The following is a 55,345-nucleotide window of genomic DNA, read 5'->3' as shown; positions in this document are numbered from 1 at the left end:
ATGCCCCCCGGGCTGGCGCCGGCGGGATCGCGGGCGTCAACTACTGCTGCTGTTGCTGGCGTCGGAATACGCCTTCAGGGTCTTCAGCAAGGTGGCCGCCGTCTGCGCCTGCGCTTCCAGTTGGGCGTAGTAGGTCGCCAACTGGGTGCCATAGGCTTCCGCCTGGCTGCGGATGTCGGCCGCGTTGCTGGTCAGGGTGGTGTCGTAGTCCGTCAGGTTGTCGATCAGGTTCTGTAAGGTGCCGGTGTCCTTGTCCCCCGCGGTGTCGGACGTGTTGTAGATCAGGTCGGCCAGGCCGCTGCTGGTGCTTACGCTGACCGTTTCGCTCTGGGACCCCAGATAGACCAGCGTCATGCCTGCATATGCCGTGCCATCCTTGCCGATGATGCGGGTGCCGCTGATGGTGAACAGCGACGTGTCGCCACCGACGCCGGCGGACGCGATGCTGCCGTCGGCGTTCATGGTGATGTCCAGGTTGAAGTTCAGGCTGTCGGTGCTGTCGGGGGACCGCAGCATCGACAGTTCGGTCGAGGAGGTCGAATAGTTGAAGCCCAGGAGGGTCTCGAGATCGTCGAGATTGTCGCTGAGCGCGCTGTCCAGCGTGGTGCTGTCGATGGCCAAGGTGTTGTCGCTGTTGAAGGAAAGCCCCAGGGAGGAGATGGAATAGGTGCCGTCGGTCAGGTTCAGCGCGTTCTGCAGGGCGGTGGAGATGGAGCGCACCTGGCTGTCGGCGAACAGCACTGCGGAGCTGGCCGGGCCGCCGTCGGTGCCCGTGGCCTGCTGGGTGGAGATGAAGTTGCGGACGGCGTTGTAGGCCGTGACGAAGGTGGAAATGCCGCTCTTGATGGCGCTGAGGTTGGCCGTCAGCTCCATGGTGATGGTGGAGCCTGTGCCGGTGCTGCTGTCGTAATCGCTGGAATAGAGGTCCAGCGTCACCCCGGACAGCACGTCGCTGATGACGTTGCTAGAGCGCTGGATGTCGATGCCGTCGACCTCGATCTCCGATCCTTGGGCGGCCGTCAGTTCGTCGGCATAGCTGCCGTCGCTGCTGGTGACGCCCAGCGAGGTCAGGATGCCGCTGCTGTCGTTGCTGAACTCGATGGCCTTGCCGGTGTCGGTGGCCGTCAGCACCAGTTCATAGGCGCTGTCAGACACCTGGATGATGCTGGCGGAGACATTGGTGGTGTCGGTCTGCTTGTTGATGGCGGCGGCGACGTCCTTCAGGCTGTCCGTGCTGGCGACGCTGATTGTCGCGGTGGACCCGTCGGCCAGGCCCAGGGTGAAGGTGCCGGACAGGTTCAGGGCGCCGGTCTGGCTGGTTTGCGTGCTGCTGCCCAGCTTTTCCGCCGTCGCCAACTGCTTGATGACGATGGTGTGGGTGCCGGTGGCGGTGCCGTCATCCACCGACACGCCCAGCATGTCGCTGGCGGAAACGGTGGAGCTGCCGCCGGACAGATAGGCCGTGCGCTCGGAAAACAGGTTGGTGCTGGAGCTGTCCACCGGGTTGGACAGGGCCTCCGCCGCCGTGGCCAGCGTGTTCAGCAGCCCCTGGAAATCCTCATAGGCAGAGATCTTGGACTCGTTGTCCGAGATTTCGCTGTCGATGGTGTCGGCCCTGGCCTCCTTCGCGGCCACCGCCGCGGCCACCAGGGCGGAATAATCCAGCCCCGTGACGGACGAGGCCGAGGAGGATGTGCTGGCCGTCGATGTGCTCGACGTGCTGCCGGAAATGGTGGACACCGCCATGATCGATCCCCTGGCCTAACCTTCTCCTTTCCCGCGGACCGGGGGCGCCTGTCGCCAGGCGCCCCCGTCGCTCAGCCTTACTGCAGCAGCTTCAGCAGTTCGGACGGCAGCTGGTTGGCTTTGGCCAGGGCGTTGATGCCGGCCTGGACCAGGGTGTCCTCGTTGGACAGCTTGGTCTGTTCCGACGCCACGTCGACGTCCATGATGGCGGACTGCGCCGCTTCCTGGTTCTCGATGGAGGTCGAGATCATCTCGCCCTGGTACTCGAAGCGGGAGATCTGGGCGCCCACCTTGGCGCGGGCCGTGGACAGCGCGCTGATGGCCGACTTGATGGTGGTGATGGCCGAGGTGGCCCCATCGGACGTCGACACGCTGGAGCCGGTCAGGCCCAGCGAGCTGCTGTCCACAGTGGTCAGGGTGATGGTGATGGTGTCCGTGGTCGCCGTGCCCACCAGGAAGGTGACGCCCGAGGACCAGGAACCGGTGCCGTCCAGCAGGCTTTGGCTGTTGAAGCGGGTGCCCGTGGAGATGCTGTCCACTTCGTCCGTCAGCTGCTGGTATTCGGCGTCGATGTAGCCGCGTTCCGTGTCCGTCACGGTGCCCGAGACGGATTCGGTGGCCAGCGATTCCATGCGCTGCAGGATGTCGGAGATGCGGGCCATGCCGCCGTCCGCCGCCTGAAGAATGGACTGGCCGTTCGAGGCGTTGGTCGACGCCTGGTTCAGCATGGTGACGTCGGACTGGATCTTGGTGCCGACGGCCAGGCCGGCGGCGTCGTCCGACGCCTTGGTGATGCGGGACCCGGACGCGATCTTGGAAACCGAGGACGATTCCGCCTCGGAGTTGGTGTTCAAGTAACGCAGGGCGGAGTTCGCCGCTGTGTTGGTGGTGACGACAGGCATCATGGACCTCCATGTGGTTGGCGAGAGGTTCGTGGGGCGGCCGCCTTTTGCGGCCGGGCCGTACTTCCCCTCACACGGTTCAACGGCAGGTCAGATGAAAGCGGGCGCACTTTTTTTCGCTATTTTGCGAAAAGTTCAGGGCCGTCACATGTAGTTCGCCAGGCTCATCTTCTGCGACGCCGCAATAGCCTGCATCGTCGCCTCTAATGACGTCTGTAGCGTTGTCACTGTTGTTGACACCTCCGCCAGATCGACACTTTTCAAGTCACTGCTCTGGGTGCTGGCGAAGGAATTTATATCGGACAGGTGACTGGATGCCTTCTGTATTCTGGACGATGTGTCCGACAATGTTTGGCTGATGTCACTCAACCCGTCGGAGGCGTCGTTCACCAAATCCAGCGCGGTGGTCAGGGTCGTGTCGTCCAGCGGGTTGGTGTTGCTCACCATGTTCAAGGCCCGCATCAGCTTCTCGATGGACGGGTCGTTGGCGGTGACGCCGTAGCTGACGCTTTGGGTGGCGGACAGGCGCACCGTGGCCAGGGTGTCGTTGCCGCTGTAATAGCTGGTGTCGGCGCTGCTGGACGATGTCTGCGCGGGATATGTCGAACTGTCCACCGACACCGGCGCGTGGTTGGTGTCGCTGCCGCCGAACAGGTACTGGCCGCCATAGGTGTCGTTCAGGATGGACGCCACATCGGTCAGCCAGCCCGACGCCTCCTCCTGATAGGTGGACCGGCTGGTCTGGTCGGTGGACATGGCCTCGCTGATCGCCGTCTTCAGGCTGGTGGCGATGCTGGAGATGCTGGTGATGTCGGAGGAGATGGCGTCGATCTTGGTGACGGCGTTGTCGGCGTTGGTGATCAGGGTGCTGGAATAGCTGACCTCGCTTTCCAGGTTCACCAGCAGCTTGACGTTGCCCCCGGCGGTGGACAGGCCGGCGTAGGTGGTGGACTTGGCGCTGGTCAATTCCTGCACCTCCGCGCTGTTCAGCGCGGATTCGTTCTTCAGCATGTACTGGACAAGGGCGCTGTGCGCGCCGGCGGTCGATATCCGGTTCATCGGTGGGCCCCTCAGTTGACCATCTCGATGGTGGCGGTGAACATTTCCTGCAGCGTCGACATGATCTTGGCGGCCGCCTGGTAGGCCTGCTCCAGGGTCGAGACCATGGCCGTCTCCTCATCCAGGCTGACCCCGGACTGGGAGCTGAGCGCCGTGGTGGCGTCATCCAGGGTGGAACTGGCGGTGTCGGCCTTGGTGCTGGCGGTGGACGCGGCGGTGGCGGCGCTGCTGATGATGGTGGAGGCATAGCCCGACAGGGTGGTCGTGGCCTTGGCCAGGCCGCCGGCGCTGCTGAAGCTCTGCTTGCCGGTGAAGGCGTCCTCCAGCGCGGTGATGGTGCTGACGTCGCCCGAGGTGATGGCGCTGTCGCCCACGGCCAGGCTGCTGCTGTCCGACAGGGTGCCGGTGGGCAGCAGCGAGCTGTCGGCCGACAGGCTCGCCTTGACCGCGATATCGCTGGCGTCGGTGCCGGTCAGCACATCGTTCAGCCCGAAATAGAGCGAGGCCCCTTCCTTGTCGGTGCCGACGCTGCTGTCCATCTCGTTCACGGCGATGCCGTCGCTGCTGTCGGCGGCGGCGATGGTCAGGTGGCCGTCGCTGGTGATGCTGGCGGTGAAGGTGCCGCTGGCGTTGATGGTGTCCAGCAGATCCTGCACGGTGGACACGCCGCTGAGATCAACATCCAGTACGGCCGCCGTGTCATCGTTACTGTCCACCGCCACTAGGCGCAGCGTGCCGGTGGCCGAAAGGCTGTCGCTGGCGCTGACCGTCGCCGTGCCGGTCAGCGAGGTCGCGGCCGGATAGCTGGTGCCCTGGTTGGACACGGTGTTGACCGTGGTGATGAGGGTGCTGGCCAGGTTGTCCAGGCGGCTTTGCTGGTCCACCAGGGTATCGTCACGCAGGGTGATCAGCCCGCCGATGGCGCCGGACTTGACACTGCCGGTGATGTCCGTGCCATCCACGCTCAGCGCGCTGAAGCCCGTGGGGTAGGTCGTGCTGGCGTCGACGCTGCCGGCGGCGGTGTAGCTCAGCGTGTGCGCCGTGCTGCCCACCAGCACCTGGCCGGACGTGGTCGACACCTGCATGGCGCCGGTGCTGTCCACCGTGTAGCTGACGCCCAGATAGCTGGACAGGGTCTTCAGCTGGCTGTCGCGCTGATCCTCCAAATCGGCGGTGGATTGGCCGGCGGCCTTGGCGGCGACGATTTGCTTGTTCAGGCTGGCGATGGTGGTGATGGCGGTGTTGGCCGAATCCACGTCGCTGGCGATGTCGCTGTCGGCCTGGGCTCGCAGGCCCTGCACCGTGCTGGATGCCTCGGAAAGGGTGCTGGCCATGGTTTCCAGCGCGGTCACGGTGGAGGATTTGTCCGTGTCGGTGCCATTGCCCGAGGCCAGGGTGGACAGGTCGCTGGTCACCGTGTCGATGACGTCGGCGATGGAGGTGCTGCCCGACACCGTGCCGTAAGCCGTGTCCACATTGGCCATGTAGCTGCTGATCACGCTGGCCTGGCTGCTGGCCGAGGTGGAGGACACCACCTGGCGCAGCAGGTACTGGTCCACATCCCGCGTGACGCTGCTGACGCTGACCCCGGACGCCTGGCCGTTGACGGTGACGGCCGTCTCGTTGGCCGTCTTCTTGGTATAGCCGTCGGTGCTGGAATTGGCCGTGTTGGCGCTGGTGACGGTGATGGCCGTCTGCGTGGCCGTCAGGGCGGACTGGGCTATGGAACCGGCGGTGCGGAGCGACATGGCGGGGCCCCTTCCTCAGGCGGTCAGCTGCACGCAGTGGCGCGCCTGGTGGCTGTCGACGCGCACCTGGCGGCCCCGCGCGGGGTAATAGCCGCGCACGTCCTGCGCCCGTTCCCGCGTCACATGCAGCAGGCCCTGCAGGCGGGACCGCCGGCCCTTCAGCTCCGCCGCCATGCCGGCCTGCAGCGCCGCCATCTCCGCCATCAGGCCCTGCAGCTGGGGCGCCCAGTGCTGGCCGGTGGCGGCACGGCCCTGCGCGCCGCCCTGGGCGGCGCGGGACAGGGTGACGCGGGCCACGGCCTCCGCCTCGCGCAGGTGCTTCAGCGCGGTGTACATGGCGCGCCGCCGGTCCAGGCTGGCCTCCGGCTGGCTGGCCGCGGCCTGGAAGGCGGCGAAGGCCTCGATCAGCGCCGTCGGGAACTGGGTCCCGCCCGGCGGCGGTGCGGGCAGCGTCACGGCCTCCGGCTGGGGTGCCGGCGCCACGGCGATGGTGGGTTCGGGTGCGGGCGTGCCGAACAGGCGGGAGAAGAGGCTGGTCATCGCGTACCCCGGCGGTAGGAGGGCAGGTAGGCGTTGTTGAGCGCCCGCGAATACAGGGTCAGGGCCCGCGCCCGCTGCTGCTGCGCCTCCACCAGGGGGCGCAGGTCGGCGAGCGCCTGCTCCAGCCGCTCCTGGTAGCGCATCAGGTCGTCGATCAGGGCCAGCCGGGCGGCCTGGCGGATGTGGCCACCCACCCGCACGCCGGGCGTCAGCGCCGACCGCACGGCGGCGTTCAGCCGCTTGCCCTCGCGCAGCAGGCGCTCCAGGCGGTTGGCGTCGAAGGCGGGACCGACGGGGGCAGGGCCGACAGGGGTGGGGGCCGCGGGCGCGGCGGCGGGGGTGATGGATTGGGCGGTGAGAAGGGCGAGGTGGTTCATGGCTGGGTCCTCACCGCTTGGCCTGCAACAGGGTGTCCATCATGTCCTGCGCCGTGGACACCACCTTGGCCGCCGCCGAATAGGCCTGCTGGGCGTAGATCATGCGGCTCAGTTCGTCCGACGTGTCGACGTTGGAGCTTTCCAGCGATTTGGACTCGATGGTGCCGGCTCCGTCGCTGCCCGCCTCTTTCAGGGAATAGGCCCCAGAGGCGGTGGACTGGGCGTAGGTCTGGCCGGACACGGCGGTCAGGCCGTCGGCGTTGGCGAAGGTGGCCACCGGGATCTTGTAGACCGTTTTGGACTGCCCGTTGTCGAAGTTGGCGACGACGCTGCCATCGGTGTTGATGTCGACGCTGGTCAGCGTGCCCTTGGCATAGCCGTCCTGCTTGGGCGTGCCGGTGGTGGTGATGCTGGGCGTGGTGGAGCCGCTGGCATACTGGGTGATGGAACCGCTGCCGCTGTTCTCGCCATAATCCAGGGTGATGGAGCTGTCGGTCGCGCCGCTGCTCCACCCCGAGATACTCAAGGTTATGTCCGTGGTGGGCGAGGCCAGCGAGCCGTCGCTGTTGAACACCAGGCTGACGGGCGTGCCGCTGCTGGTACCGGTGACGGTGGACCCATCGGTGGCCGACACGGGATTGGACGCGTCCAGTTCCCAAGTGTTGGTGCCGGTCTTGGTCCAGGTCATGGTGACCGTGCTGCTGTTGCCCAGGCTGTCGTACACCTCCGTATCGGTGGTGTAGCTGCTGCCCACCGTGGCGTCGGACGGCAGGTTCAGGCTGCTGGTCACCTTGGTCGTGGCCTTGGGCGAGCCCGAGATGTTGTCGAGGTTGATCTTCTCCAGGCTGGCGGTGTCGCTGCGGTTGGTGGCCAGGATGTTGCCGCTGTCGTCGGTGGCCCAGCCCTCCAGGTAATACCCCTCGGTGTTCACCAGGTTGCCGCTGTTGTCTTCGCTGAAGCTGCCGTCGCGGGTGTAATAGGACTGGCTGCTGGTGCCGTCGTTCACCACGAACATGCCGTTGCCATCCAGCGCCAGGTTGGTGGTGACGTCGGTGGAGGTGATGTCGCCCTGGCTGCTAACCGATTGGGTCGTGCTGGCGATGACGCCGCCATAGTCGGCGGAGCTGCTTTGGCTGTCCGTCAGCAGGGCGGTGAACGAGGTGTCGGTCGCCTTGTAGCCCGTGGAGGACGAGTTTGAGATGTTGCTGGAGATCGAGGTGAACGCCTTGGACTGGGCGTACAAGGCCGAGGTGGCGGTGTTCAGGGCGCTGAAGATGCTCATGGCCGTGGTTCCTTGGGATCAGAAACGGCGGTTGCCGATGCGGCCGCCACCTCGATAAACGCGTTGGGGATCAAAGAATTGACGTCACGTCGTCCATGCTGATCTCGTAAGAGCCCAGGGACAGCTTGGCCGTGCCGGTGGAGGTGTCGACGCCGGTGACCTTGCCGACGCCGTAGGCGGTGACGCTGCTGGCGGCGCTGTCGGTGGTCGCGGTGATGGACAGGGTGTAGGTGCCCGAGGTGGCGGTGCCGCCATCCGTCTCGGTCCCCTTCCAGGTGATGTAGTTGGTGCCGGCGGTGGTGCTGCCGCTGCCGGAGTAGACGACGTTGCCGCTGCTGTCGCTGACGGTGTAGCTGACGCTGTCCGCCGCCGACGGCAGGGTGTAGCTCCAAATAGCGGAGCCATCCTGCAGGGGGGCCTCATCGCTGTCGGTCGACACCGTCTGGCCCAGGTAGTTGTAGGCCGGATAGCTGCTGGTGAAGCTGCTGAGCGTGCTGCTGATGCCGTCCAGATAGGTGTTGGACGCCTCCTGCGCCTCCAGGCTGGACATCTGCACCAGCTGGGTGGTGAAGGTGCTGGTGTCCATGGGGCTGGTCGGGTCCTGGGTTTCCAGTTCCTTCAGCAGCAGCGACATCATGCTGTTGAAGTCGCCGAGCGTGCTGGAGGACGTCGAGGACGCGGTGGTGCTCGTGCTCGTGGTGCTGCTGGAACTGGTGCTGCTCACTGACGTCATGATCCGACCCCTGCATCCTCCGGCGGCGTCAGGGATCCTGGAACGGGACCCCGGGCCGGAATTGGCTTTCGATCGGTTCAACGCCGGCCCTTACAGAAGCGGGCGCACTTTTTTTGACATTTCCAAAAAAAAGTTCCGGGCCATGAAGTCGTGGGTCGGCGTATATGCTTCCAACGGTCATTGCTGTTCTCAGAAAGCAAGATCATCAATATTTAGGTAGGCAATTTTTTACTGGTTCAGTATTGCCGATAGGCAGTTTCTTCCTAGTTGGCCTCAGCGCGGGGTGGGGGACATTCGCAAAAATGGCGGAAACGCTGGGTTGATGGGTCCCCGCCACACCGGACCCTGGCCGGCAGATTTTGCCCATCCGCACAGGGGCGCCCTCACGCGCGACGGCTTGCCCGCCGCCGCGCGTGAGGAAGGTATTGATGAAAGGGGCGCCATCCCATGAACGCGACGCAGCCGTATGACCAGACGCTGGAGCCGGGGGAGGATCCGTCGCAGGCCGCGGCGGCGTCCCTGCTGGCGGCTGGCCGGGCGGACGCGGCCTGGGCCTTGTGCCGCCCGGTCCTGGCGGCGGGGCTGCGCACCCCGTCCTGGCTGGCCTTGGCCGGACGCGCGCTGCTGGCCCTGGACCGCCCGGCGGAGGCCGAGCCCGTGCTGGCCCTGGCGGCCGGCACCGCCGGTGTTGCCGAGGCGACGACCCTGGGCCTGTTCACCCTGTGGGGTGTCGCATTGCGCCGGCTGGGACGCGTCCCCCAGGCGGAGCCGGTGCTGCGCATGGCCGTGCGCCTGTCGCCGACGGACGCGGTGTGCCGCAGCAACCTGGCGGCCGTGCTGCGTGTGCTCGACCGGCTGGGGGAGGCGGAGGACGAGGTTCGCGCCGCCCTGGACCTGGACCCCGACCTGGTCAACGCGCATGTCAACCTGGCCTCCATCCTCATGGCGCGCGGTGACTTCCACGGGGCGCTATCCGCCAGCCGCCAGGCCCTCGCCAGGGAGGGGGCGCAGGCGGAGGCGCTCTACACCCAGGCCGCCGCCCTGCAGGCGCTGGGCGATGTCGCGGCCGCCGCCGACGCCTGGGCCGTTGGCGTCGCGGCCCACCCGCAGGACGCCCGCCTGGCCTTCGGACGCGCCAACCTGGATTTGGCGCGCGGCGACCTGGCCGCCGGCTGGGCCGGCTATGAGGCCCGCCGGACCGCCGACCCGCAGCGTTTCCGCCCGCCGCCGGCCCTGCCGGCCTGGCGGGGGAAGCGCCTGGACGGCCCCCTGCTGATCTGGCGGGAACAGGGCCTGGGCGATGAGCTGATGTTCGCCAGCTGCTATGACGCCGCCATCGCCGCCGCCGGGTCGGCGGTGGTGCGCTGCGATCCCCGCCTGACGGGCCTGTTCAGCCGGGCCTTTCCCGACGCCCAGGTAGTGGCGCAGGCGTCCGGGGCGGATGCCCCCGCCCTGGCGGTGGGGGCGGCGGTCGCCCAGGTGGCGGCGGGCTCGCTGCCCGGCCTGCTGCGTGAACGGCTGGCGGACTTCGCCAAGGAGGGCTCCGGCGACGGGGCGGGCTATCTGTGGGCCCTGCCGGATTTGGTGGTGCACTGGCGGCGGCGCTTGGCGGCGCTGGACGGCGCCGGTCCCCCCACGTTGAAGGTCGGCCTGTGCTGGCGCAGCGGTTTGGATGTCGAAAGCCGCGCGGGACGCCAGCCGAACCTAGCCGATTGGACGCCCTTGCTGGCCCTGCCGGGGGTGACGGTCGTGACCTTGATGTACGTGGACACGGGCGAGGAGCGCGCGGCCCTGGGACCCAGGGCGCCCCATCACTTTCCCGACCTGGACCAGCGCGATGACCTGGAAGGGCTGGCGGCCCTGCTGTCCGCGCTGGACCTGGTGGTCACCGTGCCGACGGCGACGGGGGAGCTGGCGGGCGCGCTGGGTGTGCCCGTTTGGCGGTTGGCCGGGGAATTGGATGTCACCTGCCTGGGCACCGGGTGCCGGCCCTGGTTCCCCTCGATGCGGATCTTCCGCGCCGGTGCCCGGGGACATCAGGACATCATCGCGGACATCGCGCGCCAGGTTGCGGCCCTGACTGCGCCCCGGTTATGAGCGCGCCCTGGCTTTGGGCGCCCATGACAAAGCACGCCCGGCCGATGACGGCGGGGCGCGCTTTGACGGCGGGCGTCAGCGTCGACGATGCGTCAGGAGGCGTGGCGCAGGGCGTGCGGACGATCGGCGTAGGGCCGGATGTGCTCAGCCCGGCGCGAGCGGTCACGGATGATGCGCAACGCTTCCAGCAGGGTGCGGCGCTGGTGGCTGTCCAGGTCGGCCAGCAGCAGGTCGTTCACCGCCTGGCGCAGGGGCTGCAGCCGGCGCAGCACGGCCAGGCCCTCGGGCGTGGCGGACAAGAGCTTGCGGCGGCGGTCGCTGGGGTCGTCCTCCTGCCGGATCAGGCCCTTGCGCAGCAGCTCGGTCACCGTGGCGCTGATGTGCGGGCGGGACAGGCCGCGGGCGGCGGCGATCTCGGACGAGAAGATGCAGCCCTGGCGGCCGATGCCCAGGTCGGCGCCGGCATAGGCGTCGGCGTGGGGATCGTTGGCCGGCTGGGACGGGCCGTCGTTGAAGTTGCGGTCGCCCGCGACGTTCATCAGAACGGTCCACTGCGGCGCGGTCAATCCGGCCTCTTCCAGCAGGGGCTCGCTATGGCGCACCAGGGCGTTGGCCACGTCGATGACGCACAAGGCGATGGCATCTTCGGCGCGGAAATGGGCAAGGGCGTCGGGCATGGAATGGAACCCCCACATAACTGTTTTCAGGCCCCCACCATGATCCGTCCGACCCACCCCGGCATTGACCAGGATCAATAGCGCTGCGTCCTACCCCAATGGATGAGTTAAAATAGAAACGGGCGGCCGTCGAAGGCGGCCACCCGTTTCGATCAGGACAAACGTGGTTCGAAAGTCCGTATTACAGCGTCCGCAGGTTGCCGGCGGCCGACTTGCCCTTGCGGGGGTCGTGCTGCAGGTCGAAGCTGACCTTCTGGCCTTCGTTCAGGGAGCGCAGGCCCGCCTGCTCGACGGCGCTGATGTGCACGAAGACGTCGGCGGTGCCGTCCTCCGGCTGAATGAAGCCGTAACCCTTGGTGCTGTTGAACCACTTAACGGTGCCGATAGACATGGTGTCTCCTTGAGGGGGTAGTTCCCGGTCCGGTGTCGTCCGCCCCCAAGGGGGCGGCGTCAAACATGACGGGAGCGAACCGGTGGACCGGGCAGGGCTCCGCGACAAATTCGACACCATAGTCATGAAACCCAAGGCGCCGGAGGACAAGCAAGAAAATCCGAACAATACTTAAAGTGCTCGAATGCTTGTCCTGATGGGTAACAAAGTATGGTGGATACATATTACCGGAGCGGCCTTTCGGCCTAAAGGCATAGGCCGCCCGCGCGCTGTCCGATATTAGTGTGCCATCCGCGTGCCGATGCCGAAGACGCGCAGCGCCTCGCGCAATTCCGGCAGGGCCCGCTCCACCACGGCCTTGCCCTCGGCGATGGCCTCGTCCGCCCGGTCGAACTCCAGCAGGCCGATATGGCCCAGGCGGGGCTTCAGGTGGATGTCCGGCGGCTCGCCCGCCAGGCGGGACCGGGTGATGCGGTCCAGCGCGATGCCCAGCGAGGTGGCCATGACGCCGAACATGCTGGGCCCCTCATACTTGGGGGGTTGCGGCCGCGCGCGGCGGGATTGCAGGAAGGTCGACAGGAATTCGAAGTTATGTTTCTGCGGGATGCCCGGCGCTTCCTCGGCCGGCGCCTCCATGTCCTCGGTCGCGGGGGCGGCGTCGGGCGGCGCGGCGGCACCGGCTTCGGCGTCGTGGCGGCTGCGGGTGCGGCCGATGATGTCGGCGTTCAGATCCACCGCCACCACCATGGCGGCGCCCATGGCGCGGCAGGCGGCTACGGGCACGGGGTCGACCAGGGCGCCGTCCACCAGCCAACGGCCATCCACATGGGAGGGCGGGAAGATGCCCGGCATGGCGTAGGAGGCGCGCATCGCCTCCACCACCGACCCGCGGCGCAGCCACACCTCCTTGCCCGTCGCCAGGTCGGTGGCCACGGTGATGAAGGGGCTGGGCAGGTCGTCGAAGGTGGAATCGCCCAGGTGCTGGTTCAATTCGGTCAGCAGCTTTTCGCCGCCGATCAGGCCGCCGCCGCTGCGCAGCCGCAGGTCCAGCAGGCCCAGGATGCGCATCTTCGTCAGGTTGCGCGCCCACTGCTCCAGCGTTTCCAGGTGGTTGCCCAGGTAGACCCCGCCCACCAGCGCCCCAATGGAACAACCGGCCACCACGTCCGGCTGGATGCCGTGCTGGGCCAGGGCCTGCAGCACGCCGATATGGGCCCATCCCCGGGCGACCCCACCCCCCAGCGCCAGGCCGAGCGTGGGGCGGGGCGGATGGCGGTCGGCGTGGCGGTCGGGCATGGCGGTCGAACACTCCAAGGGGGGGCGCCTGGCACTAATGTAGGTGGCGCGGCCGGAAGGCACAGTACCGGCTTCTGATGAGCGGTGAAAGTGGCGCGGGTGGGGCCGGCCGGCGGTGGCATAAAGGTCGCGGGCTGGCGCCAGCGATCCGGTTTGCTATGGTGGCGCCCCCGCCTCCAGCCTGGAAAGCCCCCGCCATGACCGGCATGCCCCCGCTTTTGTTCCCTGTGCCCCGGCCCGTGGTGCCTGTGGTGGGTGACGGTGCGGTCTTCCCCGTGCACCGCATCTATTGCATCGGACGCAACTATGCGGCGCACGCGCGGGAAATGGGTTCCGACCCCACCCGCGAGCCGCCCTTCTTCTTCCAGAAGCCGGCCGACGCCGTGCAGGTGGTGATGCCCGGCACCGTGGCCGACCATCCCTATCCCACCCTGACCAGCAACTATCATTATGAGGTGGAGCTTGTGGCGGCCATCGGCATCGGCGGCCGCGATATCCCGGCGGACCGGGCGCTGGACCATGTCCTGGGCTATGCCGTCGGCCTGGACATGACCCGCCGCGACCTGCAACGCGCCATGGGTGACATCAAGAAGCCGTGGGAGATCGGCAAGGCCTTCGACCGCAGCGCCCCCATCGGCCCGCTGCACCGGGTGGGCTTGGTCGGCCATCCGGCGGGGGGCGCCATCACCCTGGCGGTGAACGGCGAGGTGAAGCAGTCCTCCACCCTGGATCAGATGATCTGGTCGGTGGCGGAGCAGATCGCCAACCTGTCCCGCGCCTTCGCCCTGTTGCCGGGCGACCTGATCTATACCGGCACGCCGGAGAATGTCGGCCCCGTCGTTCCGGGCGATGTCATCACCGCCCATGTCGACGGCCTGCCCGACCTGTCTCTGCGCATCACCGACCGCGCGTGAGGCGCCCGGCGCCAGGGGCTCTTCGCGGTCGCGAACCCTGGGCGGTTGCCGTGTCAGGTCCGTCGCAGGATGGTGACCAGATAGAAGGGGCGCCGCGCCTGGCTGGCCACCGTGAAAAGGGGGGACCAGGCGAACGCGTCATGGATGCGCCGGGACAGCCGTGATTCAGGGTCGGCCGAAAAGAAGTAGTGGTTGGCCAACAGGCAGAGGCCGCCGGGCTTGAGCAGCCGCGCCATCCGGGCCGCCACCTGTTTCAGCAGATCGTCCCCGATGGGCGGCGGCAGGTAATAGAGTGTGTCGGCGAGGGTGATGAGGTCGAAGCCGCCGTCAAGCCCGGGGTCAAGGTCCAGCACGTCCCCCTGGCGAAAGCTGATCGCCGGGCTGCCGAACCGCGCGGCGGCGCGATCCACCGCGGCCTGGGCGATGTCGATTCCCAGCACCTGATCGGCGCGTTTGCCCAGGTGCTGGCTCAGCAAGCCCAAGCCGCAGCCCAGGTCAAGGGCGTGCGTGAAGCGCTGGCCCGCGGGAAGGCAGGCGACGATGCGTTCGTATTTCCAGGCCTGGTAGCGATAGCGGCTGTCGGCGGAGGCCCAAGGGTCCCCGGTCTCGACATAGACCGCTTCGAAAGCGCCGCGCTCGCCGACCGTGGTCCGCAGGCGGCTGATCGCCTTGTCGGTCCGCGCGCTCTGGAGGAACAGGGGCACATCGGCGGGCGACATGAAGCGCATCGACCGCCATAGCTGGGCCAGGTTCCGGGCCGGGGAGGGCTGGCGTCTCGCTTCCGGTGCAATCGACATGGGGCTCCGTCTTTTTCGCAAGCTCCCGCCGCGCCGCCGGGCAGGCGTACTCTGGGTATCGGCGGAATTTTGATGGTCGAACCGGCGCCTGAAGATGAGTAAGGCCCATGGCGCGGGGGCTTGAGCGTGATCTCTGTCGCTCGGGTACGGGCTCGGGCTGGAGACTACTCCAAAAGGCTTGGTAAGTGCATAAATGTCCGGGGCAACGGACGTGTCAGATCGCCGCAATCCAAGAGTTTAACATCTGAAAGATCATCAACCGGCGAGGGGGCGCCGCGCCGGTGCCCGGCATTGTCGCGGTCTGGCCGCGCCGGACAGCCCGGTTCTGGCTGGGGGAGCGCCTTCGTGTTAAGCATGGCCCGTCCGTTTCTCGCGGGGGTGCCCACCCCGCCGCAGTCCGAGGTTCGCCGGTCCCTTGTCCAAGAAGCATACGTCCCAGCCGCGACACACCGCCACCCTGCCGCTGGTGAGGCGCCTCGCGGGCAGTTACCTGCGGCCCTACATCGGCATGGTGCTGCTGGCCAGCATCCTCATCGCCGTCAATGCCGGCAGCTCCGCCGTGCTGGCGCAGAAGCTGGTGCCCTTGATCGATGAGGTGCTGAGCGGCAAGAACCCCGGCTACCTGCGCACCTTCGCCATCATCGTCTTCGCCACCTTCGTGGTGCGCGGCTTCTCGGGCTATTTCTCGGCCGTGCTGATGAACAACGTGGGCCAGCGGCTGGTGGCGGCGTTGCAGAAGCAGCTCTACAACCACCTGATCCAGGCCGACCTCGCCTACCTGCATTCCCTGCCGTCGGGCCAGCTGGTCTCCAGCCTGGTGAACGACGTGAACCAGGTGCGCCAGGGCACGGCGGAGGTGCTGACCAATTACGGCCAGAGCGTGCTGACCCTCATCTTCCTGGTGGGCGTGATGTTCCAGCAGGATTGGCTGCTGGCCACCATCTCGCTGACCGTGGTGCCCTTCACCACCGTGATGCTCAGCCGCATGACCGGCCGGCTGCGCCGGGTGGCGGGGCGCACGCAGGCGGCGCTGGGCACCTTCGCCAGCATCCTGACCCAGACCTTCCAGGGCGCCCGCCACGTCAAGGCCTATGGCATGGAAGAGTATGAGATGCGGCGCGTGGCCACCATCGCCGACGATTTGCGCAAGCTGACCAACAAGTCGTTCCGCGTCTCCTCCTCCCTCATCCCCATCAATGAGGTTTTGAGCGGCGTCATCTTCGTCGGCGTCATCATCTATGGCGGGCTGGAGGCGGCGGCCGGCCATGCCACCGCCGGCACGCTGACCAGCTTCACCGGCGCCTTCCTGCTGGCGTTCGAGCCGCTGAAGCGCCTGTCCAAGCTGCAGACCCAGTTGCAGGTCAGCCTGGCCTCGGCGGAGCGGGTGTTCGAGCTGCTGGACACGCCGCCCCGCATCGTGGACCGGCCCGACGCCCGGGAACTGGCCGTAGCCTCCCACGCCATCCGCTTCCAGGACGTGCGCTTCGCCTATCAGGACGGAACGGTGGCGCTGGACGGTGTCTCGCTGGAGGTGCCGGCGGGCAAGACCGTGGCCCTGGTAGGGTCCAGCGGGTCGGGCAAGACCACCATCCTGAACCTGATCCCCCGCTTCTACGACGTGACCGGCGGTTCCGTGACCCTGGGCGGCCAGGACGTGCGCGACGTGACGCTGGCCTCGCTGCGTAGCGCCATCGGCTTGGTCAGCCAGGAAACGGGTCTGTTCGACGACACGGTGCGCGGCAACATCGCCTACGGCCGCATGGGCGCCACGGCGGAGGAGATCGAGGCCGCGGCCAAGGCGGCGGCGGCGCACGACTTCATCCTGGGCCTGCCCCAGGGCTATGACACGCGCGTGGGCGAGAACGGCGTGAAGCTGTCCGGCGGCCAGCGCCAGCGCATCGCCATCGCCCGCGCCATGCTGAAGAACGCCCCCGTGCTGCTGCTGGACGAGGCGACCTCGGCGCTGGACAGCGAGTCCGAGCGCCTGGTGCAGGACGCCCTGCGCCGGCTGCAACAGGGCCGCACCACCCTGGTCATCGCCCACCGCCTGTCCACCATCATCGACGCCGACCGCATCTATGTCATCGATGGCGGCCGGGTGGTGGAATCCGGCACGCATGACGAGCTGCTGGCGCTCGACGGTGCCTACGCCCGTTTCCATGCCTTACAGGCTGGCGGCGGGCATGGCCCTGTGGCCGAACTGGACGTGGCCCCGGTGACGGCGGCCGGCGCCCTGTCGGCGGCGGGCTGAGGGGCGGACGATGGCGGCCGGGGCGGTCACGAACATGGTCTTCATGGTCGTGTTGATCGCCCTGGTCATCGGCGTGGTCCTTCTCGGCAGCCTGTTGATGACCCTGTCGCGCGAGGGCGGGGCCGCCCTGTTCGTCCATCCGCGCCTGCCCGACCCCGGCGCCCCGCCGGAGGGGGCCGGCCTGCGCGCCGTCGCCTATCCCACCGCCGACGGCGCCACCTTGACCGCGTGGACGGCGGAGCCCACGGGCGCCCGGCCCCTGGTCCTGATCCTGGCCGGCCCCGGACAGCGCCGCGCCGACCTGGCGGGCCTGGCGTCGGCCCTGGTGGCGCACGGCTATGGCGTGATGCTCACCTGCCGCCGCCCGGCCTCCCTGATAACGGGGGAGTGGGGGGAGGCCGCCCTGCTGGCCGATGCCCGCGCCGCCTTGGATCACCTGACGGCCCGGGGCGTCTCCGGCTCCCGCCTGGTTGTCCTAGGCGTGTCGGCGGCGGCGGCCCTAGCCTTGCAGATGGCGTGGGAACGCCGGCCGGCCGCCCTGGTTTTGGCCGCCCCGCCGACGTCCGGGGCCGACCTGCTGGTTGGCCGATGGCATCTGTCGCCCTTGGCCGGCATGGCCACCAATCCCCTGGCCGTGGTCCGCCGGTTGACGGTGGCGCCCCCCGCCTGCCCCCTGCTGGTGCTGCACGGCCTGGCCGACCGCAGCGTGCCGCCGGCCATGGGGCGGGTGGTGTTCCAAGTGGCGCCGGAGCCCAAGCAGGCCGCCTGGATCAAGGGCGCGGGCCATGACGACCTGTGGGACAAGGGCGGGGTTGACGCCCTGCTGGACTTCCTGGCCGGCCGGCGGGGACCGGCGCCGACGCTGGAGCAGGAGGCCCCCCGGCGGGCGCCCGGCCTGCCGGCGCTTAGGCCCTAATCGACCGACCGCCGCAGCCGGAAGGCGGGGGAGCCGTCGGCGTAGTAATCCTCCTCCACCGAGGTCTGGTGAAAGCCCAGGCGGTGGTACAGGGCGCGCGCGGCGCCGTTCTCCGGATGCACCTCCAGCGACAGCCAGTGGTGGCCGGTTGCGCGGGCGTGGTCCAGGGCGGCCTGCATCATGGCCTTCGCCAGGCCCTGGCCGCGCCGTGCGGGATGGGTCGCCAGGGAATAGACGCGCAGGCCCTGGGTGCCCCGGCGGGACAGCAGCACCGCGCTGGCCGCCAAGGTGCCATCCTGACCATCAATCACCAGGATGCGGGCCGACGGCCGCTCCAGCAGGCGTTTGAAACTGCGCCGGCCCATGCGGTTGAACTCGAAGCACAGGGCCTCGAGCGCCAGCAGGGCCTCCAGGTCGGCCGGGATGGCGGGCCGAGGGGCTGGAAAGGGGACCGGGAAAGCAGAGGGTGTCATGGTGGGGCCCAAGGTACGGGAGGGGGCGTCGCGGGGCCTAATCAAAAACCCTTTATCTTCCGTCCCCGGCATTGCCATGGAGATTTAATGCGGGTCGCCCGGACACTGGGGACACCACGGCGGCCTTCTGTGCCGTGGCCTTTCCAGAGGAACGCATCATGGCACGCACCATCGTCATCGAACGCGGCCCCGGCGGCTTGTGGGCCGCCCACGACAGCGCCGGCCTCATCGGCGGCGTCTTCAAGGAGCGGCGGGCCGCGGTCGCCTTCGCCATATTCCAGCCCGACCGTCCCACCGTGCTGCTGCGCGCCGGCGGGGCCGGTGCGGGCCCTGGCGCCGGTGCGGCGCGTTGGGCCGCCCCCCGCTTTCCCAGTAGCCGGTTTTAGGGGGAGGGGTGCCATGCCGGACTGTTCCCCAGCGGCTTCCAGACAGCTTGACCCCAGGCCCGTCCCGGCCCGCCCCCCGGTGCTGGCCGCGTCCGACCTGATCCTGGTGGTGGAACGGCGGTGCGACTTCCGCTGGCCCGATCCCGGCGGCCGCATCATGACCGCCGGTGCCTATGCCGCCGCCGGACCGGGGCGCCCCTGCCGCGTCATCAACCTCTGCCGTCATGTCGATTACCTGTCCGCCGGCTATTATACGTCCCTCTTGGCGGAGGCGCGCGGCGACCGCGTGATGCCCGCGCTGCGCACCCTGGTGGATCTGGCGGATCGGCATGACCTGGCCGACAGCCTGGCCGACTTCAATGCCGGTCTTGCCCATCTCCCGCCCCCGCCGGCCGGCATCACCCAACACACGGCCAACATTTATTTCGGCCGGACGCCCGATGCGGGGCTGGGCGATGTCGCGGCCCGCGTGTTCCAGCGGCTGGACTGCCCCTTGATGCGGCTGACGCTGGTGCATGCCGATGGCCGGGGCTGGCGCATCGCCGGCGTGGCGCCCTTGGGGCTGGACGCGGTGCCGCCGGCCCACGACCGGGAGTTCATGAACGCGCTGGAGGTGCATGCCCGCCGGCGCTGGCTGCGGACCCGGGGCCCTGTGGCGCCCGCCTTCACCCTGGCGGTGCTGCATGACCCTGCCGACCCCCTGCCGCCCAGCAAGGCCGAAACGCTGGACCATCTGGCGCGGGTGGGCGCCGATCTGGGCGTGCGGGTGGAGGTGATCGGCCGGCGCGACTATCGCCACTTGGCGCGCTTCGACGGCCTGTTCATCCGCGAGACCACGGCCGTGACCCATCCCACCTTCCGCTTCGCCCGCAAGGCGGAGGCGCTAGGCATCCCGGTCGTGGACGACGCCACCAGCATCCTGCGCTGCACCAACAAGGTTTTCCTGGCGGAGGCGCTGGCCGGCCACGGCGTGGCCACGCCGCGCACCCGGCTGGTCACCCGCGCCACCGTGGCGGAGGTGGCGGCGTCGATGAACTTCCCCGCCGTGCTGAAGGTGCCCGATGGCGCCTTCAGCCGGGGGGTGGAGCGGGTGATGGACCCCGACGCCTTCCACCGCGTGGCCGCGGCACTGCTGGCGCGGTCGGAAATCATCCTGGCGCAGGACTATGTGCCTACCGCCTTCGACTGGCGCGTGGGCGTGCTGGGGGGGCAGGTGCTGTTCGTGGCCCAATACCATATGTGTCCCCAGCATTGGCAAATCGTACGCCATGGCGCCGACGGCAGCCATGAGGAAGGGGCCACGCGCGCCGTGGCCGTGGCCGACACGCCGCCGGCCGTGCTGACCGCCGCGCTGAAGGCCGCCCGGCTGATGGGCAACGGCCTGTACGGCGTGGATCTGAAACAGACGGCGACCGGGGAGGTCATGGTGATCGAGGTGAACGACAATCCCAACCTGGATGTGGGCATGGAGGATCGCGCCGCGGGCCCGGTGCTGTGGCGTCGCATCATTGGCCATTTCCTCACCGCCGCCGGTCGGGTGCCCATGCCCGGCAGCACCACCCTGGCCGCCACTGAGCATGCCGCCCTGGCCCGCTTGGCTGCGGTGCGGGCGGCGGTGGCCTGAGCCGGACCCGCCGCCGTCGGGGGCGGATGGACCGGCGCGGACGGGGCCACTTCGCTTTTTTGGTTGGAAGCGTGCGGGGGTGCGGGTATTCAAGGCGCTTGGTTTAACCGGCCCGTGGTGGGTGTTCCACCCGGGCCGCCTGTTCCTGGCGGCGGCTCTCCTTCATGGTGGGCCGCCCATGCGGGTTCCCAAGGACGTCGTACCCTATGCTGCGCTTTTCACCGCTCAAGTCCGCGTTGATCGCCCTGGTCTGTTTCCTGGGCGTGGTCTTCTCCCTGCCCAGCCTGATCAGCAAGGATTACCTGCCGGGCTGGATGGCCGACCGGCATGTGAACCTGGGCCTGGACCTGAAGGGCGGCTCCTACCTGCTGTTGCAGGTGGACAGCGACGCGGTGGCCAAGGCGCGCCTGGAAAGCCTGACCGATGAGGCGCGCACCGCCCTGCGCGCCGCCAAGATACAGGTCAGCGGCATCACGCCGGCCGGCCGGTCCATCGCCATCGCCCTGCCCGAAGGGGCGGACGTCGACGCGGCGCGCAAGGCCCTGGGCCCCATCGCCACCGCCACGACCGGTGGCGGTGTCCCGGAAATCGACCTGCGCACCGATGGCCAGACCATCACGCTGACCCTGACCGACGCCGGTTTCAAGGACCGCATCGACAAGGCGATGGCGCAGTCCCAGGAAATCGTCCGCCGTCGTATCGACGAGACGGGCGTGAACGAGCCGGTGGTGGCCCGCCAGGGCAGCGACCGCATCCTGGTGCAGCTGCCCGGTGTGGACGATCCCGGCCGTATCAAGAAGCTGATCGGCACCACCGCCAAGATGACCTTCCGCCTGGTGGTGACGGATGAGCCCGTCCGCGCCGACGGCGCCGCCCCCCGGGCACCCAGATCATGTCCGTCGCGGACGGCCGGGGTGATCGCAAGATCCTGGTGCGCAAGAAGGTGGAGGTTGATGGCGCCAACCTGACCGACGCCAGCCCCACCACCGACCAGAACGGCCGCTGGGTCGTCAGCTTCCGCTTCGACAGCATCGGCGCCCGCCGCTTCGCCGAGACGACCACGAACAATGTGGGCAAGCCTTTCGCCATCGTGCTGGACGACAAGGTCATCAGCGACCCGGTCATCCAGGAGCCCATCACCGGCGGTCGTGGCCAGATCAGCGGCAGCTACACCGCCCAGACGGCCAACGACCTGGCCGTGCTGCTGCGCGCCGGCGCCCTGCCGGTGCCGCTGACCGTGGTGGAAGAACGGACCATCGGGCCGGAGCTGGGCGCCGACAGCATCCATGCCGGCCTGACCGCCGTGGCCGTGGGCTTCGTGCTGGTCGTGGCCTACATGATCGTCAGCTACGGCATCTTCGGCGTGTTCGCCAACATCGCCCTGCTGTGCAACCTGTTCCTGACCCTGGCCCTGCTGGGCATCCTGCAGGCCACGCTGACCCTGCCCGGCATCGCCGGCGCCCTGCTGACCCTGGGCATGGCCGTCGACGCCAACATCCTGATCAACGAGCGCATCCGGGAAGAGCTGCGGAAGGGGGCGACCCCCCTGGCGGCGCTGGAGGCCGGCTTCTCGAAAGCCTACGCCACCATCACCGACAGCAACCTGACCACGCTGATCAAGATGGCCATCCTGTTCTCGGTCGGCACCGGGACCATCAAGGGCTTCGCCGTCACCATCAGCCTGGGCATCATGACCTCTATGTTCACGGCGACCGTGGTGGCCCGCGCCATCACCGCCAGCTGGTTCCGCCGCTTCCGGCCCAAGACGCTGACCGTGGGCACACGCCTGCGCCCGGCACCGGACCACACCAACATCTCCTTCATGCGCGGCCGCCACATGGGCATCGGCCTGTCGGTGCTGCTGTCGATCGCCTCGGTGGTGCTGTTCTTCAAGCCCGGCCTGAATTACGGCGTGGACTTCGCCGGCGGCGTGGTCATCGAGATCCGCACCGAAGGCCCGGCCGACTTCGCCAAGCTGCGCTCCAAGATGGAAACCCTGCACCTGGGGCCCGTCCAGCTGCAGCAGTTCGGCTCCCCCACCGACGTGCTGATGCGGCTGGAGCAGCAGGCCGGCGGCGACGCCGCCCAGCAGGGGGCCGTGAAGGCCGTCCAGGACGAGCTGAACAAGGATTTCCCCGGTGCCGTCATCCGCCGCCAGGAAGCCGTGGGTGCCTCCGTCAGCGCCGAGCTGTTCCACGACGGCATGCTGGCCCTGGGCCTGGCGGCCATCGCCATGCTGGGTTACATCACCTTCCGCTTCGAATGGCAGTTCGGCATCGGTGCCGTGGTCACCATGCTGCTGGACGTGACGAAGACCGTGGGCTTCTTCGCCATCACCGGCATGCAGTTCAACCTGACCTCCATCGCCGCCATCCTCACCATCATGGGCTATTCGATCAATGACAAGGTCGTGGTCTATGACCGTGTGCGTGAGAACCTGCGTCTCTACCGCAAGATGCCTCTGCGTGAACTGATCGACCGCAGCATCAATGAGACGCTGAGCCGGACCATCGGCACCTCGCTGGCCATCTTCCTGGTGACCGTGCCCCTGGCCCTGCTGGCGGGTGAGCAGCTGCGCGAGTTCGCCTGGGTGCTGCTGTTCGGCGTGGTGCTGGCGACGTCGTCGTCCATCTTCATCGCCGCCCCCATCCTGCTGTTCCTGGGCGAAAAGAGCCTGCGCCGGCCCGCGCCGGCCGACGGCTCCGCCGCCCCGGCCGCTCCGGCGGAGTAAAGGACCGTATCTGGCTGCCGGTTGTCCGGGGCGGCGCCCATGGGCAACCGGCATGCCAGAATAAAAGCGCAATAAAAACAGATGGTTGCAAAATCGCACTAGACAATTTTGCACCAAAGTCGGCAATAACCGCCGGGCGCTGGGCATGAAATGCCGGGCCGAATTTGCCGATTTATTTGCACAGCTGTTCCGCACTGACGGCCAGTTCTGTAAAGAATCAATGATTACAGTTCAGTAAGGGTTGGTCCCCCGGTTGCGATGGCAGCCGATGCGCGCGTGCGCACCCCTTGGAGGGGGCCGGGGGAAATCCAAGGCGGCCTCGTCCAAGGTTTCTTCATCGGGGGAGACCTTAACCCATGAGCTCCATCGCCGCCTCGGGCTCCAGCCAGTCGCTGTACAGCGGTTGGCAGGCCCAATGGGCGTCGCGGACGCAGGCCTCGGCCGGCACCGACGACGCCAGTTCCTCAACCTCGACCACCGCCACCGGATCGTCCACAGACGCTACCTCCGCCCTGTTGGATGGCGCCCTGTCGGATGGTGGTGTCGGCGCCCTTTCCAGCAGCCCCTTCGCCCTGCAAATGGGCGGGCTGTTGTCCCTGCTGCAGGGTGTCGACGGCGGTTCCGATTCCAGCGCCGGCAGCACGGCCGGCGGCCTCCCGCCGGGTCCGCCTCCGGGTTCGCCGCCAGGGGATAACGGCTCCAGTGCCAGCGGTGCTAACAACGCCGATGGCATGGACCCGCTGATGAGCCTGATGATGCAGACGGCTTTCGGCACGTCCGGCACCACCAGCACCGACGGCACCACGACCACGGGCACGACGACGACCGACGGCATCTCCAAGCAGGCCTTCGAATCCGCCTTCGGCACCGGCACCGGGGCCACGGAGCTGGCGGACAAGGTGTTCTCCAAGCTGGATGCCGACGGCAACGGCACCATCAGCCAGTCCGAGGCGCAAAGCGCGCTGAAGCAGGCGGGCGGCGGCCATCACGGCGGCGGTCACCACCACCACGGCGGGGGCGGCGGTGTCGGCGGTCCGTCTTCCAGCCAGCAGGCATCCACCCTGCTGAGTGACACCAGCACGGACGACAGCGACCCGACCTCGGCCGCCAGCATTCTGGGTGCCCTGGACGGGACGTCGTCGACCTCAACCACCGGGGCCACCACCGGAACCTCCACCACCAGCGCCACCACGGCCACCGCCTCGTCCAGCAGCGACGCTTCGGGCACCAGCTTCACCTTCAATGGCGTCACTATCGACAGCAGCACGATGCTGAGCGGATCGGCGCTGGCCTTCATGGCACAGCTGCAAGGCCAACTGGCCGCGGCCTGAGCCGGGGACGCCGGCCTCTGAAACAGGGGGGCGTCCGACGTGTGCATCCAAACCCGCAGCGGCGGCATGAAACATGCCCCGCCGCCGGTTCCTTGCCGTTCTGTCGGCGGGGCGATCGTTGCGCGACTGCCTGGAACGACGCTTGCGATCGGGGCGGACGCGCGGTCGCGGGGCCGCGCCCTTGGGAAGCGCGGTGACCGGTTGGGGGAAGCCGTGGCCCGAGGTCCCCTGAACGGAGCGCAGCCCCCATGACCTCCTCCATCTCTTCATCGGGTTCGTCCCAGTCGCTTTACAGCGCCTGGCTCGCCCAAATACAGACGGCGTCCACCAGCACATCGGCTGACGCCACATATACCGATGACACTGATACGACGACCAGCGGCACCACCGCCGCCTCCAGCGCGCCCAGCTTTCAGATGGGTGGCTTCCAGATGGATGGCGGCCTGCTGAGCATGTTGCAGGGCATCGGCGGCGACAGCGATGGTGACGGCACCGATGGCACCGCCACGACGGCCGCCTCTGGTAACGGTGGTGCGGGCGATGCCCTGCTGAACCTGCTGCTGCAGACCGCCAGCGGCACGTCCTCCTCCAGCGGTTCCACCAGCACGGACTCCACGTCTTCCAGCAGCGCCACGACCAGCACCACCACGTCATCCGGCAGCGGCATCAGCGAAAGCGACTTCGAATCCGCCTTCGGCAGCGGAACGGGCAGCAAGGAGTTGGCGGACAAGGTCTTCTCCAGCCTCGACACCGATGGCGACGGAACGCTGAGCCAGTCCGAGGCGCAGTCGGCGCTGAAATCGCTATCGGGCGGCCAGGGCGCCGACGGCATGGGCCCGCCGCCGCCGCCGGGTGGGTTCGATATGGGCGACTCATCGTCGTCCAGCGATGGCACGTCCTCGACCGCCACCGCCAGCGACTCCGGTACATCCACCAGCGGTACATCCAGCAGTGGCACCAGCAGCATCACCATCGATGGTGTCACCATCGACACCAGCACGATGCTCAGCGGGTCCGCCCTGGCCTTCATGGCGCAGTTGCAGGGCTCCGTCGCGGCTTAAGGACCAGGAGCCCTCATGAAAAACGCCGCCCAGCGGGTTGCCCCGGGGCGGCGTTTGGCCTTGTCGTCAAGCCGGCACGTCAGGCCGGCATCAGTCCAGATGCACCAGCTTGACCTTGCGGTTCTCCATCGCCAGGGCCAGCTTGCCATGCTTCAGGGCCAGGGCCTGGCGGCCGAACAGGTCGAAGCGCCAGCCGGACATGGCCTGCACCTTGGCATGATCATCGGCGGCGATGGCCTCCAGGTCGGCGGCGTTAGCCACCAGGCGGCTGGCCACATCCTCGTCATCGCACACCAGCTTCAACAGCACGCGCAGCAGTTCCACCGTCGGCGCGATGCCGGCCGGCAGCTCAGCGCGCGGTTCGGCGCGGGGCAGGGCGCTGTCGGGCAGGCTGCGCGCCTTCTCGATGGCCGCCAGGATTTCGGCGCCGTAACGACCCGCGGCCATGCTGGGGCCCAGGCCGCGCGTGCGGGCCAGGTCGTCCACCGTGCTGGGGGTGTGGGCGGCGATCTCCATCAAGGTTTCGTCGCGCACCACGCGGTTGCGCGGGATGTCCTTGCGCTGCGCCTCGCGCTCGCGCCAGGCGCACAGCTCCTTCAGCACGGCGATGAAGCGCGGCTTGTCGGTGCGCGGCTTCAGCCGGCGCCAGGACTCGTCCGGGTCCTGGCGATAGGTGTCCGGGCTGGTCAGGATGGCCATCTCATCGGCCAGCCATTCCTCGCGGCCCGTCTTGTCCAGGCGGCGGCGGATCTTCTCATACGCCGGGCGCAGGTGGGTCACGTCCGACAGCGCGTAGGTCAGTTGCCGGTCGGTCAGCGGCCGGTTGGACCAGTCGGTGAAGCGGCTGGACTTGTCGATGCGGGCGTTGGTCAGCTTGGTGATCAGCGTCTCATACCCCACGCTGTCACCGAAGCCGCAGACCATGGCCGCGACCTGGGTGTCGAACAGAGGGGCGGGCACGGCACCGGTCAGGTTGAAGAAAATCTCCAAATCCTGGCGGGCGGCGTGGAAGACCTTCAGCACGGCGGGATTGGCCAGCAGCGCGAACAGCGGCGACAGGTCGATGCCATCGGCCAGCGGGTCGATGGCGGCGGCCTCGTCGGGGCCGGCCACCTGCACCAGGCAGAGCTGCGGGTAGTAGGTCTTCTCCCGCATGAATTCGGTATCGACGGTGACGTAGGCGGCGGTGGCCAGTCGGTCACAGAAGGCGGAGAGGTCGGCGGTATTGGTGATCAGCGTCATGGGGTTCTTCACATACTATAGCTGAGCGTGCGTGCATAGGGCCTCTGAGGCGCGGCCGGCATGGAAAACCCGCATCGCCCGGGGGCGGGAGTGCCCGGCCGTCTTGACAATCCGCCCCCGTCCGGCCCTAGTGTCCGCCGGTCCGTCAGTCCCGCGTTTTCGCGGGCCGGCGGCGCTATTGCCCAACCCGCACTCGTCAAGGTCCGGCCCCATGCATCCCTATCGTTCCCACACCTGCGGCGCCCTGCGCCTGGAAGACGCCGGCAAGACCGTCCGCCTCTCCGGCTGGATCCACCGCAAGCGTGACCACGGCCAACTGCTGTTTGTCGACCTGCGCGACAATTACGGCCTGACCCAGTGCGTGATCGATATCGACAATCCCGGCTTCAAGGTGCTGGAATCCACCCGCCTGGAATCGGTCATCACCGTGACCGGCCGCGTGGTGGCCCGCACGGCCGACACCATCAACGACAAGCTGCCCACCGGCCATATCGAGGTGAAGGCGGATGAGATCGTGGTGCAGAGCCTGGCCGACCAGTTGCCCCTGCAGGTGAACTCCGACCAGGACGCGGGCGAGGACATCCGCCTGCGCTATCGCTTCCTGGACCTGCGGCGCACCAAGATGCACCGCAACATCCACCTGCGCTCCAACGTCATCGCTTCGGCCCGCCGCCGCATGATCGAGGCGGGGTTCACCGAGTTCCAGACCCCCATCCTGACCTCGTCCTCGCCCGAGGGTGCGCGCGACTTCCTGGTCCCGGCGCGCAACCACCCGGGCAAGTTCTACGCCCTGCCGCAGGCGCCGCAGCAGTTCAAGCAGCTGCTGATGGTGGCGGGCTTCGACCGCTACTTCCAGATCGCCCCCTGCTTCCGTGACGAGGACAGCCGCGCCGACCGTAGCCCGGGCGAGTTCTACCAGCTCGACTTCGAGATGAGCTACGTCACCCAGGACGACGTGTTCGCCGCCATCGAGCCCGTCATCCACGGCATCTTCACCGAGTTCCGCGACTTCACCGGCGTCGCCAAGACCGTCAGCCCCTATCCGTTCCCGCGCATTCCCTATGCCGAGAGCATGCTGAAGTACGGCAACGACAAGCCGGACCTGCGCAACCCGCTGGTGATCACCGACGTGTCGGCCGTGTTCCGCCGCGACGACGTGGAGTTCAAGGCCTTCCGCGGCGTGCTGGACAAGGGCGGCGTGGTCCGTTGCGTCAAGGCGCCGGCCGTGGGCGACAAGCCCCGCAGCTTCTTCGACAAGTTGAACGACTGGGCCCGTGGCCTGGGCGCCCCCGGCCTGGGCTACATCCTGTTCGAGAACGGCGCCGGCAAGGGCCCCATCGCGAAGTTCGTGCCGGAGGCGGCGCAGGTCGTGCTGCGTGAGCTGACCGGTGCCGTGGACGGCGACGCCGTGTTCTTCGTCTGCGACCTGGAAGGCCCCGCCGCCAAGCTGGCGGGCCAGGCCCGCACCCGCATCGGTGAGGAGCTGGACCTGATCGAGAAGGACGCCTTCCGCTTCTGCTGGATCGTCGACTTCCCGATGTACGAGAAGGATGAGGAGACGGGGAAGATCGACTTCTCTCACAACCCCTTCTCCATGCCGCAGGGCGGCCTGGAGGCACTGACCAGCATGAACCCGCTGGACATCAAGGCTTTCCAGTACGACATCGTCTGCAACGGCATCGAGCTGTCCTCGGGCGCCATCCGCAACCACAAGCCCGAGATCATGTACAAGGCGTTCGAGATCGCCGGCTACTCCGCCGAGGATCTCGAGACCCGCTTCGGCGGCATGCTCTCGGCCTTCAAGCTGGGCGCCCCGCCGCACGGCGGTTCCGCCCCGGGCATCGACCGCATCGTCATGCTGCTGGCCGATGAGCCCAACATCCGCGAGGTCATCGTCTTCCCGCTGAACCAGCGCGCCGAAGACCTGCTGATGCAGGCCCCCAACGCCGTGGACACCGCGCGGCTGAAGGAACTGCACATCAAGTTGGACCTGCCCAAGCCCAAGATCACCACCGAGGCCAAGGAAGGCTGAGGCGGGGTCTTCGCTGAGGTGGAGTATCAGAGCGGGCGGCGTCTGGAAGGGCGCCGCCCGTTTTGTCTTTGAGGGGTTCGTGGGCGCCGAGCTTAGCCTTGACTACCCCTTCGGCTGTACACCATTGCCGTATCTCACTGCCAACCGATATCCCTGGAGAGAAGGGAGCGGAGGATGCTCATGCAGTTGGATGCGGATGGTTGGGTGGTGGACTCGAAGGTGACCAAGTCACCATTCCCCAACCTCAAGCACGGCACGATGGCCGCGATCCACGGCATCATTGTCCACCAAACGGGATCGCCCAGCCGGGATGCCACCTTCAACAGCTATCGGGGGGCCTCGCCCAACGGGGCGCACTTCCTGATCGACAAGAACGGGGACGTCTACCAGACCGCATCCGTGACCTGGAAGCTGTGGCACGTCGGCAAGCTGCGGCCGCGCTGCCTGCTGCAGCACAGCTGCCCGGCGACGGAGGTGAAGCTGATCACCGGCTGGCGCGTCGCGCAGGTGCATGAGATCGAACGACAGAAGGCCTTCCCCGACCGCTTTCCCATGAATGATGATTCCATCGGAATAGAAATCGTCTCGGACAACATCATCGAGCCCAAGGGCACCACGTTCGAGCCAGTGACTCCGGAGCAGAACGCCGCCCTGGACTGGATGATCGCCGGCCTGAAGGCCCTGTTGCGCTTTCCGGCCATCGAGATCTATCGACACCCGGATGTGTCGTTCAAGAACATCCATGAGGCGGAGACCGCGACGTGGCACTGAAAGACGGGGCACTGAAGCCAGCCGCCGCCCTGGTTATGATCGCCCTTCTGGGCGCGGCCGTCGCCCAGGCCAAGGTGACCAGCATCGCCATAAAGTCGGTGACCGTCGAAACGCCGGCCACCTTCGACGGGAAGGACCAGGACAAGGTCTACAGCGACGCCTGCGTCCACCAGACGCTGACCGACGCCCAGGCGCTGAAGTGGTTCCGCAAGGCGCACGAGGAACCGCGCCAGGGCTTCCATGAAAAGGCGACGGAGACCGGCTGCGTGTTCCGGGGCAACCTGAAGGCCAAGGACGGGAAGACCTACCGCTGGACGCTGGATGTGGGTGGGGCCGGGTATATTTTTCGGTCGGATGCGCAGAACGATGCCATTTTATTGCTGGGGCCGGAGGTTTCGTCTGGGCGGTAATGGACGGTCTGCTTCGTCATGCTGCTGGCCGATGAGCCCAACATCCGCGAGGTCATCGTCTTTCCGCTGAACCAGCGCACCGAAGACCTGCTGATGCAAGCCCCCAACGCCGTGGACACCGCGCGGCTGAAGGAACTGCACATCAAGCTCGACCTGCCCAAACCCAAGATCACTACCGAGGCCAAGGAAGGCTGAGGCGGGGTTTCGGCTTCAGCTGAGGATTAAAGCGGGCGGCGCCGAAGGGTGCCGCCAGTTTTGTTTTTGGTATCGGGGCTTGACCCAATCAGTGAGTTGGCGGTCATTCTGTCAGCAATGATGGGGGGCAATATGCGCGTATGGTGCTGGATGACGGTGGCTCTGGGCACGATTGTTCATTCAGGAGTGGCGCATGCGGGCCCCGCCCCAGGCGTGCTTACCGCATCTAGATTCAGCACGTTTCTTGAGATGCTGGAGCAGATGCCGGCTCATATCGACATGGCCGATCCAGAGGCGATGATCGCATATCTTGGCGGTCTGCACGGCGCCGAGATATTCGAAAAGAGGGTCGCGTCATGCGGCTATAACCTGACCATGAAAGGCGGTGACATTACTGGGCTTGATAGCCTTTATTTTCGCGCATCTTCCACCAAAGTGGGTTGCGAAGCGCCCAACGGCCTATGGCAGCCTCTGTATCAATTGGAAATACAACATTACTTTCCATTGCACCCACTAGGTGAGCCATTGGTGCGCAATTTCTGCGATTTAGATCTGGACGTTAGTAAAAGATACCACGGCGATAACAAATACGTTACGCTATATGCGCATCATTGGGACTTCAGTGAAAAGCATGGGGTGGGTGACAATTATAATTTCTTTTCAGCGGGATCGATAAAATATTATATTAGGTTTGATCAATGGGAGGGGCCGTGCCCCAAACAAATTATCATAACCGCTTTTCTATCAACGATCGCAGATCAGATGGAAGTGCCACGTCACTAGGGGAATACTGCCTATTGCCAGTCTTCCAGGCGTAGCCCCGGTACGCGTTGGAATTCCCGCGTGTTGTGCGTGATCAGGATCAACTCACGCGCCAGCGCCTGGCCCGCGATCAGCACGTCATAGGGACCGATGGGCGTGCCGGCTGCGGCCAGGTGCGCCCGGATAAGGCCCGCCTGCCGGGCATCCTCCCGGTCGAGGTCCAGGACAGGGAAGCGCAGGGCCTCGACACGCGCCAGGTTTTCCGCCGCGCGCTGGCTCTTGGCCGCGCCAAAGTAGAGTTCATGCGCGACGATGGTGGGCAGGCCGAAATCCTCCGGCCTGTGCTGCCGCATCCGATTCAGAAAGACGGGATCGCCCTTCATCACCGCGATGACGGCGTTGGTATCCAGAAGAAACTTCACTCGAAGAAGTCCAGGGCCGGGCGCTCTTGCTCGGCCGGCCGGTCCATGGCGGCCTTGGCGAAGTCCTCATCCACCGGCCCCGTGACCTCCACCAGCCAATCCCAGCCGTCGGCGATGGGTTCCAGGATCACGGCGTTGCCATGACGGCGGATGCGCACCTGATCGCCCTCGAACCGGAAGTCCTTGGGCAGGCGCACGGCCTGTGAGCGGCCGGACCAGAAGAGCTTGGCGGTATCCATGGCCCTCTCCATTGATATCTATCAAAAATATATACCATGGAAGAATGCCGGGCAAGGGAGGCTAGTCCTTCGGCCCCAGGAATTTCCGGGCGATGCGGAAGCCCAGCCGGTCGGTGTCGGCCAGGTTGGTGTTGCCCAGGATGATGATGGTCAGATCGTCGTCCAGGAAGCGCAGCAGCAGGGTGTTCGCACCCATGATGCGGCCGGGGCGCTGGGCGTAGCGGTGGGGGCGGCCGCGCGCCTGAAGGTCGGAAACCCAGAGGCCGAAGCCGTATTCCTCCAGCGCCGGGGTCAGCAGCTGGGCGCGCTGGGCGGGGGCCAGCAGGTCGCCGCCGTACAGCGCGCGGGCGAAGGCGGCCAGGTCGGGGGCGGTGGAATAAAGGCCGCCGGCGGCGTACCAGTTCTGCATGTAGACCGGCATGTCGTGGGCCAGGTCCGCGTCGCCGTCCTTGTAATAGGTCGCGGCTAGGTTGGGCAGGATCAGATCCTGGCGCAGCAGGCCGGTCTGCGTCAGGCCCAGCGGGTCCAGGACGTCCCGGCGCAAGGCCTGGTCATAGGGCTGGCCCGTCACCGCCTCGATGACCTTGCCCAGGATGACGTAGTCGGCGTTGTTGTAGTCGAACGCGCTGCCCGGCGCCTTCGCCAGGGGGCCGCTGGCGTAGCGGTCCATCAGGTCGGTGCTGTCATGGGGCAGCTGATAGGCCGGCATGCCGGTGCGCGCGGCGTCGGTGTAGCTGGTCAGCCCCTTGTCGAAATTCTCGATGCCCGAGGTGTGGGTCAGCAACTGGCGCAGCGTCACCCTGTCCGCTGCTGGCCCCTTGTACGCCGGCAGATAGGCGCGGATGACGGTGTCCAGGGACAGCCGGCCCTGGGCCACCAGGCGCATCACCAGGGTGGCGGTGAACAGCTTGGTGATGGAGGCGATGCGATAAAGGCCGTCCCGCAGGCAGGGCACCTGGAAGGACCTCTCGGCCAGGCCGTACGCCTCATGCAGCACCACGGCACCCTGGTGCTCCACCAGCACCGTGCCGCTGAAGCCCGTCTCCGCCACCTGGGACGCGACATAGGCCGCCACGCCGCCGCCGGCTGCCGGCGCCCCGGCGGCGGGTGGTGAAGCATCGGCCCACGCCCTGAGGGGCACACCCGCCATGGCCCCGCCCAACACCGCGTTACCTAGAAATCGCCGCCTGTCCATGCCGCCGCCCCCGCGTTATGTCTTAGGTAGGCGCATACCATCGACCGGCCCGGAAGGGAGGGGCCGGACGCGGCTGTGCGGAGGGAGCCAGTTTGGATGGCCGGGGATTGCCTGAGAGGTCGCCCGCCAGTACCAATTTTTGGTGAAATACCCGCCGGAGGTGCCGATCATGGGCAAGAACACGTCGGTCAGCTTGGGTGAGCATTTCACCCGCTTCGTGGAAACACAGGTCGCCCAAGGCCGTTACGGCAGCGCCAGCGACGTCATGCGGGCGGGCCTTCGTCTGCTGGAAGAGCGTCAGGCCAAACTCGCCGCCCTCCGCGCGGCCCTGGACGAGGGGGAGGCCAGCGGCATCAGCAGCCAGAACGTCCTGGATATCTGGGCTGAGGTGAAGGCTGAGGCGGGCGAAGCCGGGAATGGGTGAGTACGCGCTTTCCGGCAAGGCTAGGGATGACCTGAAGAGCATCGCCCGAGAGTTATTGACGCTATGGGGCGCGGCCCAGGCGGAGCGCTACACATACGGGCTGCACGAATTGTTCGGGCGGCTGGTCAGGTTCCCCGACTTGGGGCGTGATGCCGGGGGGATACGTCCGGGCTATCTGCGGATTGAGAGCGGAAGCCATGTTGTGTTCTATCGCAAGGCCGCGAATGGCATTCTGGTCATCCGCGTCCTGCACGCCCACATGGATCTTTCCCAGCACCTGTAGCCAGTTCGGCCTTGGACTTGAAAGGACCATTGTGGATGGCGGGCGCGCCAGGGTTGCCCCCTACACGCCCCTTCCTCAGTGAGGGCTCAATCACAGGACCGTGATGGGGATACGGATGGGGTTGCCCTCCAGCTGGGCGCCGATGCCGTTCTCGCCAAAGGAAATCGTGGCGCAGACGACGTCGCGGGGCTTCAGGCCGAAGTCATGGGCGACGGAGAACAGGCAGTAATACGACAGGTCATAGCCCACGCCCGTTTCCGGAGCCTTGAAGCTGTCGGCACACACCAGGAAACCGCTGCCGATATCCTTGCCGGAGCGTTCCTCGGAAAACAGGATCCAGCAGGGCGTGTCCTGGGTCGGCATGTTTTCCAGCGTGAAGCCCAGGTCGATGATCAGGCCGCCGCCGGAGACATCCGCCTGCGCATAGCCGACGCTGATGCTGGCGCTTCTGCCGATCCGGCTTTGGTGTCTTTTGATGGCGTCGAGGGTCGCGTTCATAATCGTTTTCCTTCTGGGTGCGGCGCACAGGGCCGCCAACATGCCGGCTGCGGCGCACAGCAGATTCCGGGCCACAAGATTTTTCAAGGAATCACAAGGCTCTGCCCGTAGACCCGCCTGTCCGGGCCGGTGTCCGGCATGGCGGACACGTCGGGCATGCCCCGCCTGGCCTGCGCTGTGGCCGCCTGTGGCAAGGGGCTGGATTCCTGCAAAACACTCAACGCGGCAGGGGCGTAACTCCAAACAACTCCACACGCCGGCCCTTTAGGGTGGCGCGTCTTTAGGTGCGGTGCGGCAGGAATTCCGCGCCGCACCATTGCGACCAGGACTAATGGCGGGGGTGGTGATGGTGGTTCATCGGCGCGCGTACAGCGCGGCGCAAATTTACGCCCATTGGGCCGGTGCCGCGCTGGTGACGGCGCTGTTCGCCAGCGCCTGGGTGCGCGAGGGGGTCGAGGATACCGCCCTGCGCCGCCTGCTGTTGGATTGGCACCGGCTGGTCGGTCTTGTCCTCATGGCCTTGTCCCTGGTCCGGCTGGGCCTGCGCCTCGCCCGGCCGGCCCCGCCGCCGCTGCCGGGCATGCCGGTGTGGCAGCATCGCGTGGCGGGCCTGGTCCATGGGGGCCTGTACCTCCTGCTGTTCCTTCAGCCCGCCAGCGGCTGGCTGTTGGCGTCCGCCCGGGGGCGGGCGCTGGATCTGTTCGGCTGGCTGCCGCTGCCCGCCCTCATGGCCAAGGATGCCGAGCGGGCGGAATGGCTGGGCCTCGCGCATGCCTCCCTCTCCTGGGCCCTGCTGGCGCTGGTCGCCCTGCACGCCGGCGCGGCGTTGGCCCATGCCGTGGTCCTGAAGGACGGCACCCTGGATCGCATGCGTCCCCCCGGGCGGGGCTTTTCCCGCCCGTCCACCGTTCCCGAATCCTGACCAGCCGAGGTTGCCCCATGGTCCTTCTATCCAAACCGCACGGGCACGGTGGTCGCGGCGCCGCCCTGGTGGTCGCCACCCTGCTGCTGGGTGTCCTGGCCGCCATGCCCGCCCGCGCCGTCCCGTCCTTCTCCGACCAGACGGGGGAGGCGTGCAGCGCCTGCCATGTCGGTGCCTTTGGTCCGCAGCTGACGGCGCACGGCCGCGCGTTCAAGCTGACCGGCTACGCCGACGGTCAGGCGTCACGCCAGTTTCCCCTGGTGTCCGGCATGGCGGAGCTGTCGCTCACCCACACGACGCAGGGCCAAGACGGGGGCGCCGCCTCCGGCTTCGGGCCCAACAACAACGGGGCGGTGGATCAGGTCAGCGTCTTCGTCGCCGGCCGCCTCTATGATCATCTGGGTGTCTTCTCGCAAACCACCTGGGACGGCGTCGGCCACCATATCGCCTGGGACAACACCGACCTGCGCTATGGGCGCGAGGCCACCCTGGCGGGGCTGGAGAGCATCCTGGGCCTGTCGGTGAACAACAGCCCGACCGTCTCCGACCCCTACAACACCACCCCGGCCTGGGGCTTCCCCTATGCCGCGGCCAAGTTGGCGCCCCATCCGGCCGCCGCCACTTTGATCGAGGGTGGTTTGGCGCAGCGGGTGGTGGGGATGACCGCCTACGGCCTGTTCGCGGATCTGCTCTATGTCGAGGCGGGCGGCTACCGCGCCCTGGCCAGCGGTCCGCTGAACACCCTGGGCGTGGCGATCGCCGATGGCCCGGTGGTGGACGGCACCGCCCCCTATGCCCGGCTGGCGCTGCAACATGAGGATTTGCAGCAGTCGGCGGCCCTGGGCGTGTTCGGGCTCTCCACCCATGTCTTCCCCAACAACGACCGCAGCGCCGGCACCGACCGCTATACGGACGTAGGCGTGGACGCCAGTTATCAATGGCATCCCAACCGCAATCACACCCTGGGGGCCAACGCCACCGCCATCCTGGAAACACACAGCCTGCCGGCCAGCGTGGTCCTGGGCTTGGCCGACAGCGCGTCCGGGCATCTCAACAGCTACCGCTTGAACGCCTACTACACCTTCCAACAGACCTACGGCCTGACCGCCGGCGTCTTCCGCAGCACAGGCTCGGGCGATGCCGCCCTTTATGGATCGGACCCCCTGACCGGCAGCGCCAACGGCAAGCCGAACTCCAGCGGCTATATCCTGCAGGCCGACTGGACGCCGTTCGGCAAGACGGACTCCTGGGCCGCCCCCTGGGTCAACCTGCGCCTGGCGCTGCAATACACCGGCTATACCCAGTTCAACGGCGCCAGCCGCAATTACGATGGTACTGGCCGCAATGCGTCGGACAACAACACCCTATGGCTGCTGACATGGCTGGCTTTCTGATGACCCATTTCCCGATATGCGCGCGGCGGCGCCGCATCCTGGCCGCTATGGCGCTGCTGGCGGCTGGGTTGCCGGCGGTGGGTCGGGCGGCCGACGCCACCCGCGGCGCCGACCTGTTCGACAATTACTGCGGCGAGTGCCACACCACGCGGGCCGGCGGCGGTTCCCGCAGCGCGCCCAACCTGTTCGGGCTGATGGGGCGCCGCACCGGCACGGTCGAGGGCTTCGCCTATTCCGATGCCAACCGCGCCGCCGGTTGGGTCTGGTCGCCGGAGACGCTGGACACCTACCTGGCCGCGCCCAAGACCGCCATGCCGGGCACGGTGATGAAGTTCCAGGGCGTGAAGGACGCGGCCGAGCGGGCGGACATCATCGCCTTCCTGGCCACGCTGCACGGCTGACGGGCCGGTATGGCCCCTTTCGTCCGGCGATCAGAACCGATAGCTGGCGTGGAGCCGGTAGGTGCGCGGGGTGCCCGGTGTCACCCATAGGCGGGAGTAGGAGGAGGGGTAATAGGTCTCGTCGAACAGGTTGTTGATCTCACCGGAGATCTTCCAGTTCGCCGTCGGGGCATAGGCGGCGATCAGCCGGGTCAGGGTATAGCCCGGCAGGGTGAAGCCCGTCCCCGTCTCACCCAGGCGGCTGCCGACATAATTGACGCCGCCGCCCAGGGTGACCACGCCGTCGCCGCCGACGCTGAAGTCCCGCGTCAGCAGGACGCTGCCGCTATGCTTGGGAATGTTGATCAGCCGGTCGCCTTTGTGGATGGCCAGGCCGAAGTTGGGGTCCAGGAAATCCTTGGACACTTCCGCGTCGGTGTAGGCGTATGAGAGCCAGAGCTTGAAATCCCCCGGCAGGGTGCCGCTGACATCCACCTCCACACCCTTGCTCTCCGCCTCGCCGATGGCCAGGGAAAAGCCGGCGTTGACCGGGTCGGCGGTCATGATGTTGCTCTTGGTCATGCTGTACAGCGCGACGGTGCCGCTGAGCTTGCCGTCCGGCGTCGACAGCTTGGCGCCGACCTCCCGCGATTCCGTCTCCTCCGGCTTGAAGCCGTTGCCATGCGCATCGGTGCCGGTGTTGGGGCGGAAGCCTCGGCCATAACTGGCGTAGAACGACAGGCTGTCGTCCACCTCATACACCAGGCCGGCCTGCGGACTGGCGGCGGTGTCGGACAGGGTGGTGCGGCCCCCTGTCAGCCGGTTGAGGATATCCTGGCTGTAATCGTCGTAGCGGGCCCCGACGCGCAGTTTCCAATGGCGGGTCAGGTCGATCTGGTCCTGGAAATAGACGCCACCGGAATTGTCGATCTCCAGCGCGTTCATGAAATTGCCGACGGCCGGCTGCGCGCCATAGACGGGGTTGAAGATATTGATTCCGTTGGGATTGGCCAGGGTGGGGCGGAAGCGCCGCTGCACCTGGTCATAGCTGAACCGGTCCCAATCCGCGCCGACCAGCAGGTGATGGGTCAGGGTGCCGGTCTCGAACGTGCCGCTGAGCTCGGTCCGACCGACCAGGTCGCCGGTTTCATAATCGCGGTAGCGCCGCTGGCGCGACAGGGTTTGGCCGTCGATGTACAGCTTCTGGCGGGCCGCCGTCAGTTCCGCCTCGCTGGAATAGCCTTTCAGGGCGGTTTCCCGATAGGACAGGCCGACCAGCAGGGTCCAATTCCCGGCGAAATTGTCCTCGAATTGCAGTTGGTGGCTGAGGCCGTCGATGTCCATGGCGCCGTCCCCCGGTTCCCCCAGGAAGCGGGAGGCGGGGATGGTGCCCAGCTGTCCGTTCACCGCCACCACGCCACGGTCGAACGGCACCTCCTGATGCACGGCCTCCATCTCATAGCTGAGGGTCATCTGGTCGTTCAGCCGCAGGAAGGCCGACGGCGTCAGGGTGTACTTGCTGGTGTGAACCGTGTCGCGGAAGCTGTGGCCGTCCTCATAGGCGCCGTTCAGGCGCAGGGCCAGCGTGTCGGCCACGGGGCCGGTCACATCCGCCTCCACCCGCCGGTCGGCGTAATTTCCCGCCGTCAGGGTGACGCTGCCCTGCGGGTCGAACTGCGGCTTCTTGGTCAGGATATTGACGGTCCCGCCCGGCTCCCCCCGGCCGAACAGGGCGGAGTTCGGACCCTTCAGGATTTCGATATGGTCGATGTTGGAGGCGTCGCGCGGGCCGCCGAAGCCCCGGCTGGCGTTGAAGCCGTTGACCAGATAGCCGCTGGGGAAATTCTCGTCGCCCGCGAAGCCGCGGACGGCGTAGCTGTCCCACATGCCGCCGAAATTGTTTTGCCGCGCCAGCCCCGCCGCCATGTCCAGGGCGGTGTCCAGCCGCGTCGCGCCGATATCCGCCAGCAACTCGCTGGAAATGACCTGCAGGCTCTGCGGCATGGACTGCAGCGGCACGTCGCCGCGATAGGGCTGCTTCTGCGCGGTGATCGTGATGTCGTCAAGGCCGTCGCCGGCCCCGCCTTCGTCGCCGGCGGCATGCGCCGCCGGGGCAAGCATCAGGCACGCCGCCGCGGCGGCGCCCAGGAACCGTGAACCGCACAGACCACTCATGATGCCCGCCCCCGCGCGCCGCTTCGCCCCAAAACCTCCCCGGCCGATGGCCGGGGAGGGCACCCATTACCACCGATAGCTTACATTCGCCTTCACATCCCGGCCCGGGCCGTACCAGCACCAGATGGTGCTGTAGCAGGAGGAGATGTAGCGGCGGTCCAGCAGGTTGCTGGCGTCGACGTTCAACGTCAGGCCGTCCAACTGCGGGGCCAGGTGCTTGAAGTCGTAGCTGCCCATCAGGTCGAACAGGGTGGCGCCGGGAATGGTCAGGCTGCCGCTGCCGGCCACCCCGTTGTAGCCGCGGCCGATGTAGCGCACGCCGCCGCCGAAGCCCAGGCCGGCCAGCGGCCCCTCCTGCATCACATAGTTGGCGTAGCCGTTGGCCGTGGTCTGGGGCACGGCATAGGGCCGCGTGCCTTCCAGCCCCGAATTATCCTTGGTCACCATGTTGTCGATGTAGGTGTAGCTGGCATGCACGGTCAGCCCGGTGATGGGGTGGGCGGAACCCTCCAGCTCCACGCCGCGCGACCGCACCTCACCCGCCGCGATGGAGGCGGTGGGGAAGCTGGGGTCGGTGGTGGCGACGTTGGTCTCACGCAGCTCATACAGGCTGGCGGTCAGCAGGGCGTTCCACACCTTGGGCTGGTACTTCAGGCCCACCTCGACCTGCTTGCCCTCCGTCGGGGCCAGCACGTTGCCGTTCCGGTCCACCGTCGTCTGCGGCAGGAAGGAGGTGGCGTAGGAGACATAGGGCGCCACGCCATTGTCGAACAGGTAGAGCAGGCCGGCGCGGCCGGTGAACTTGCTCTCATCCTTCGACGTCGTGCCGTTGCTGAAATGGTCCAACTGGCTGATGTCCAGCCAGTCGTTGCGGCCGCTCAGCACCAGGCGGAAGCCGCCGTATGAGATCTGGTCCTGGGCGTAGACCCCCGTCTGGCTCATGTGCAGCCGCACGTCGAAGCTGGTGGCCGGCAGGGTGTAGGCGGAGCCATAGACGGGGTGGAAGACATCGAGGTCCGCGACGCTGCCGCCGAAGCCCGCCGCCTCCGTCTGCACGGTGTTCTGGAAGTCGACGCCGAAGATCAGATTATGGGTCAGGGCGCCGGTGCGCACCACGCCGGTCACATTGTTGTCCAGCGTGACGTTGTTCAGCTCTTCCTTGGCCACGGCCAGGGCGCGGGCCAGCTTGGTCTCGTTGGTGTCGGTGAAATAACCGGCGTTGTAGACGCTGTTGTACAGCGTGGTCAGATGCATGTAGCGGGTGTTCTGGTGCACCGCCCAATCATCGTCGAATTTATGGGTGAACAGCGACGTGACCATGTTTTCGGTGCGGTTGAACCGCTCGAAACTCTCTTCGCCATCATAGAAGTCGCGCGGGATCTGGCCGTTGGGGTTGGACAGGAGCGAGCCTTGGACCGGCACCGCGCCATAGGCGCCGCTCTTGGGGTCCTGCTGGTGGACGTACAGCACGGTCCAGCTGGTCTTGTCGTCCGGGCGGTAGGTCAGGCTGGGGCTGACGCCGAAGCGTTGGGATTCGGTGTGGCTGATCTGGGTGTCGGACCGGTCGTTGACCCCTACCAGGCGATAGCTCAGCACGCCGTTGGGGTCCAGGGTGCCGCCGATGTCCGCCGTCTCCCGCACGGTGCCATAGCTGCCGGCGGTCACGCTGACCTCGCCGAAGGTCTGGCCCGTGGGCAGCTTGCTGGTGAGGGCGGCGATGCCGCCCGGGTTGGCGTTGCCATACAGGACGGAGGCGGGGCCCTTGACCACCTCGATCCGCTCCAGGAAGGAGGTGTCGATCTGGGGCGTGGCGTAGCCGTTGACGGAGCTGATGAGGTGCAGGCCGTCCAGATACTGGTCGGCGTTGAAGCCGCGCACGGTCATCAGGTCATATCGGCCGGCGGTGTTGCCGCGGGTGTCGGTGGCGACACCGGCCGTATAGTTCAGGGCGTCGTTCAGGTTCTCGGCCACGCGCAGGTTCAGCTCATCCCGGGTGATCACGCTGACCGACTGCGGCGTTTCGACCAAAGGGGCGGCGGATTTCAAGGCGCTGGCCGCGTCGGTGGGGGAGCGCTCGCCGATCACCAGCACGTCGTTTAACGGGGCGGCGGCGTCCGCCGCGTCATCGGCCCAGGCGGGGCCAGCGACCAGGGCGATCGCCGACACGGCGCAGGCCAGGGCCCAGGTGGTCGCCAAGCGGGGGAGGGCCAGGCGGGAGGAGGCCAGAGGGGACACAGACTGCCGCAGGTTGGACATGGAGAGACTCCAGCAACTGATAATTATTATCACTTTGCGGCGATGGTTAAGGCGGCGTGGATGTGAATGCAAGTGACTTTCATTTCGGCATGGCAGCCCTCCCCGAGGCGTATGGCGCGCTATGGTGCTTCGCAGCGGCTTAGGGGGTGGCCCGGGGGCGCGGTGGGCGTTTCGTTACAAGGAATTAACCAAATGCCCCGTCGCAACCGGATGGTTTTGGGCTATTTAGGAAGCAGCCCATTTCCGGCGCGGCCCCGTCGCGCCGGTCAGCCCAAGAAGGAAGACGGCACCCATGACGCGCTTCACCCGCACGCTCGCGGCCCTGGCCCTGACGACGGCCCTTTCCTCCAGCCTGCCCGCGCTGGCGGTCGGAATGGGGGCGGCCGGTATGGGGGCCGCCGATGTCCCAGCCGCGCCGATGGCGGGGGCTGAGGGCGGCAAGGTGTCGGTGCCGCCGCTGGCGTTCACGGAGCGCACGCTGGCCAACGGCCTGAAGGTCATCGCCCTGCCGGACACCTCCACGCCCACCGTGTCGGTGCAGGTGTGGTACAGCGTGGGGTCCAAGGACGATCCCAAGGGGCGCAGCGGCTTCGCCCACCTCTTCGAACACATGATGTTCAAGAGCACGCGCGACATGGCGGCGGAGCAGTTCGACCGACTGACGGAGGATGTGGGCGGCTACAACAACGCCTCCACCAACGCCGATTACACCGATTACTTCGAAACCGTGCCCGCCAACCACCTGGAGCGCATCCTGTGGGCGGAGGCGGAGCGCATGGGCTCCCTCGTCGTGGATGAGGAGAACTTCAAGTCCGAACGCGACGTGGTGAAGGAGGAACTGCGCCAGCGGGTGCTGGCCCAGCCTTATGGCAAGCTGTTCTACCTCATGTTCCCGCAGGTCAGCTTCAAGGTGCACCCCTACGGCCGCCCCGGCATCGGCAGCATCGAGGATTTGGACGCCGCCACGCTGAAGGATGTGCAGGCTTTCCACGCCACCTATTACCGGCCGGACAACGCCACCCTGGTGGTGGTGGGCAACTTCAAGCCGGAGGAGCTGAACGCCTGGGTCGACAAGTATTTCGGGCCCCTGACCCATCCGGCCGCCGCCATCCCGCGCGTGACGGCGGTGGAGCCGGCGCGCACCGCCCCGCAGACCCTGACGGTGACCGAGGCTAATGCCCCCCTGCCGGCCGTGCTGCTGAGCTATCCCTTCCCCAAGGCGACGGACAAGGACCTGCCGGCGCTGATCGTGCTGGACAGCATTCTGGGCCATGGTGACAGCAGCCGCCTGAACCAGTCCCTGGTCTATGAGAAGCAGGTGGCCAGCCAGGTCTTCACCTTCCAGGAGGTGAACCAGCAGCCGGGGGCCTACGCCATCGGCGCCATCCTGGCCGGCGGCGCCACGGCCGAGGCGGGGGAGAAGGCCCTGCTGGAGGAATTGGCCAAGGTGTCCAAGGATGGCGTGACGGCGGCCGAGCTGGCCGCCGCCCGCAACCAGCTGGTGACCGACGAATTGCAGGAGCGGGAGACGGCCAACGGCCGCGCCAGCCTGCTGGCCCGCGCTGCCGTCATCTTCGGTGATCCCAAGCGCGCCGACAGCCTGTTGGCCGACATCCAGGCGGTGACGGCCGACGATGTGAAGCGGGTGGCCGCCACCTGGCTGAAGCCCGAGACCAAGATTTCCGTGCGCTATGTTCCGGCGGATAGCCCTGAGAAGGGGACGGACACGGTCGCCACCTCCACCGCCATCGACGCGGCGCCCCTGGTGGTGCCGGCCGATCTGAAGGTGGTGGAACCGGCCCCGGCCGATCAGCGCCAGGCCCCGCCCACCGCCGGCCCGGCCGTGGACGCGGCCTTGCCGCAGCCGGTGGAAAAGCGCCTGGCCAACGGCCTGCGCGTCATCGTGGCGCCCACCCACGGCGTGCCGCTGATCCAGGCCAGCCTGCGCATCGGCGGCGGCGGGGCGGTGGACCCGTCGCGCCTGCCCGGTACGGCGGCCATGACGGCCAGCGTCCTGACCAAGGGCACCAAGACCCGTACCGCGCCGGAGATCGCCCGGGATGTCGAGGCGCTGGGTGGCAGCCTGGCCGCCGCCGCCGGCTGGGACGGCTCGGAACTGTCGCTGATGGTCAAGGCCGATGTGCTGGACCCGGCCATGGACATCTTCGCCGATGTCGCCCGCAACCCCGCCTTCCAGAAGGAGGAGTTGGACCGGGAGCGTCACCAGGCGCTGGACGGCCTGTCCGTGACCCTGAAGGACCCGGCCGGCCTGGCCAAGCTGGTGGGGCCGCGCGTGCTCTACGCCGACGCCGCCTATGGCCACCCGCTGGCCGGCACGCCGAAGTCGCTGGCTGCGTTGAAGCCGGCGGACCTGACCGCCTACCACCACACCTGGTGGCGCCCCGATAACGCCACCCTGGTGCTGGCCGGCCCGCTGACGGCGGAGCAAGGCTTCAGCATCGCCGAGAAGCTGTTCGGCGATTGGGCCAAGCCGGCGGCGGCCCTTCCGGCGCTGCCGTCTTCTCCGGCCCAGCCGGCCGGTCGCGCCGTGGTGATCGACCTGCCCAAGTCCGGCCAGGCGGCGGTGCTGGTGCTGCGGCCGGGCCTTGCCCGGTCCGACAAGGACTATTACCCCGCCTCCGTTGCCAACGCCGTGCTGGGCGTGGGCTATTCCTCGCGCCTGAACCAGGAAATCCGCATCAAGCGGGGTCTGAGCTACGGTGCTGGGTCGGCCCTGGACTTCCGCCGCGTGCCGGGCCCCTTCGTCGCCAGCACCCAGACCAAGAACCCCTCCGCCCCCGAGGTCGCCGGCCTGATCATGGCGGAGATGGGCAAGCTGGGCACCCAGGCGCCCAGCGAGGCGGAATTGGCCGGCCGCAAGGCCGTGCTGATCGGCAATTTCGGCCGCACCGTGGAAACCACCCATGGCGTGGCCAGCCTGGTCGGCAGCCTGGCGTTGCAGGGCGTCGACCTGGGCGAAATCGGCCGCTACATCGGCCGCATCCAGGCGGTGACCCCGGCCGAGGTGCGGCAGGCCGCCGCCCGCACCCTGTCCCCCAGCCAGAGCAGCCTGGTGGTGGTGGGCGACAGCGCCCAGTTCCTGACCGCGCTGAAGCAGAAGTACCCCAAGGTGGAGGTCATCCCCGCCGCCCAGGTGAACCTGGACAGCGGCAGCCTGAAGGCCGCGCCCAAGAAGGATGAAGGCAAGGCCAAGGCGCCCAGCGCACCCAAGCAGCCCTGAGGTCTGGGGCCATGCATGAGGAGATGCGGCGGCTGACCGCCGCCTTCGCCGGTGACTGGGTGGGCACGGACGCGGTACAGTCCGGTCCCGCCGCGGGTGCCAACGGTGTGGGCCAGGGGCGCATGACCGTGCGTCCCGCCCTGAACGGCCACCATCTTCTGCTGGACTATGTCTTCGACCGGGGCGCGGACGGCACCTTCGCCGCCCACGGCGTCCTGACCTGGGACCCGGACGTCGCGGTGCATCTGCTGTTCTGGTTCGATGACATGGGCTATGTGCCAGCCAACCCGGCGCCGGGCCTGTGGGGGCCGGTGGAGGGGGCCGAAGAGCTGGGCGCGGAAGGCTACACCTTCATCCGCACGTCTCCCCGTGGCCGCGCGCGCCACCGCTATTGGTGGCCCGTGCCCGACCACATGGAAACCGCCATCGATCGTTCCACCGACGGCGGCCTGACCTGGATGCCGTTCCTCAAAGGCACCTACCGGCGGCAGGGGTAGGCACAAGGGAGCGAGGCGACTAGCCCGCGACTGCGGCCGCCCGCAGGGTATGGGCGGCGTCAAGCCGCCTTGGATGCCGCCTTGGTCTGGTACATCAGCACGTCGGCACGGTGCAGCACCTCGTCCTCGCGGTCGTCGGCGCCGTAGGCTTGGCAGCCGAAGCTGGCCTTCAGCGGCAGGCGCTGGGTTTGCCAATCCAGGGCCGCGCGGTGCAGGGTTTCCGACAGGGCCTGGGCGCGCTGCATGCCCTGGTCGGGGGCCACCCGGGTCAGCAGCACGGCGAATTCGTCACCGCCCAGGCGGGCGACCACGTCGTGGGCGCGCACATGGTCGGCCAAGGTGCGGGCCACCAGGCGCAGATAGGCGTCGCCGGCCTGGTGGCCGTGAACGTCGTTGATGCGCTTGAAGCTGTCCAAATCCACCATCACCAGCACGCCGCCCCGGCTGCCGCGCCGCGCGCCCGCCAGCTCGCGCCGGAAGGCGACCTGGAAGCCGCGCCGGTTGAGAAGGCCGGTCAGCTCATCCGTCGTGCTCAACGTTTCCAGGTAGTCGATGCGGTCGCGCTGCTCGGTGATGATGCGCTCCGCGTCCGCCAGGCGCATGGCCAGTTCCTGCACCAGCAACTGGTTCAGGCTGGCCGCCGCTTCCGGACCCCGTAGACCCACCGGCATATGTCCCCGGGGCAGGGTCAGGTTGATGGCGGGCATCAGGGGCAGGGCGGTGTCCGGCGGGGTCATTGGCGCTACTCCGTTGGGGGCGTCGGGGGCTGACGCAAGGCGGAGATCGCAAGGGCTGTGCCGCTAGGTAAGCTGCTGATATTAAAGGGACTTGCGATTTGCAACAGGGGGTCCGGCCCGCGTGGGGCAGTTTTTGCCGATCCCCTTTCGGCAGACCCCACCGGCAATGTCTGCCCGGCGTCGGGACTGGGCGGGGCGACGGCGGAGCTGGCGCCGGTCGTATCATGCAGATGTATGATACGGGGGTGGGGCCGCCCCCTGTGACGACAAGAAGGCTTGGCGAGCGCCCCCCGGACACGGCATGCTGCGGGTTCGGGTCTGCCCGTGCCGGGACGATGCCCGGATCAAGGCAGCGGCCCGGATCGAGGTAGCGAAAGTGACGGGAAGAATGCGCACACGTCTGGTGAGCATGGGTTTGGCGTCCTTGGCCGTTCTGGCCTTGCCGGCGGCGGTTGATGCCGCCCCCCCGGTGGCGCCGGCGACCACTTCGCCCACCGCCGCGCCATCCGCCCCCCCGCCGCCGTCCAGCGGTGGCCCCATGGCCGCCACGGTGACGGCCCTGGGCGCGCAGATGTCGCCGCATCGGGCCGCCTATCGCCTGACCCTGGCCTCGTCGCGGGAAGGCAGCCGGGTGACCGGCGTGGTCGGCGCCATGAACTTTGCCTGGAACGACGTCTGCCGCGGCTGGACGACGGAGCAGCGCTTCCAGATCCGCTTCCTGTATTCGGAAGCCGACGACCAGGAGATGACCACCAGCTACACCACGTGGGAGGCCAAGGACGGCAGCGTCTACCGCTTCAACGTCCGCAAGCAGACCAGTGGCCAGCCGGATGAGGAGATGAAGGGCGTCGCCACCCTGAACGGCGAAGCGGGCGGTGTCGCCCATTTCGAAAGGCCCAAGCCGCTGGATGTGGAACTGGCGCCCGGCACCGTCTTCCCCACCGCGCATACCCTACTGCTGATCGACCAGGCCCGTCGCGGCGACACGCCCGTCTATGTCCGCCCCGTGTTCGATGGGTCGGAGGCGGAGGAGGCCGGGCCCGTCTCCGCCGTCATCGGCCAGGCCAAGCCCTTGGCCAAGGACGCCGTTGTCGTGGCCGCCCTGCACAAGGACAAGGCCTGGCCCGTCCATTTGGCATTCTTCGCCAATGACGACCAGCAGGCCCTGCCGGACTACGATACCGCCATGATGCTGATGGACAACGGCATCGTTCAGTCCATGCTGATCGACTACGGCGACTTCAAGGTGCGGGCCGAGCTGGTGGCGCTGGAGCCGCTGCCCAAGCCCGCCTGCTAACCGCGACCGAATCCCGCCTAAAACCGCAGGAACAGGCTTTTCAGCCATACCGGGCTGGTCTTGGCCGCCTGGCGCCAGTCGGCGATGTCCTCGTCCGCCCCGCCGGCGTAGCCCCAGGGGTTGAAAACCTTCAGGCGCCCCGTTCGATAGGCGGACGCGTTGGGTGTCACCAGGGTCAGGCCGTGCACCAGGGCGGTGGCAGCCAACAGGGCGTCGCGGTTGTTGGGCAGACCCACACCCGCGCGGCGCAGGGCCACGGCGGCGTCCACCGCCAGGATGCGCCCCTCGAACGCCACCATGACCCGGTCGTCCAGCCAGGCGCGCAGGGCGGCGCCCGCCGCCTTTTCCGCCCGCTCCGCCTTGGCGACCGACTCCGCCAACTCCATCAGGCTGAGGGCCGACAGGAACAATTGCTGGCGGGGCACGTCGGCGGCCCAGGCGCGCACGCCGGCATCCGGTTTGCCGCCGCGCAGTTCCACCACGACGGGGGTATCCAGCAGGTACATCAGCCGATGTCCATCCGTGTGGCGTCCAGCAGGGCGGCCTTGTCCGGGGAAAGGTCGTCGGGCATGGCCAGCAGGTCGACGATGCTCTGCCCGTCGCCGGTAAGTCTCAGGAATGTCTCGAAATTCATCAGCACGTGGGTGGGCTTGCCCCGGTCGGTGATGAACACCGGCTCATTCAGCGCGGCCCGCTTGGCCCCACCCACGTCCTGGTTGAAATCCCGACTGCTCATTGTAGTCATGTTGCTACGTTCCCGGGGCCAAAGATGTTGCTACATTCCTACGTTTTTTATTCTTTGACAACGCCCGCCACCCGCCCTTAAGCCTGATATCGCTACCAAATGCAAGGCCGGGAAACGGCCCAAAAAGCGGGATGGGATCGCGTCATGGCTTCGGACCTTTTTTCAGCCGACACGGTGCAGAACATCGTCGACACGGCGTCACACCTGTTGTCGCCGCACGGGCCCAACGGGGCCATGACACCGACGGATTTCAGCGTCCATTTCTTCCTGCAGTTGTCCGCCATCATCCTGACCTGCCGCGTCGTCGGCTGGCTGGGACAGAAGCTGCTGGCCCAGCCCCAGGTGGTGGGGGAGATGATCGCCGGCGTGGTGCTGGGGCCGTCGCTGCTGGGCCTGCTGTTCCCCGGCCTGGCGGCGGAGCTGTTTCCCAAGGAAACCAAGAACGTGCTGTATGTCGGCGCCCAGTTCGGCGTCGGGCTCTACATGTTCCTGGTGGGCACAGGGTTTCGGGGCGACCATTTCCGCACCAACGGCAAAAGCGCCTTCGCCGTGTCGCTGTCCGGCATCCTGGCACCCTTCCTGGTGGCCCTGCTGATCACACCCATGCTGCTGAATGTGCCCGGCCTGTTCGCCGACGGGCTGCCCCGGACCCAGGCCACCCTGTTCCTGGGCGCCTGCATCGCCCTGACCGCCTTTCCCATGCTGGCCCGCATCATCCATGAGCGCGGCCTCAGCGACAGCGCGCTGGGTACCCTGTCGCTGACGGCGGGCGCTTTCGACGATGCCGCCTCATGGTGTGTGCTGGCTGTGGTGCTGGCCGTGTTCGGCGCCGGGCCGGGCGTCGCCGTGCTGGCCATCGGTGGCGGGGTGGGTTTCGCTCTGTTCGTCATCGTCTTCGGCCGCCGACTGCTGGCGCCGCTGGGCCGTGCGGTGGAACGCCGGGGGGAGATGACGCACACCGTGCTGGCCATCACCCTGGCCGTGTTCTGCCTGTCGGCCTTCGTCATGGACGCGGTGGGCATCCATGCCATCTTCGGCGGCTTCATTGTCGGCACCGCCATGCCGCGCGGCCTGTTCGTGGAGGAATTGAAGAAGAAGGTGGAACCGGTGGCCGTGGTCCTGCTGCTGCCCATGTTCTTCACCTATTCTGGCCTCAACACCCGCATGGACATGGTGAATTCCGCCTCCCTGCTGCTGATGGCGCTGGGCGTGCTGGTGGCGTCCATCGTCGCCAAGGGGGTCGCCTGCTATGCCGCCGCCCGCTTGTGCGGGGAGGACAACCGCACCGCGCTGGGCATCGGCGCCCTCATGAACTCCCGTGGGCTGATGGAACTGATCATCATCAACATCGGCCTGCAAAAGGGCATCATCGGGCCGACGCTGTTCTCCATGCTGGTGCTGATGGCTATCGTCACCACGATGATGGCGTCCCCGCTGTTCGAGCTGGTCTATGGCCGTAAGGCGAGGGCCAGCGGTGAGTTGGGGGCGGTACCGGAACGAGCCTGAGGCGGGCCCCATGACGCGCGCGCGGACCATCCTGATCGTCGGGGGCGGCACGGCCGGATGGCTGGCCGCCGCCTACCTCGCCCGGTACCTGGGCGTGCGCGAGGATGGGCCGATCCGCATCACCCTGCTGGAATCGCAGGACATCGGCATTGTCGGGGTGGGGGAGGGGACCTTCCCTACCATTCGCAACACCCTGAAATTCCTGGGCCTGGATGAAGCGCGGTTCATGCGCGAAACCGCCGCCACCTTCAAGCAGGGCATCCGCTTCGACCGTTGGGTGACGGGGGCGGAGGATGACAGCTTCTTCCATCCCTTCGAGGCGCCCTTTCCCATGGAGGGTGCCGGCCTGGTGCCCTACTGGCTGTTGCAGGAGCGGGACGCCCGCCCGCCCTTCGCCCAGGCCATGACCTTACAGCCCCGGGTGGCGGAGGCCCGGCGCGCGCCCAAGCGGGGGCCCGAGGGGGATTTCGAGGCGCCGCTGAACTACGCCTATCATTTCGATGCCGCCAAGGCCGCCGCCGCGCTGGCCCGCTGTGCCCGCGACCTGGGCGTCCTGCACCTTCAGGGCACCGTGACGGACGTGGCGTTGGGGCCGGATGGGGCCATCGATCATGTGCTCACGCGGGAGCAAGGGTCCCTTTCCGCCGACTTCTACCTTGATTGCAGCGGATTTCGCGCTGAACTCATCGGCCGCGCCTTGGGTGTGCCGCAAAAGCCGGTGAAGCCCATCCTGGCCACCGACCGCGCGCTGTCCTGCAAGGTGCCGCATGGCATGCCGGACGCGCCGCTGGAAAGCGTCACTCTAGCCACCGCCCACGCCGCGGGCTGGACATGGGATATCGGGCTGGAAGGCGGGCGGGGGATAGGCTGCGTCTATTCCAGCGACCATATGTCGGACGACGCGGCCGAGGCCGCGCTGCGCGCCTATCTGGCCCCGCTGCTGGGCCGGGACGCGGCCCCGCCGCCCTTCCGCCGCATCGCCTTCGACCCCGGCTATCGTGAGACGCCCTGGGTCCGGAATTGCGTCGCCATCGGCCTGTCGGCCGGCTTCCTGGAGCCGTTGGAATCCACCAGCGTGGTGCTGGTGGAGGTGGCGGTGGGCATGCTGGCCGAGCTGTTCCCGCATGACGGCGACTGGCAGGCGCCGGCCGCCCGCTTCAATGAGCTGATGACCCGGCGGTTCGAGAACATCGTCGCCTTCCTGAAGCTGCACTATTGCCTCAGCCGGCGGGAAGAGCCGTTCTGGCGGGACAACCGTGACCCCGCGACCATTCCGCCCGGACTGCGCGACCTGCTGGCGCGGTGGCGCACCCGTCCGCCCAGCCGGTTCGATTTCGCGCTGGACCTCGAAGCGTTCGCCTACTTCAATTACCAATACATCCTGTATGGCATGGGCTTTGAAACCGACCTGTCGGCGGCACGCGGCGCCTATCCCGATGCCGAAGCGGCGCGCAAGATCTTCGCTCGCGTCCAGACCTATGGCGACCATGCCATCCGCGACCTGCCGGCGCACCGGGCGCTGATCCGGCGCTTGAACCAGACCAGCGCCCCTGAGGACCGGGTGGCGTTACGCCGATAGCGCCGCCGGCGCCGGCTCGGCCAGCATGCTGCCGGTGTCGCGGGCGCGGATGTGCCAGCTGAACGCCTCTTCCAGGATGTGCGGCGTCTGGCCGCCCCGGGCCACGGCCCGGCGCACATAGTCGGCCATCTGCTCGCGATAGCTGGGGTGCAGGCAGTTCTCCATGATGGCGCGGGCGCGTTCCCGGGGGGCCAGGCCGCGCAGGTCGGCCAGGCCGCGCTCGGTGACGATCACGTCCACGTCATGCTCCGTGTGGTCCACATGGGTGACCATGGGCACGATGCTGGAGATGCGGCCGTCCTTGGCCAGCGACTTGGTGACGAACACCGACAGCTGGGCGTTGCGGGCGAAGTCGCCCGACCCGCCGATGCCGTTCATCATATGCGTGCCGTTGACGTGGGTGGAGTTCACGTTGCCGTAGATGTCGCACTCGATGGCGGTGTTGATGGCGATCAGGCCCAGGCGCCGCACCACCTCGGGGTGGTTGCTGACCTCCTGCGGGCGCAGGATGATCCGGTCGCGGTAGCTGGCGATGTTGGGCATGACGCGGGCCATCACCGGCGCCGTCAACACGATGCTGGAAGCCGAGGCGAAGGCCAGCTTGCCGGCGTCGAACAGGTCGAAAGCGCTGTCCTGAAGCACCTCGCTGTACAGTTCCAGGTCGGTGAAGGGGCTGTCCTTCAGGCCGGCCAGAACGGCGTTGGCGATGGCGCCGATGCCGGCCTGCAAGGGCGGCAGGTGCCGGGGCAGGCGGCCCGCCAGCACTTCCTGCTCCAGGAAGGTGATCAGGTGGCGGGAGATGGCGGTGGTGTCGGCGTCCGCCGGCTGCAGCGTGGTGGCGCTGTCCGGCTGGTTGGTCACCACGATGGCGGCGATCTTGGCCGGGTCGATCTGCACCGCCGGCGTGCCCACACGGTCCGACGCCTTGGTCAGTTCGATGGGCTCCCGCGCCGGGCGGCGCTTGGGGATGTAGATGTCGTGCAGCCCCTCCAGGTCCGCCGGTTGGGCCAGGTTGATCTCCACGATCACCTTGTCGGCCAGGATGGCGAAGCTGGCGGAATTGCCGACCGAGGTGGTGGGGACGATGGCGCCCGTCTCGGTGATGGCCGTGGCCTCGATCACCGCGCAGTCCAGGTGGCCCAGCGCGCCGGAGCGCAGCTGCTCCACCATCTCCGACAGGTGCTGGTCGATGAACATCACCTCGCCGCGGTTGATGGCGGCGCGCAGGCGGGCGTCGGCCTGGAAGGGCAGGCGCCGCTTCAGCATGCCGGCGTCCGCCAGCATGCCGTCCAGGTCGTTGCCCAGGGAGGCGCCGGTCAACAGGTTGATGTGCAGGGGCTCGGCCCGGCCGCGATTGATCAGGGCCAGGGGGACGGCCTTGGCATCGCCGGCCCGGGTGAAGCCGCTCATGCCCACCGTCATGCCGTCCTGGATCAGGGCGGCCGCCTGCTCGGCGGTCATGATGCGATCATGCAGGCTGCTCAGACGAATTCGCTCTCTAACCATGTTCTTGTCCGTTGTTCGGCACCGTCCCCTGGGGGCGGTCCCAGGGACTGATGACCGGAGGTCCTGGCGGGCCCTGGTCATTGTGGTCCCTTCGGGGTGCGGGCACCGAATATTTGGGACCCGGCACCCCCACCCCTCCAATAGTTTCTCACAGGCGCAACGATCATGGATTTTGATCGCGGGGTCGGGGCCGACCCATATCAATAAGATATCAAAGACGCCATTCCGATATATTAGACCAACGGCCGGAAGCGGGCGCATAGTTCATCTCACCAACGACCGCGCCGACTGCAGGCGCTGGACCTCACAGGACGCGGCCCGGTTGATTGATGGAGATGATGGAATGTTCGCCCCGTTGAAGAATTCGTCCCGCACCTATGCCTTTGCCGCCGCCCTGTCCGCCCTGGCGCTGTCCGCGCCGCTGGTGGCCTGTGCCGGCACCGGGACGGAGGTGGTGATCACCCCGGCCGTCCACCAGGCCTGCGAGGCGATGGGCCTGAACCCGGCGAATTCCGACTTCGCCGCCTGCACCACCGTGCTGACCCATGTGAAGGGCGAACACGCCCAGGTTTCGCCCCAGGTCGGCCGTGAACAGAAGGCCTGTGCCATGGCGGGTGCCGCTCCCGGCTCCGCCGCCTTCGCCTCTTGCGTCGACAATCTGGACGCCGCGCTGACGGCGCAGACCCTGTCGATCAATTGATGAGGCCTCCACGGTAAAGCCTTTGGGGCGGGGGGATACGGTGGTTGATCCGGTTCCACCCCCTCCGCCCCTCACGTGACGGCGCCTGTCCGCCCTCCTCCCATCGGGTTGCCGGGAGCCGTCACGCATAGGAAAGGACGTGGTCTGCGGGCCGCGTCCTTTTCTTTTCCGGATCAATCCAACCTGAGGTTTTTTTCGTCATGGCCGAATTGGATGTCGCTGGCATCTTCATGGCCCCCATTGTCGGCTATGGTGCCGTCACCCTGGTCCTGTTCCTGATCCTGCGCGGCTTGCTGGCCCAGCTGGGTTTCTGGCGGATCATCTGGCACCCCGCCCTGTTCGAAGCGGCGTTGTTCTCTATCCTGCTGTCCGGCCTGGTGCTGCTATGAACGCCCGTCTGGCGCCGCTTCTGCGGGCCCTGGGCCGGGGTGGGGCGACTCTGGCCATGGTGGGCGTGGCCATCCTGCTGATCGGCGCCCTGTGGCAGCGCTACATGCTGGCGCCGTGGACGCGGGATGGCCGCGTGCGGGCGGAGGTGGTTGACGTGGCGCCGGAGGTGGCCGGCACTATCGTCGACATACCCGTCCACGACAACCAGCTGGTGCGCAAGGGCGACGTGCTGTTCGTCATCGACCCCGTGCGCTTCCGCATAGCCCAAGCCCAGGCCCGCGCCGCCGTCGCCGCCGCCCGGGACGAACGCGCCTTGAAGCTCAGCGACGCCCAGCGCCGGCAGGGACTGGCCGGCGTGGTGTCGGATGCGGAGCAGGAACGGTTCCGCAGCACCGCCAGCGTGGCCAACGCGCAATTGGACGCGGCGGAGGCGGCGCTGGACCTGGCCAACCTGAACCTGGAGCGCTCCGTCATCCGGGCCCCGGTCAATGGCTATGTCACCAACCTGCGCTTGCGGGTGGGCGACTACGCCACCACCGGTCAGCCCCGGGTGGCGGTCATCGACACCGATAGCTTCTGGGTCAGCGGCTATTTCGAGGAAACGAAGCTGGCCCGCATCCATGAGGGCGACACCGCCCGCATCAAGCTGATGGGCTACACCCCGCCCCTGACCGGCCATGTCGAGACCATCGCCCGCGGCATCAACGATCGCAACAGCGCGCCCAACGCCTATGGCCTGCAGGACGTGAATCCCGTCTTCACCTGGGTGCGGCTGGCCCAGCGCATACCTGTGCGCGTGGGCATCGATACCGTTCCGCCGGGCGTGGTGCTGGCCGCTGGCATGACCTGCACGGTGTCGGTCGGCGATGAGGCGCAGCGTCCGCAGGGTCTGGTGGGCCGCGTCCTGGCCCGCCTGGAATCGAGGATCTGAGCCATGACCCGCTGTAAAGCCCTGGCGGCGCTGCTGCTGGGGGGCGTGGTATCGGCCTGCACCGTCGTGGGCCCCGATTACAAGCCGATTCCCCTGGATGACCTGCCCAAGGGTTGGACGGAGCAGTTGCCCCCGGCGGCCGGCGTGGACGCCATGCGCGCCTGGTGGGACAGCTTCCAGGACCCGACCCTCAGCCGCCTGGTCCAGGCGGCCATCGCCGATAACGAAGACCTTAAGATCGCGCGCCAGCGCCTGGTGCAGGCCCGCGCCGCCCGTGTCATCGCCAAGTCCGCCGACCTGCCCGATGTCCGCCTCGGTATTGATCCGGCCCTGCAACGATCTAGTGAAAGCGTGGATTGGCCGGCGGGCATCGGCAGCTATCACACGTGGCAGGCGGAGTTGGATGCCACGTGGGAGATCGACGTCTTCGGGGGCACACGCCGCGCTGTCGAGGCGGCCGACGCCGATATCGCCGCGACGGAGGAGGGGCGCCGCGCCATCCTGGTCAGCCTGCTGGCGGAGGTGGCAACGGATTACGCCCGGCTGCGCGCGGCCCAGCTACGCCTGACCATCGCGGAAAACAACATCGCCGTCGCCGCCAAGGCCCTGGACCTGGCCCAGCGGGCCTATCAGCGCGGCTTGGGCACCCTGTTGGATGTGGCGCAGGCCAAGTCACAGCTGGAAACGGTGCAGGCCGCCACTCCGCCGCTGCAGGCCACCGTGGCGCGCATGAGCCACGCCATCGCCATCCTGCTGGGCCGCTATCCGGGGGAACTGGAGGCAGAGCTGTCGCGGCCGGCACCCTTGCTGACCGTTCCCGCCAGCCTGCCGGTGTCGCTGCCGTCGGAGGTGGTGGCCAACCGGCCGGACATCCGCCGGGCCGACCGGCGTTATGCCGCCGCCAACGCCCGTATCGGCGTGGCCACGGCCGCCAGCCTGCCCCACTTCGCCATCCCCCTGACGCTGATGCCCCAGGCGGCGGACCTGGGCAAGCTGTTCAGTCTGGCCAGCCTGACCTATTCCCTGGGCGCGCAGGTCGCCGGGCCCGTCTACAACGGTGGCCGCGACGACGCCCGCATCACCATGGCCAAGGCGGATGCCGAGGCCGCCCGCATCGATTACGAGCGGACGGTGAAGGAGGCATTGCGCGATGTGGAGGACGCGCTGGTCAACTACCAGACCGAAACCCACCGGCAGCAGAGCCTGGCGGCGGCTCGTGTCGACGCCGCCCAGGCCCTGGATCATGCCACCCGCCTTTACGGCGCCGGCCTCACCGATTTCTTG

Annotated in this window: 52 protein-coding genes and 1 pseudogene (1 of these 53 cut by a window edge); 29 read left to right on the top strand and 24 right to left on the bottom strand. The window is 67.6% G+C overall.

Annotation, left to right across the window (positions count from 1 at the left end):
* Positions 1 to 36 precede the first annotated feature (36 nt).
* The 8 genes from fliD to UCD39_RS02275 form a co-directional block, all read right to left on the bottom strand.
* On the bottom strand, positions 37 to 1,647 hold the full coding sequence (gene fliD, locus UCD39_RS02310; RefSeq protein WP_330494520.1) for a flagellar filament capping protein FliD: 1,611 nt from the start codon (positions 1,645 to 1,647) through the stop codon (positions 37 to 39).
* A 176-nt stretch (positions 1,648 to 1,823) separates the two neighbouring features.
* Positions 1,824 to 2,651: a flagellin gene (locus UCD39_RS02305; RefSeq protein WP_330494519.1), complete on the bottom strand. Its 828-nt coding sequence runs from the start codon at positions 2,649 to 2,651 to the stop codon at positions 1,824 to 1,826.
* A 141-nt stretch (positions 2,652 to 2,792) separates the two neighbouring features.
* Complete coding sequence (locus UCD39_RS02300) at positions 2,793 to 3,707, bottom strand: flagellin (protein WP_330494518.1); 915 nt, start codon at positions 3,705 to 3,707, stop codon at positions 2,793 to 2,795.
* Between the two features lie 11 nt (positions 3,708 to 3,718).
* Positions 3,719 to 5,455 (bottom strand): flagellar hook-associated protein FlgK, encoded by a 1,737-nt coding sequence (gene flgK / locus UCD39_RS02295; RefSeq protein ID WP_330494517.1) that lies wholly within the window; start codon positions 5,453 to 5,455, stop codon positions 3,719 to 3,721.
* A gap of 15 nt (positions 5,456 to 5,470) precedes the next feature.
* Entirely contained in the window at positions 5,471 to 5,995 is a 525-nt protein-coding gene (locus tag UCD39_RS02290) for a hypothetical protein (protein ID WP_330494516.1), read from the bottom strand.
* Positions 5,992 to 6,372, bottom strand: coding sequence for a hypothetical protein (locus UCD39_RS02285; RefSeq protein ID WP_330494515.1), 381 nt, complete (start codon positions 6,370 to 6,372; stop codon positions 5,992 to 5,994). Before UCD39_RS02285 ends, UCD39_RS02290 begins: the two co-directional genes overlap by 4 nt.
* 10 nt (positions 6,373 to 6,382) lie before the next feature.
* Positions 6,383 to 7,654: a flagellar hook protein FlgE gene (gene flgE, locus UCD39_RS02280; RefSeq protein ID WP_330494514.1), complete on the bottom strand. Its 1,272-nt coding sequence runs from the start codon at positions 7,652 to 7,654 to the stop codon at positions 6,383 to 6,385.
* Between the two features lie 70 nt (positions 7,655 to 7,724).
* Entirely contained in the window at positions 7,725 to 8,387 is a 663-nt protein-coding gene (locus UCD39_RS02275) for a flagellar hook assembly protein FlgD (RefSeq protein ID WP_330494513.1), read from the bottom strand.
* A 447-nt stretch (positions 8,388 to 8,834) separates the two neighbouring features.
* On the opposite strand from UCD39_RS02275, the gene UCD39_RS02270 reads away from it, so the two are divergent.
* Positions 8,835 to 10,484, top strand: a complete 1,650-nt coding sequence (locus UCD39_RS02270; protein ID WP_330494512.1) for a tetratricopeptide repeat protein — start codon at positions 8,835 to 8,837, stop codon at positions 10,482 to 10,484.
* 92 nt (positions 10,485 to 10,576) lie between these two features.
* Here UCD39_RS02270 and UCD39_RS02265 read toward each other — a convergent pair whose 3' ends face one another.
* The 3 genes from UCD39_RS02265 to UCD39_RS02255 all read right to left on the bottom strand — a co-directional run bounded on the left by UCD39_RS02265 (position 10,577) and on the right by UCD39_RS02255 (position 12,848).
* On the bottom strand, positions 10,577 to 11,161 hold the full coding sequence (locus UCD39_RS02265) for a MarR family winged helix-turn-helix transcriptional regulator (protein WP_330494511.1): 585 nt from the start codon (positions 11,159 to 11,161) through the stop codon (positions 10,577 to 10,579).
* Positions 11,162 to 11,342: 181 nt separating this feature from the next.
* The gene (locus UCD39_RS02260; RefSeq protein WP_040849967.1) at positions 11,343 to 11,552 is read right to left on the bottom strand and encodes a cold-shock protein; all 210 of its coding nucleotides are present in this window, start codon (positions 11,550 to 11,552) and stop codon (positions 11,343 to 11,345) included.
* Positions 11,553 to 11,831: 279 nt separating this feature from the next.
* Positions 11,832 to 12,848 (bottom strand): patatin-like phospholipase family protein, encoded by a 1,017-nt coding sequence (locus UCD39_RS02255; protein WP_330494510.1) that lies wholly within the window; start codon positions 12,846 to 12,848, stop codon positions 11,832 to 11,834.
* Between the two features lie 197 nt (positions 12,849 to 13,045).
* Here UCD39_RS02255 and UCD39_RS02250 point away from each other — a divergent pair, with 197 nt between their 5' ends.
* Positions 13,046 to 13,762, top strand: a complete 717-nt coding sequence (locus tag UCD39_RS02250) for a fumarylacetoacetate hydrolase family protein (protein WP_442943540.1) — start codon at positions 13,046 to 13,048, stop codon at positions 13,760 to 13,762.
* Between the two features lie 53 nt (positions 13,763 to 13,815).
* Here UCD39_RS02250 and UCD39_RS02245 read toward each other — a convergent pair whose 3' ends face one another.
* Positions 13,816 to 14,559 carry a class I SAM-dependent methyltransferase gene (locus tag UCD39_RS02245; RefSeq protein WP_330494509.1) on the bottom strand — a complete coding sequence of 248 codons (744 nt, stop codon included), beginning with the start codon at positions 14,557 to 14,559 and terminating at the stop codon, positions 13,816 to 13,818.
* A gap of 415 nt (positions 14,560 to 14,974) precedes the next feature.
* On the opposite strand from UCD39_RS02245, the gene UCD39_RS02240 reads away from it, so the two are divergent.
* Both UCD39_RS02240 and UCD39_RS02235 read left to right on the top strand, forming a co-directional pair.
* Positions 14,975 to 16,810 (top strand): ABC transporter ATP-binding protein, encoded by a 1,836-nt coding sequence (locus tag UCD39_RS02240; protein ID WP_330494508.1) that lies wholly within the window; start codon positions 14,975 to 14,977, stop codon positions 16,808 to 16,810.
* Positions 16,811 to 16,820: 10 nt separating this feature from the next.
* Positions 16,821 to 17,726 (top strand): alpha/beta hydrolase, encoded by a 906-nt coding sequence (locus tag UCD39_RS02235; protein WP_330494507.1) that lies wholly within the window; start codon positions 16,821 to 16,823, stop codon positions 17,724 to 17,726.
* Here UCD39_RS02235 and UCD39_RS02230 read toward each other — a convergent pair.
* Entirely contained in the window at positions 17,723 to 18,199 is a 477-nt protein-coding gene (locus UCD39_RS02230; RefSeq protein ID WP_330494506.1) for a GNAT family N-acetyltransferase, read from the bottom strand. The genes UCD39_RS02235 and UCD39_RS02230 overlap by 4 nt on opposite strands.
* 158 nt (positions 18,200 to 18,357) lie before the next feature.
* Here UCD39_RS02230 and UCD39_RS02225 point away from each other — a divergent pair, with 158 nt between their 5' ends.
* The 6 genes from UCD39_RS02225 to UCD39_RS02200 all read left to right on the top strand — a co-directional run bounded on the left by UCD39_RS02225 (position 18,358) and on the right by UCD39_RS02200 (position 25,332).
* Complete coding sequence (locus UCD39_RS02225) at positions 18,358 to 18,585, top strand: hypothetical protein (RefSeq protein ID WP_330494505.1); 228 nt, start codon at positions 18,358 to 18,360, stop codon at positions 18,583 to 18,585.
* Positions 18,586 to 18,664: 79 nt separating this feature from the next.
* The gene (locus UCD39_RS02220; RefSeq protein WP_330494504.1) at positions 18,665 to 20,209 is read left to right on the top strand and encodes a RimK family ATP-grasp domain-containing protein; all 1,545 of its coding nucleotides are present in this window, start codon (positions 18,665 to 18,667) and stop codon (positions 20,207 to 20,209) included.
* A 206-nt stretch (positions 20,210 to 20,415) separates the two neighbouring features.
* A complete protein-coding gene (locus tag UCD39_RS02215) occupies positions 20,416 to 21,177 on the top strand; it encodes a protein translocase subunit SecD/SecF (RefSeq protein ID WP_330494503.1) in 762 nt (253 codons plus the stop codon).
* On the top strand, positions 21,102 to 22,940 hold the full coding sequence (gene secD, locus UCD39_RS02210; protein ID WP_330494502.1) for a protein translocase subunit SecD: 1,839 nt from the start codon (positions 21,102 to 21,104) through the stop codon (positions 22,938 to 22,940). The genes UCD39_RS02215 and secD overlap by 76 nt, the downstream gene beginning before the upstream one ends.
* A 356-nt stretch (positions 22,941 to 23,296) precedes the next feature.
* Positions 23,297 to 24,271, top strand: a complete 975-nt coding sequence (locus UCD39_RS02205) for an EF-hand domain-containing protein (RefSeq protein WP_330494501.1) — start codon at positions 23,297 to 23,299, stop codon at positions 24,269 to 24,271.
* A 248-nt stretch (positions 24,272 to 24,519) separates the two neighbouring features.
* A complete protein-coding gene (locus UCD39_RS02200) occupies positions 24,520 to 25,332 on the top strand; it encodes an EF-hand domain-containing protein (RefSeq protein ID WP_330494500.1) in 813 nt (270 codons plus the stop codon).
* 90 nt (positions 25,333 to 25,422) lie between these two features.
* On the opposite strand, the gene rnd is transcribed toward UCD39_RS02200, so the two are convergent.
* A complete protein-coding gene (gene rnd, locus UCD39_RS02195; protein ID WP_330494499.1) occupies positions 25,423 to 26,574 on the bottom strand; it encodes a ribonuclease D in 1,152 nt (383 codons plus the stop codon).
* A 211-nt stretch (positions 26,575 to 26,785) separates the two neighbouring features.
* On the opposite strand from rnd, the gene aspS reads away from it, so the two are divergent.
* The 5 genes and pseudogenes from aspS (at position 26,786) to UCD39_RS02170 (ending at position 30,765) form a co-directional block, all read left to right on the top strand.
* Positions 26,786 to 28,606 carry an aspartate--tRNA ligase gene (gene aspS / locus UCD39_RS02190; protein ID WP_330494498.1) on the top strand — a complete coding sequence of 607 codons (1,821 nt, stop codon included), beginning with the start codon at positions 26,786 to 26,788 and terminating at the stop codon, positions 28,604 to 28,606.
* Between the two features lie 174 nt (positions 28,607 to 28,780).
* Positions 28,781 to 29,377: a peptidoglycan recognition protein family protein gene (locus UCD39_RS02185; protein ID WP_330494497.1), complete on the top strand. Its 597-nt coding sequence runs from the start codon at positions 28,781 to 28,783 to the stop codon at positions 29,375 to 29,377.
* On the top strand, positions 29,368 to 29,787 hold the full coding sequence (locus UCD39_RS02180) for a hypothetical protein (protein ID WP_330494496.1): 420 nt from the start codon (positions 29,368 to 29,370) through the stop codon (positions 29,785 to 29,787). The genes UCD39_RS02185 and UCD39_RS02180 overlap by 10 nt, the downstream gene beginning before the upstream one ends.
* A 15-nt stretch (positions 29,788 to 29,802) precedes the next feature.
* Positions 29,803 to 29,982, top strand: a pseudogene (locus UCD39_RS02175) (aspartate--tRNA ligase); the annotation flags it as partial.
* Between the two features lie 48 nt (positions 29,983 to 30,030).
* Positions 30,031 to 30,765: a hypothetical protein gene (locus UCD39_RS02170; protein WP_330494495.1), complete on the top strand. Its 735-nt coding sequence runs from the start codon at positions 30,031 to 30,033 to the stop codon at positions 30,763 to 30,765.
* An 11-nt stretch (positions 30,766 to 30,776) separates the two neighbouring features.
* Here UCD39_RS02170 and UCD39_RS02165 read toward each other — a convergent pair whose 3' ends face one another.
* The 3 genes from UCD39_RS02165 to UCD39_RS02155 form a co-directional block, all read right to left on the bottom strand.
* Positions 30,777 to 31,166 (bottom strand): type II toxin-antitoxin system VapC family toxin, encoded by a 390-nt coding sequence (locus UCD39_RS02165; protein WP_330494494.1) that lies wholly within the window; start codon positions 31,164 to 31,166, stop codon positions 30,777 to 30,779.
* Positions 31,163 to 31,405 (bottom strand): antitoxin, encoded by a 243-nt coding sequence (locus UCD39_RS02160; protein WP_330494493.1) that lies wholly within the window; start codon positions 31,403 to 31,405, stop codon positions 31,163 to 31,165. The genes UCD39_RS02165 and UCD39_RS02160 overlap by 4 nt, the downstream gene beginning before the upstream one ends.
* A gap of 61 nt (positions 31,406 to 31,466) precedes the next feature.
* Entirely contained in the window at positions 31,467 to 32,555 is a 1,089-nt protein-coding gene (locus UCD39_RS02155) for a serine hydrolase domain-containing protein (protein ID WP_330494492.1), read from the bottom strand.
* 214 nt (positions 32,556 to 32,769) lie between these two features.
* Here UCD39_RS02155 and UCD39_RS02150 point away from each other — a divergent pair, with 214 nt between their 5' ends.
* Positions 32,770 to 33,024, top strand: coding sequence for a type II toxin-antitoxin system ParD family antitoxin (locus UCD39_RS02150; protein ID WP_330494491.1), 255 nt, complete (start codon positions 32,770 to 32,772; stop codon positions 33,022 to 33,024).
* Complete coding sequence (locus UCD39_RS02145) at positions 33,017 to 33,307, top strand: type II toxin-antitoxin system RelE/ParE family toxin (protein WP_330494490.1); 291 nt, start codon at positions 33,017 to 33,019, stop codon at positions 33,305 to 33,307. Before UCD39_RS02150 ends, UCD39_RS02145 begins: the two co-directional genes overlap by 8 nt.
* A gap of 90 nt (positions 33,308 to 33,397) precedes the next feature.
* Here UCD39_RS02145 and UCD39_RS02140 read toward each other — a convergent pair whose 3' ends face one another.
* Positions 33,398 to 33,805 (bottom strand): hypothetical protein, encoded by a 408-nt coding sequence (locus UCD39_RS02140; protein WP_330494489.1) that lies wholly within the window; start codon positions 33,803 to 33,805, stop codon positions 33,398 to 33,400.
* 346 nt (positions 33,806 to 34,151) lie between these two features.
* Here UCD39_RS02140 and UCD39_RS02135 point away from each other — a divergent pair, with 346 nt between their 5' ends.
* The 3 genes from UCD39_RS02135 to UCD39_RS02125 are packed head-to-tail and all read left to right on the top strand — an operon-like array spanning position 34,152 to position 36,522.
* Positions 34,152 to 34,727, top strand: coding sequence for a cytochrome b (locus UCD39_RS02135; protein WP_330495474.1), 576 nt, complete (start codon positions 34,152 to 34,154; stop codon positions 34,725 to 34,727).
* Between the two features lie 17 nt (positions 34,728 to 34,744).
* Positions 34,745 to 36,121, top strand: a complete 1,377-nt coding sequence (locus tag UCD39_RS02130; protein ID WP_330494488.1) for a hypothetical protein — start codon at positions 34,745 to 34,747, stop codon at positions 36,119 to 36,121.
* The gene (locus tag UCD39_RS02125) at positions 36,106 to 36,522 is read left to right on the top strand and encodes a c-type cytochrome (RefSeq protein WP_330494487.1); all 417 of its coding nucleotides are present in this window, start codon (positions 36,106 to 36,108) and stop codon (positions 36,520 to 36,522) included. Before UCD39_RS02130 ends, UCD39_RS02125 begins: the two co-directional genes overlap by 16 nt.
* Before the next feature lie 30 nt (positions 36,523 to 36,552).
* Here the strand turns inward: UCD39_RS02125 and UCD39_RS02120 are convergent, their stop codons facing one another.
* Both UCD39_RS02120 and UCD39_RS02115 read right to left on the bottom strand, forming a co-directional pair.
* A complete protein-coding gene (locus tag UCD39_RS02120) occupies positions 36,553 to 38,676 on the bottom strand; it encodes a TonB-dependent siderophore receptor (RefSeq protein WP_330494486.1) in 2,124 nt (707 codons plus the stop codon).
* Between the two features lie 66 nt (positions 38,677 to 38,742).
* Entirely contained in the window at positions 38,743 to 40,932 is a 2,190-nt protein-coding gene (locus tag UCD39_RS02115; RefSeq protein ID WP_330494485.1) for a TonB-dependent siderophore receptor, read from the bottom strand.
* 292 nt (positions 40,933 to 41,224) lie between these two features.
* Here UCD39_RS02115 and UCD39_RS02110 point away from each other — a divergent pair, with 292 nt between their 5' ends.
* The gene (locus tag UCD39_RS02110) at positions 41,225 to 44,173 is read left to right on the top strand and encodes a M16 family metallopeptidase (RefSeq protein WP_330494484.1); all 2,949 of its coding nucleotides are present in this window, start codon (positions 41,225 to 41,227) and stop codon (positions 44,171 to 44,173) included.
* A gap of 11 nt (positions 44,174 to 44,184) precedes the next feature.
* On the top strand, positions 44,185 to 44,670 hold the full coding sequence (locus UCD39_RS02105; protein WP_330494483.1) for a DUF1579 family protein: 486 nt from the start codon (positions 44,185 to 44,187) through the stop codon (positions 44,668 to 44,670).
* Between the two features lie 59 nt (positions 44,671 to 44,729).
* Here UCD39_RS02105 and UCD39_RS02100 read toward each other — a convergent pair whose 3' ends face one another.
* On the bottom strand, positions 44,730 to 45,407 hold the full coding sequence (locus tag UCD39_RS02100) for a GGDEF domain-containing protein (protein ID WP_330494482.1): 678 nt from the start codon (positions 45,405 to 45,407) through the stop codon (positions 44,730 to 44,732).
* A gap of 388 nt (positions 45,408 to 45,795) precedes the next feature.
* Between UCD39_RS02100 and UCD39_RS02095 the strand changes: the two genes are divergently transcribed.
* A complete protein-coding gene (locus tag UCD39_RS02095) occupies positions 45,796 to 46,704 on the top strand; it encodes a cell envelope integrity EipB family protein (RefSeq protein ID WP_330494481.1) in 909 nt (302 codons plus the stop codon).
* A 17-nt stretch (positions 46,705 to 46,721) separates the two neighbouring features.
* Here UCD39_RS02095 and UCD39_RS02090 read toward each other — a convergent pair whose 3' ends face one another.
* Positions 46,722 to 47,210: a PIN domain-containing protein gene (locus UCD39_RS02090; protein ID WP_330494480.1), complete on the bottom strand. Its 489-nt coding sequence runs from the start codon at positions 47,208 to 47,210 to the stop codon at positions 46,722 to 46,724.
* On the bottom strand, positions 47,210 to 47,440 hold the full coding sequence (locus tag UCD39_RS02085; protein WP_330494479.1) for a type II toxin-antitoxin system Phd/YefM family antitoxin: 231 nt from the start codon (positions 47,438 to 47,440) through the stop codon (positions 47,210 to 47,212). The genes UCD39_RS02090 and UCD39_RS02085 overlap by 1 nt, the downstream gene beginning before the upstream one ends.
* Positions 47,441 to 47,593: 153 nt before the next feature.
* Here UCD39_RS02085 and UCD39_RS02080 point away from each other — a divergent pair, with 153 nt between their 5' ends.
* Both UCD39_RS02080 and UCD39_RS02075 read left to right on the top strand, forming a co-directional pair.
* A complete protein-coding gene (locus tag UCD39_RS02080; protein WP_330494478.1) occupies positions 47,594 to 48,955 on the top strand; it encodes a cation:proton antiporter in 1,362 nt (453 codons plus the stop codon).
* Between the two features lie 10 nt (positions 48,956 to 48,965).
* Positions 48,966 to 50,534, top strand: coding sequence for a tryptophan halogenase family protein (locus UCD39_RS02075; RefSeq protein ID WP_330494477.1), 1,569 nt, complete (start codon positions 48,966 to 48,968; stop codon positions 50,532 to 50,534).
* Here the strand turns inward: UCD39_RS02075 and scpC are convergent.
* On the bottom strand, positions 50,523 to 52,040 hold the full coding sequence (scpC, locus tag UCD39_RS02070; RefSeq protein ID WP_145735112.1) for a succinyl-CoA:acetate CoA-transferase ScpC: 1,518 nt from the start codon (positions 52,038 to 52,040) through the stop codon (positions 50,523 to 50,525). The genes UCD39_RS02075 and scpC overlap by 12 nt on opposite strands.
* A 343-nt stretch (positions 52,041 to 52,383) precedes the next feature.
* Here scpC and UCD39_RS02065 point away from each other — a divergent pair, with 343 nt between their 5' ends.
* From UCD39_RS02065 to UCD39_RS02050, 4 genes are all read left to right on the top strand, one after another.
* The gene (locus UCD39_RS02065; protein WP_145735111.1) at positions 52,384 to 52,740 is read left to right on the top strand and encodes a hypothetical protein; all 357 of its coding nucleotides are present in this window, start codon (positions 52,384 to 52,386) and stop codon (positions 52,738 to 52,740) included.
* Between the two features lie 200 nt (positions 52,741 to 52,940).
* A complete protein-coding gene (locus UCD39_RS02060) occupies positions 52,941 to 53,129 on the top strand; it encodes a DUF1656 domain-containing protein (protein WP_145735110.1) in 189 nt (62 codons plus the stop codon).
* Entirely contained in the window at positions 53,126 to 54,061 is a 936-nt protein-coding gene (locus UCD39_RS02055) for an efflux RND transporter periplasmic adaptor subunit (protein ID WP_330494476.1), read from the top strand. Before UCD39_RS02060 ends, UCD39_RS02055 begins: the two co-directional genes overlap by 4 nt.
* A 3-nt stretch (positions 54,062 to 54,064) precedes the next feature.
* On the top strand, positions 54,065 to 55,345 hold the 5' portion of the coding sequence (locus tag UCD39_RS02050) for an efflux transporter outer membrane subunit (RefSeq protein ID WP_330494475.1). The gene runs 162 nt beyond the window's last position; only the first 1,281 of its 1,443 coding nucleotides appear in the window; its start codon is at positions 54,065 to 54,067; the stop codon falls past the right edge of the window.

The sequence above is a fragment of the Nitrospirillum karajorum genome (assembly GCF_036348415.1).
GTDB lineage: Bacteria > Pseudomonadota > Alphaproteobacteria > Azospirillales > Azospirillaceae > Nitrospirillum > Nitrospirillum amazonense_B.
The sequence above is the reverse complement of the archived record's forward strand: the minus strand, read 5'-3'. Positions and strand labels throughout refer to the sequence as shown.

Bases quoted from the DNA above. Each gene is read 5' to 3' on its own strand.
- UCD39_RS02305 (WP_330494519.1), bottom strand. From the start codon at position 2,651: ATGATGCCTGTCGTCACCACCAACACAGCGGCGAACTCCGCCCTGCGT.
- UCD39_RS02300 (WP_330494518.1), bottom strand. From the start codon at position 3,707: ATGAACCGGATATCGACCGCCGGCGCGCACAGCGCCCTTGTCCAGTAC.
- flgK (WP_330494517.1), bottom strand. From the start codon at position 5,455: ATGTCGCTCCGCACCGCCGGTTCCATAGCCCAGTCCGCCCTGACGGCC.
- UCD39_RS02290 (WP_330494516.1), bottom strand. From the start codon at position 5,995: ATGACCAGCCTCTTCTCCCGCCTGTTCGGCACGCCCGCACCCGAACCC.
- UCD39_RS02285 (WP_330494515.1), bottom strand. From the start codon at position 6,372: ATGAACCACCTCGCCCTTCTCACCGCCCAATCCATCACCCCCGCCGCC.
- flgE (WP_330494514.1), bottom strand. From the start codon at position 7,654: ATGAGCATCTTCAGCGCCCTGAACACCGCCACCTCGGCCTTGTACGCC.
- UCD39_RS02275 (WP_330494513.1), bottom strand. From the start codon at position 8,387: ATGACGTCAGTGAGCAGCACCAGTTCCAGCAGCACCACGAGCACGAGC.
- UCD39_RS02270 (WP_330494512.1), top strand. From the start codon at position 8,835: ATGAACGCGACGCAGCCGTATGACCAGACGCTGGAGCCGGGGGAGGAT.
- UCD39_RS02265 (WP_330494511.1), bottom strand. From the start codon at position 11,161: ATGCCCGACGCCCTTGCCCATTTCCGCGCCGAAGATGCCATCGCCTTG.
- UCD39_RS02260 (WP_040849967.1), bottom strand. From the start codon at position 11,552: ATGTCTATCGGCACCGTTAAGTGGTTCAACAGCACCAAGGGTTACGGC.
- UCD39_RS02255 (WP_330494510.1), bottom strand. From the start codon at position 12,848: ATGCCCGACCGCCACGCCGACCGCCATCCGCCCCGCCCCACGCTCGGC.
- UCD39_RS02250 (WP_442943540.1), top strand. From the start codon at position 13,046: ATGACCGGCATGCCCCCGCTTTTGTTCCCTGTGCCCCGGCCCGTGGTG.
- UCD39_RS02245 (WP_330494509.1), bottom strand. From the start codon at position 14,559: ATGTCGATTGCACCGGAAGCGAGACGCCAGCCCTCCCCGGCCCGGAAC.
- UCD39_RS02235 (WP_330494507.1), top strand. From the start codon at position 16,821: ATGGCGGCCGGGGCGGTCACGAACATGGTCTTCATGGTCGTGTTGATC.
- UCD39_RS02230 (WP_330494506.1), bottom strand. From the start codon at position 18,199: ATGACACCCTCTGCTTTCCCGGTCCCCTTTCCAGCCCCTCGGCCCGCC.
- UCD39_RS02225 (WP_330494505.1), top strand. From the start codon at position 18,358: ATGGCACGCACCATCGTCATCGAACGCGGCCCCGGCGGCTTGTGGGCC.
- UCD39_RS02215 (WP_330494503.1), top strand. From the start codon at position 20,416: ATGCTGCGCTTTTCACCGCTCAAGTCCGCGTTGATCGCCCTGGTCTGT.
- secD (WP_330494502.1), top strand. From the start codon at position 21,102: ATGTCCGTCGCGGACGGCCGGGGTGATCGCAAGATCCTGGTGCGCAAG.
- UCD39_RS02205 (WP_330494501.1), top strand. From the start codon at position 23,297: ATGAGCTCCATCGCCGCCTCGGGCTCCAGCCAGTCGCTGTACAGCGGT.
- UCD39_RS02200 (WP_330494500.1), top strand. From the start codon at position 24,520: ATGACCTCCTCCATCTCTTCATCGGGTTCGTCCCAGTCGCTTTACAGC.
- rnd (WP_330494499.1), bottom strand. From the start codon at position 26,574: ATGACGCTGATCACCAATACCGCCGACCTCTCCGCCTTCTGTGACCGA.
- aspS (WP_330494498.1), top strand. From the start codon at position 26,786: ATGCATCCCTATCGTTCCCACACCTGCGGCGCCCTGCGCCTGGAAGAC.
- UCD39_RS02185 (WP_330494497.1), top strand. From the start codon at position 28,781: ATGCTCATGCAGTTGGATGCGGATGGTTGGGTGGTGGACTCGAAGGTG.
- UCD39_RS02160 (WP_330494493.1), bottom strand. From the start codon at position 31,405: ATGGATACCGCCAAGCTCTTCTGGTCCGGCCGCTCACAGGCCGTGCGC.
- UCD39_RS02155 (WP_330494492.1), bottom strand. From the start codon at position 32,555: ATGGCGGGTGTGCCCCTCAGGGCGTGGGCCGATGCTTCACCACCCGCC.
- UCD39_RS02150 (WP_330494491.1), top strand. From the start codon at position 32,770: ATGGGCAAGAACACGTCGGTCAGCTTGGGTGAGCATTTCACCCGCTTC.
- UCD39_RS02145 (WP_330494490.1), top strand. From the start codon at position 33,017: ATGGGTGAGTACGCGCTTTCCGGCAAGGCTAGGGATGACCTGAAGAGC.
- UCD39_RS02140 (WP_330494489.1), bottom strand. From the start codon at position 33,805: ATGAACGCGACCCTCGACGCCATCAAAAGACACCAAAGCCGGATCGGC.
- UCD39_RS02135 (WP_330495474.1), top strand. From the start codon at position 34,152: ATGGTGGTTCATCGGCGCGCGTACAGCGCGGCGCAAATTTACGCCCAT.
- UCD39_RS02130 (WP_330494488.1), top strand. From the start codon at position 34,745: ATGGTCCTTCTATCCAAACCGCACGGGCACGGTGGTCGCGGCGCCGCC.
- UCD39_RS02125 (WP_330494487.1), top strand. From the start codon at position 36,106: ATGGCTGGCTTTCTGATGACCCATTTCCCGATATGCGCGCGGCGGCGC.
- UCD39_RS02120 (WP_330494486.1), bottom strand. From the start codon at position 38,676: ATGAGTGGTCTGTGCGGTTCACGGTTCCTGGGCGCCGCCGCGGCGGCG.
- UCD39_RS02115 (WP_330494485.1), bottom strand. From the start codon at position 40,932: ATGTCCAACCTGCGGCAGTCTGTGTCCCCTCTGGCCTCCTCCCGCCTG.
- UCD39_RS02110 (WP_330494484.1), top strand. From the start codon at position 41,225: ATGACGCGCTTCACCCGCACGCTCGCGGCCCTGGCCCTGACGACGGCC.
- UCD39_RS02105 (WP_330494483.1), top strand. From the start codon at position 44,185: ATGCATGAGGAGATGCGGCGGCTGACCGCCGCCTTCGCCGGTGACTGG.
- UCD39_RS02100 (WP_330494482.1), bottom strand. From the start codon at position 45,407: ATGACCCCGCCGGACACCGCCCTGCCCCTGATGCCCGCCATCAACCTG.
- UCD39_RS02095 (WP_330494481.1), top strand. From the start codon at position 45,796: ATGCGCACACGTCTGGTGAGCATGGGTTTGGCGTCCTTGGCCGTTCTG.
- UCD39_RS02090 (WP_330494480.1), bottom strand. From the start codon at position 47,210: ATGTACCTGCTGGATACCCCCGTCGTGGTGGAACTGCGCGGCGGCAAA.
- UCD39_RS02085 (WP_330494479.1), bottom strand. From the start codon at position 47,440: ATGAGCAGTCGGGATTTCAACCAGGACGTGGGTGGGGCCAAGCGGGCC.
- UCD39_RS02080 (WP_330494478.1), top strand. From the start codon at position 47,594: ATGGCTTCGGACCTTTTTTCAGCCGACACGGTGCAGAACATCGTCGAC.
- UCD39_RS02075 (WP_330494477.1), top strand. From the start codon at position 48,966: ATGACGCGCGCGCGGACCATCCTGATCGTCGGGGGCGGCACGGCCGGA.
- scpC (WP_145735112.1), bottom strand. From the start codon at position 52,040: ATGGTTAGAGAGCGAATTCGTCTGAGCAGCCTGCATGATCGCATCATG.
- UCD39_RS02065 (WP_145735111.1), top strand. From the start codon at position 52,384: ATGTTCGCCCCGTTGAAGAATTCGTCCCGCACCTATGCCTTTGCCGCC.
- UCD39_RS02060 (WP_145735110.1), top strand. From the start codon at position 52,941: ATGGCCGAATTGGATGTCGCTGGCATCTTCATGGCCCCCATTGTCGGC.
- UCD39_RS02055 (WP_330494476.1), top strand. From the start codon at position 53,126: ATGAACGCCCGTCTGGCGCCGCTTCTGCGGGCCCTGGGCCGGGGTGGG.